Here is a 55,062-nt window from a genome sequence, read left to right on the forward strand (position 1 = left end):
CCTGGGCGCCTACACGGGCGGAGGCCGCGCGTCGACTCGCCGGTGCGTTGGCTGGTGCGAAGATCCACGGTGTGGTGACCAACCGGGACCTGCTGGTCCGGATCCTGCGTCACGAGGCTTTCCTGGCCGGAGAAACCGATACCGCGTTCTTCGACCGGCACGGACTGGACACTTTGGCCGCACCGCTGGCCACTGTGGACACCGAACGCTGGTCCGCGCTGGCTGCCGCGCTGGCCGATGCCGCCGGAAACCGAGCTAATGCGACCACTCTGGGACGGCTGCCCAGCGGCTGGCGCAACGTCCGCTCCGCCGGTCAGCGCAAGGTGTTCGCCAAGGGAGACAACCGTTACGAGGTCGGCTACTCGCTGACCCGCGACGGTCTGCGTGCCGAAGGCTACGACGACGTCGCCCTGGTCGCCGCCACGCCGAACCAGGTCGTCCTCGACGTCGCCGGTGTCCGCCGGACCTTCGCGGTCGCCCGGCACGGCGCGGTGTCCTATGTGGATTCGCCACTGGGTCCGGTAGCGTTGACCGCCGAACCGCGGTTCGCCGATCCCGATTCGGCACTGGCTGCGGGCTCGCTGCTCGCACCGATGCCGGGCACCGTCGTGCGGCTCGCAGTGTCCGCAGGGGACAGTGTGCGGGCAGGCGATCCGTTGCTGTGGCTGGAAGCGATGAAGATGGAACACCGGATCTCGGCCCCGGCGGACGGCGTGGTCGCCGAACTGCCGGTCGAGGTCGGGCAACAGGTCGAGGTAGGCGCGGTGCTGGCTGTGGTGGGAGAGACCGAATGAACGCGATGAACTTCGTCGAGCCCGAAGAGCGGGTGGCGCTGCGGAAGGCCGCGGCCGACCTGGCGGGCAAGTACGGGCACGAGTACTACGCGAAGAAAGCCCGCGCGGGCGAGAAGACCGACGAGCTGTGGAACGAAGCCGGACGGCTCGGCTACCTGGGTGTGAACCTGCCGGAGGAATACGGCGGCGGGGGAGCCGGGATCGCGGATCTCGCCGCGGTGCTGGAGGAATTCGCGGCCGCGGGTTCGCCGTTGCTGCTGATGGTGGTGTCGCCGGCGATCGTCGGGACGGTGCTGTCGCGGTTCGGCACGCCGGACCAGAAAAAGCAGTGGCTGCCCGGAATGGCGGACGGCAGCAAGAAGATCGTCTTCGCGATCACCGAACCGGACGCCGGATCCAATTCGCACAAGATCACGACGACCGCCCGCCGGGACGGCGGCGACTGGGTGCTGTCCGGTCGCAAGGTGTACATCTCGGGGGTCGACGAGGCGGACGCGGTGCTCGTCGTCGGCCGCACCGAGGACGCGAAGACCGGGCGTCTGAAGCCCGCGCTGTTCGTGGTGCCGACGGACACGCCCGGGTTCGAGTTCACCAAGATCGACATGGACATCGTCGCGCCGGAAAACCAGTTCTCGCTGTTCCTGGACGATGTGCGGCTGCCCGCGGAAGCCTTGGTGGGCGAGGAGGACGCGGCGATCGCGCAGTTGTTCGCGGGCCTGAACCCGGAGCGGATCATGGGCGCGGCGTTCTCGCTGGGCACCGCGAGGTACGCCTTGGACAAGGCAGTCGGCTACGCCAACGAACGCCAGGTGTGGGGCGCGCCGATCGGGTCGCACCAGGGTCTCGCGCATCCGCTCGCACAGGTGAAAATCGAACTCGAGCTGGCGAAACTGATGACGCAGAAGGCAGCCTCGCTGTACGACGCGGGCGACGATTTCGCCTCGGGCGAGTCCGCGAACATGGCGAAATACGCGGCGGCGGAGGTCGCGATCCGGGCGGTGGACCAGGCAGTGCAAACCCACGGCGGAAACGGCCTGGCGACCGAATACGGCCTGGGCAGCCTGGTGACGGCGGTGCGTTTGGGCCGGATCGCGCCGGTGAGCCGCGAGATGGTGCTGAATTTCGTGGGGCAGCACAGCCTCGGGCTGCCGAAGTCGTACTGAGCAGTGGTGAAGTCATGAGGTGCGTCCGGCGCGGGCCTTGGCCGCGGTCCGTGAGGGAATCGGAGTCCCTGAGGGTTCCCCTCACGGACTTGTGCGGGAGCGGGGCAGGTGCGGCCTGATGCTCCGCGAACCGCAACAAGAACGCAGCCGCACCACCCGGCGGCGGCTGATCGAAGCCGCGATGGACTGCATTGGCGAGCGGGGCTGGCACGGAGTCACCGTCGCGGTCATCGCCGAGCGGGCCGGGGTCTCCCGAGGCGCCGCGCAGCATCACTTCCCGACCCGGGAAGCGCTGGTCGCCGCGGCGGTCGAACTGCTCGGCGAGGCTCAGCTGGACGAACTGCGCACGCGCGCGGCCGGTTCGCCGGGCGGGTCGTCGCGGATCGAGTGGGTCGTCGAGATGTTGCTGACCCTCTACACCGGGCCGATGTTCCGCGCCGCGTTGCAGCTGTGGGCCGTCGCGTCGACCGACGACCAGTTGCGCGACGTGCTCGTGCCGCTGGAGGCGCGCGTCGGGCGGGAGGCGCACCGGGTCGCGGTCGAACTGCTCGGGGTCGACGAGGCTCAGCCGGGCGTGCGCGAACTGGTCCAGGCCACTCTCGACCTCGGGCGCGGGCTCGGCCTCGCCAACCTCCTCACCGACGACACCCGCCGCCGCGAGCAGATCGTGCGCGAGTGGGCTCGGACGCTCGAGTCTCGCCTCGCGGGAACCGAACAGGTCTAGTCCTCGTCACATTCCCGCATTGCTACAGTGTGGTTGTTAACACATTCGGCCCAATGGGCGATAACGTTGAGTAAGTAGCCCACGAGGAAGAAGGCGATCCCGGTGTCCGGTTCAGAAGGGGTGACCGTCGAGCTGACCCATCGCGCGATGGCCATGCTCAAGGCGGTCGCGCAACAGCGCGCGGAGATGTCCACCAGCTGCGAGCCCGACCTGTTCGTCGACGGTTTCGCTTGCTGCGACCAGATGACCGCACACGCGCTCGCCAAGGGCGGCTACGTCCGTCCGGGCACGGGAGTCACCGCCGCGGGCCGGGTCCCCGCTGAGCTGACCGAGGCCGGGGCGGCCGCGCTCTCGGTTACCGCCGCGGCCTGATCTTCACTCGTTCGGCCGTACCCGTACGCATAGCGTGACGGACGGCAGAACGGGGACCTCCCGGGCGGGAAGGTCCCCGTCGCCGCGCTCCGCCAGGCCGGACGGCCTCGATGCGGGCGTGCGCGAGGCGGTGGTTCGGTCCACCGGGGCGCGAGCTTGGCCGACCCGATGAATTGCCTCGCTAGACGCTGCTCGAACTGCCGTTGCCTTGGCTCGGGTCGGCTCTGCACCGCTGCCTGTAATGCACGGCTCAGCCGAGCCGTCAGTTCGATCCAGACGGCGAACAGTTGCCTGGTTCGGCCCGAATCGGCCGAACCCGTCGCCCAGCTTGGGCCAGGCTGGCGAGTCGCCGCTGCCTGGCACGGCTCAGCCAAGTCGCCGCTCGGCTAAATCCGGATCGGGCCGAGCCTCAGCCCGATCCGGCCGGCTGAGCCGCCGCCAGTTCAGCGCAGCGCGGTCTGATCGCTCTCAGCGTCGCGCAGGTCAGCCGTTGTACCCGGCCACGACCTTCGTGAACGCGTAGTTCTCCTGGTCGATCCCGCTGCACCCGCCGCAGTCCCGGTTGGTCGCCCAGAACGTCACGCGCCCCAGGTGGTGCTCCGCGGCCCAGTCGCGGATCGCGGTGAAGTCCGCGACCGACACGACCTCGCCCGCCCGGTCGGTCTTGCCGTTCATCGACGAGAGACCAGCGCGGTGGTAGGCGGTCGCGTCGTCCCAGCCGAACGTCGACTTCAGTTCTCCGACCAGGCCGTCCACCGCGGATTTCGTCATCGCGACCATGTCGCCGCCGTCGGAGAAGTCGAAGGGCATCAGCGACCACACGTCGACGTCCGCGCCGAGCGCCTTCGCCTGCGTGACCAGGCGCTTGCCCCAGTCGTTCGGGCCCTGCGGCGTGGTGCCCATGGTGATCACAACGCGCACACCAGGGTTCTTCTCCTTGACGATCTTGACCGCGCCGAGGATCCGGTCCTGCACGGCCGCGTTCTCGAACTCGTCGGTGTTCTCGATGTCGAGGTCGATCGCCTTGAGGTCGTAGGCGTCGATCACCTGCTGGTACGCGCCGGCCAATTCCTCCGGCGACCCGCAGTTCGGGCCCAGTTTGTTGCCCTGCCAGCCGCCGAACGACGGGATCACGTCGCCGCCCGCGGCGCGGATCTTCTGGATCATCGCGGCGTCGGTCCCGTCGAGCGGGCGGTTGCCGTCCCAGGCGGGGGCGCAGCCGCCGCCGGAAAGCATGAACGCGAGGGTGAACGCGCTGACGCCGGTCGCGTCCATCGCGGCCGACGGGTCGCTCTGGCCGCCCCACTGGTACAGGTACGGGGCCGCGAGGACCGGGTCGCCCGCGGCTGATGCGGTGCCGGTCGCGGTGGACAAAGCGGCGCCCGCGGCGAGCGCCAGTACGCCGATCCGGCCGGCGAGTTTCCGGCGGGAACTGGTGCGGCGCAAGGATTTCATGGGTCCTCCAACGGGGGAAACGCGCACCCGGCGGCACGCGTCATCGGAGCACCTGGCGAAGCCGGACGTGGCGGCGGCGCCCCGCAGGCACTCGGGGGAGTGTGTGCGCAGTCACAATGGACTAGACCATTGAGAAGTGTCAAGACGGGAGCGGGGGTGGGAAAAAACCTCACCGAGGTGGCCGAGGTCGCCGGGAGGTTCCGGGGCGCCGGTGAGCGGGACTATCGGGAAGCGGTGCGTGGACGCGAGGGCAAACCGGGTGCGGACGGAACTGCCCGGACTGCACGGGCGGAATGCCGTGTCACGATGGGAAGGGAGCGATACCAGCGCGAATTTCGGACGAACGGGAGCGTCATGACCGAACCGGTCCGGATCAGTGGCGCCGACGTCGCCCCGGAACAGCAGGCCGTCCGGTACGAGCTGGCGATTCTGTCGTTCCAGCTGCTCGACGGGCCGAAAGCCGCCGAGGGCGTGCTGCCGTGGGTCGAGGGGCACGGCGAACTGCTCGGCTGCTGGCAGACGGAGAACGGCCCGCTCGGCAGGCTGGTCGTGCTGCGCGGATTCGAGAATCAGCAAGCGCTGGACGAGGAACGGTTGCGCGCCCGGCACAGCCGAGCACCGTTCGGCGGCGAGTATCTGACCGACCTGTCGCTGCGGAGCTACGCGCCGTTCCCGTTCGTGCCGCCGGTCCGGCCGGGCAAGTACGGCTCGGTCTACGAAATCCGCGACTACCACCTCCGGCCGGGCGGCCTGACCGCGACGATCGACGGCTGGCGCGAAGCGTTGCCCGCGCGGCATCTGGTCGACCCGCTGACCGTGGTGATGTACGCGCTCGACGGCCCGGACCGGATCATCCAGATCTGGCCGTTCTCGAGCCTCGACGAACGGCTCGCGATCCGCCGCGATCTCTACGCGAAGGGGATGTGGCCGCCGCCGGGCGCGCCGGAGGAGATTCTCGACGCGGACTCGATCATCGCGGTGCCGACGGAGTTTTCGCCGCTGGCGTGAGTCACGTCGGTTCGCCGATGTCCTCGAACCAGAGCGCCGGTTCCCGTTCGATGAAGTCCGTCATCAGCGCGACGCAGGCGGGGTCGTCGAGGAGGTCGATGCGGACGCCGTGGGCGGCGAGCCAGCCGTGGCCGCCGGTGAAGGTGCGCGATTCGCCGATCACCACGTGCGGGATGCCGAATTGCCGGACCAGCCCGCTGCAGTACCAGCACGGCGACAGCGTGGTGACCATGATCGTGTCGCGGTAGTGCGGCCGGCGGCCCGCGGCGCGGAACGCGGCGGTTTCGGCGTGCAGGGACGGGTCGCCGTCCTGGACGCGGCGGTTGTGGCCGCGGCCGAGCAGCTTCCCGTCGCGGTCGAACAGGGCCGCGCCGATCGGCACGCCGCCCTCGGCTTTTCCGGTTTCCGCCTCTTCGCGGGCGACAGCGAGCAGGTCGTCGAGCATGCGTCACTTTCGCACGGCGCGGCGAGGTCCCGGCGATCGAGGACCGGAGCTGTCCGCGAAGCGTGGCAGAGTGCTCGGCATGTACGGAACCTCCGAACGCCTGTTGCGCCTGCTCTCGCTGCTGCAGGCGCGCCGCGACTGGCCTGGTCCGGACCTCGCGGGCCGGCTGGGGGTGGACATCCGGACGATCCGCCGCGACGTCGAACGGCTGCGGCAGCTCGGCTACCCGGTGCACGCGACACCGGGGGTCGCGGGCGGGTACCGGCTGGGTTCCGGCGCCGCGCTGCCGCCGCTGCTGCTGGACGACGACGAGGCGGTCGCGGTGGCGGTCGGCCTGCGCACGGCGGCGAACGGGACCGTGTCGGGCATCGAGGAGACGTCCGTGCGGGCGCTGGCGAAGCTCGAACAGGTGCTGCCCGCGCGGCTGCGGCACCGGGTGCGGGCGATGGATTCGGCGATGGTCCGGATCCCGGGCGGCGCGCCGACGATCGACGCGGAGCTGCTCACCGTGGTGGCGGCCGCGTGCCGGGACCACGAGCGGCTGCGGTTCACCTACGGCACGCACGCGGGCGCGGTGGCCGAACGCGACGTGGAACCGCTGCGGCTCGTGCACACCGGCTGGCGCTGGTACCTCGTCGCGTGGGACCTCGGCCGCGACGACTGGCGCACCTTTCGGCTGGACCGCATCGACGGTCTCCCGGTGCCCAGTTTCCGTTTCACGCCAAGGGAACCACCGGCCGAAGACCTCGCTGCCTATGTGTCGAGCCGGATCGCGACCGCGCCGTATCCGCACATCGTGACGCTGCGGGTGTCGGCTCCGGCGGAAATACTGGCGGCGCGGGTTTCCCCGACAACAGCGGTGATCGAGCCGATTGACAACGAAACCTGCCGGATGCGGACCGGCGCGAAAACCTTCGACTACATTCCGTTTTATCTCGCGCAGTGGGAATTCGACTTCGTGGTGGAGGACGCGCCGCCGGAATTGACGGACCGCCTGGCGCGCATCGCGCAACGATTCGCGCGAGCGACGTCAGGACGGAATTCCGCTGGTGGCGACGACGAGCAGATCCGCGGCGGCAGCTGACAGCGCCTCGGGGAAACCCTTGCCGTCACGGTGTTCCTCGGCCATCCAGCGTTCAGTGGCCAGTCGCAGGACGGACAGCCCGAGGTCAGTGGCCAACCTGGCTGTTTCGGGGTCGATGCCTCGCTCCCGCAACGCGGTGGCGAGAGCTTCCGAAATGGTGACGAGCTTGATCAATTCCCGTTCGCGCAGCGGGGGATTGGCCGCGATCACCGTCGCTCGGCGCAGTAGGAATTCGCGCGGACGGAATACCCGCGGCGCGGTGGCGAAGGCGGCCAATAGCGTTGGCAGCGCGGGTGTGCCGGGCGGGACGGCGCCGATCGCGGTGACGAATTCGGTTTCCAGTTCCTGGCTGCCGCCGAACAGGACTTCCCGCTTGTCCGCGAACCAGCGGTAGAACGACCGCTCGGTGAGATTCGCGCGCTGGGCGATCTGCGCGACGGTCGTGCGGTCGTAGCCCTGTTCCTCGAACAACGCCAGCGCGGCCTGCTCGAGCCGGTTCCGGGTGTTGCCCTCCCATCGCGCCATGCGGCCAGTGTAGCGACAGCAGATGCTGTCATCACTCTGGTAGCGTCAGTGACGACAGCTTCTGTCATCACTTGCGAGGAGACAACCCAGATGCGCACCCTTCGTTTCCATGAGCACGGCCGCGCTGCCGAGGTACTGCGGGTCGAGGACGCCGCGGCCCCCGAATCCGGGCCGGGCCAGATCCGCGTCGCGGTCCAGGCGTGCGGCGTGAACCCGGCGGACTGGGCGTTGTGCGAGGGCCTGTTCGCCGGCGACCTGCCGCGCGGCATCGGATTGGAGGTGTCCGGCACGGTCGACGCGCTCGGCGGAGGCGTGACTGGCGTCGAGATCGGCGACCCGGTTTTCGGTACCGCGCCTTTCACCGGCCCGACCGCCGGCGCGTCTGAGCAGGCGCTGCTCGACACGTGGTTCCCGCGGCCGGACGGGCTCGACGCGGTCCACGCCGCAGCTTTGCCGATGGCGGTCGGAACGGCTTACGCGGCGCTCGACGCGCTCGGCTCCGGCACCCTGCTCGTGCACGGCGCGGGCACCACCACCGGGTTCGCCGCGGCACAGATCGCGCTTCTGCGCGGGGCACGCGTGATCGTCACCGCGGGCGAGACGCACGCCGCGGCGCTCCGCTCGGCCGGCGCGGAAGTCACCGGCTACCAGGACGGAATCGCCGAACGCGTGACGGCGCTGGCCGGGGGACCGGTCGATCGCGTGCTGGACGCGGCGCCGTTCAGCGGCAAGGTCGCCGAACTCGTGCGCACGGTCAAGGAACCCGGACACGTGCTGACGCTCGACCTCGGCTCGGACCAGCCGGGGGTCCAGACCATTGTCAGCTCGGGCGTTCAGCCGCGCTACGACATCCTCGGCGAGTTCGCGTCGCTGGCGGCGAAAGGAAGGTTTTCGATTCCGGTGTCCCGGGTTTTCCCGCTGGACGACTGGCGGGCCGCGCTCGAACTGAGCCAGTCGCGGCAGGCCCGGGGCAAGCTGGTGCTGGCGCTCTAGCTCGCTACTTCGCGCCGAGCATGCGGAGGACGAGTTCGCCGTACTCCTTGCCGAGTTCGGCGGGCGTCTGCCGGGTCCGTTCGCTGTACCAGCGCGCGACGTCGACACCCAGCGACAGCACCGCGCGCGCCGCGATCCCGACGTCGGCGACGGTGAACGCACCGGACTCGACCCCGTCGGCGATCACCTCGCGCACCCGCTGCTCGATCTTCCGCCGAAGCTGCGCGACCACTAGATATTCCTTCTCCGGCAACGCATTCAGCTCGTACTGCACTACCCGCGCGACCGTGTGCCGCCGCGCGTGCCAGGCGACGAAATCCTCGACGAGCAGCCGCATCCGCTCCACCGGGCCGGTGACGCGCCCGATGACGTCCTCGACGAGGGCGAGCGTCTGCTCGTGACCGTTGCGGCTGATCGCGAACAGCAGCGCGGCTTTGGACGGGAAGTGCACGTACAGCGCGGCCGGGCTCATCCCGGCCGCACCGGCGATGTCCCGCGTGGTGGTGGCGTGGTAGCCGCGCTCGGCGAACGACTCCACCCCGGCGAGCATCAGCCGGCGCGCGGTCTCAGGCTGCACGTCGGGCCACAGGTCGGCCGAGAGCGTGGTCATCCGGCGATCCTCCTCTAGTCCCGCGCCGGCCGGTGAGTCCGCCCGTCGTATGTCGAGTGTAAGCGCTCGCTCAGTGCGGAGTCCGGTGATGCGTCTCTGAATCGAGGATGACCTGCCGGTGAGCGTGTCCGAGCCCGGTGGCTCTGGCCGGGAGAAACAGCACGTTTCGGTGGGCGTGAGCGCCCGCCGTGCAGTCGCCGAAGACGGCCTCCGGGGTGCCGGAACCAAGGTCGATCGAGGCTGGACCATGGCGTTGGCCTGATTTATACGGTGCTGAAGCCGCGGCGTGCACCCGCAAACGGCCCGCAACCGGTTGCGGACCCGGAACGCGCTCTTCGGGGACCGGCTGCACGATCCGGACGGGCGCGGTTCGGCCCTGGACAGGGAGTAGGCCCAGGACGCGGCACTGCGAAGTCATCGGCGGCGGGTCGGCACGCCCGGAGACGATGCGAGGGCGTCCAGTGGGATGAGCGTGGTGACCAGCGACTCAGGCACCGGACCACCGCCCAGCTGACGCGATGGCCCGACCAGGAAAACTTCGAGCCAGGCGGCGGTCGCGCGAAGCGCGGCGCGCAAGTCGCCAGAAGGCCGGAACCGAGGCGTGACTGCCGAGAGCAGCGGATCGACGCGGTGGTACCGGTGCCAGCACGAGGGCGCCGGTACCACCGCGTCGTGCCGGTTACCGGGCCGCGGTGGCAGGTGCAGCTCCGTTGATCGCAGCGACGAGGTCGTGTACCGCGGGTTCGCGGAGGACTTCGTAGTGATCGGCGGCGAGAGTGACGACGCGGGGCGGGGCGGCGCTGTAGCCGGTGGTTTCTTCGATGAAGGAGTAGTCGTCGCCGGTCGCTTTGAGGAGTGTGACGGGGGCGGCCAGGCGGCGTTGGGAGAGTTCGTCGAAGGTGTAGTCGAACTGGTAGGTCTGGGCGACGATGCGGATGATGCGGCGGACGGTGTCCTCGTCAAGGCCTGGGCGGTGCCGGGCGATCGCGTCGGCGAAGCTGTCCTCGTCGTGGGCGTGGGCGAGGCAGTCGTCGAGTTCTGGGCCGTCGATCCGGCCGGTGAAGACGGAGAAGAGGATGGTGACGTACACGGGGTTGCGGTAGCTGGCGGTGCGGTCGTTGCGGCGCCCGGCGCTGACGGTGGGGTTGCCGGGGCAGATCAGGACGAGTTCGCGGACTTGCTGGCCGGCTTGTTCGAGCTGCCAGGCGGTTTCGAAGGCGACGCGGGCGCCGAAGGAGTAGCCCCACAGCGAATACGGTCCTTCGGGCTGGACCCGGCGGATCTCGGCGAGATCGGCCGCGGCTGTCTCGGCGATCGTGGCGAACGGGGTTTCGCCGGGGTTGATGCCGTGGGCTTGGATTCCGTGGAAGGGGCGCCCGGATTCCTGTCCGAGGGCGCGCAGGTTCATCGGGTAGCCGCCGAGACCGGGCCAGCAGAACACTGGGGTCCCGGTGCCGCCGGCGTGCAGCGGAATTGTCCGGGAGACGGGGATGTCGTGGTCGTCGTCGATGCGGGCGGCGAGGTCGGCGAGGCGGGGTGCCTCGAACAGGACCTGGATCGGGAGCTGCGTGCCGAGTTCGGCGTTGACGGTGTTGATCAGTTTGACCGCCACGAGCGAGTTCCCGCCGACGGCGAAGAAGTCGTCCATTGTGGACACTTCGGCGTAGCGGAGTGCGGCGCCCCACAGTTTGGCGAGGCGCTGTTCGGTCGGGGTGGCCGGGGCGACGTAGGCGGTGGCCGTGCCGGCGGCGGTGACCTGTTCGGAGCGGGCGAGCGCGGCGGTGTCGATTTTGCCGTTGGCGGTGCGGGGCAGGCGGTCGAGGACCAGCACCCGGTTCGGGATCATGTAGTCGGGCAGGGTGGCGGCGAGTTCGTCGCGGATGAGTTCAGCGGGTCCCTTCATGTGCACGGCGTCTTCGCGCATGTCTTCGCCGCGGAGCTGGTCGGCGCTGACGCGGCCGCCGACGAAGAAGTACGACGGCCCGGGTTCGATGCCGTGGCGGGTCAGGATGTCGTCGAGGCGGCGGGCGGCAGGCAGCGGGTGGCCGGTTTCCGAGCTGTAGCCCGACGACATGAACCCGAAGCCGAGGTCGTTGCTTTGGAGCTGGTGCAGAGCGGTGCCGAGGACGACGTAGCGCAGCCAGGGCTGCCGGGCGCGGCTGACCGCGCTGATGCCGAGGCTGGCTCGGGCGTAGACCTGCTGGTTGATGGCGATGACGTGCTTGGCCTGGAGGAGTTCGTCGCCGAGCCGTTCCAGCCTGCCGTCGGTGCAGCGGTACTGGCCGGCGGGCAGGTCGGCGATCGCGCCCGGATGGGCCTGCACGTAGATCTCGGTGTCGGCGAGCCAAGGGGTCTCGCCGTCGTCCGGCACGATGTCGAAGGTGCCGAGGTAGTGGTCCTCGTCGGCGATGTCGAGCCGGTTTTTCGCGGCGGGGTCGTGGTGCGCGGGGCGGACGGCGAGTCCGTGGTCAGGGAGGATGTCGGCGAAGACGCCGATCAGGTGCCCGGCTTCGATTTCCAGGACCTCGCGGATGTTGTTGCGGTAGACCGGTTCGATGGCGCCGTGCCGCCCGGCGAGGTGGATCCGGATTCCGGGGTGCCCGGCGGCGGCTGCGGAGATCAGCACCAGCCGGTGGTCGGCGGGATGGTAGTAGTACACCCCGTCCGGGACATCGTCCACACCGGACAGTTCGAGGTAGAGCTGGGCGGCGTAGAGCGATCCGGGGGAGGCGTAGGAGTATTTGGGCAGCAGGCGCTGCTCGCTGTGGAACTGGCCGAACCAGCGCAGGATGGCGCCGAGCCCGGCGGGCCCGAGGTCGCGCGGCTGGCGGGGGCGGGGCTGTCGCGGCGCCGGTGCGGCGAGCAGGCGCAGGAGGTCGTCGCGGGTGGTCGGGCCGCCGTCGTAGAAGCGGTAGGTCTTGCGGGCGAACACTTTCCGCCGCTGCTCCGGTGTTTCCTGTCGGCCGGGAAGCGCGATCGCCGGTCGTCCGGCGAGCTGGTCCTCGCCCCGGATGCCGGGGTCGGCCAGTTGCGCCCGGACTTGGAGGCGGCTGGCCTTGGACTGGTGGTGGCTGCCGTGGTTGCCCTGGTCCATGACGGCGGCTTCGGCGGGGTTGAGTTCGACGCAGGCGATCAGTTGCGGGGACCCGGTGCGCGGGTCGTCGGCGACGAGGGCGGCGGCTTGCCGGACCCAGGTGTGGTTCTCGACGGCGAGGGTGACCTCTTCGAGTTCGACGCGGTAGCCGCGCAGCTTGACCTGGTTGTCCGCCCGGCCGCAGAACTGGATGGTGCCGTCCGGGTTCCAGCGCACGAGGTCGCCGGTGCGGTACAGCCGCTCGGTCGGCACGAACGGCGACGGGATGAACCGCTCCCCGGTCAGGTCCGCCCGGCCGAGGTAGCCGCGGGCCAGCTGGGCTCCGCCGACGTACAGTTCGCCGGTCTCGCCGATGTCGACGGGCGCGAGGTCGGCGTCGAGGATGTAGCACTGGGTGTTGTCGACCGGGGTGCCGATGGGCACCGACGCTGCCTCGTCGTCGAGGTCGTCCGGGTCGACCAGATGCGCCGTGGCGTTGATCGTGCACTCGGTCGGACCGTAGAGGTTCACCAGCGAGCACCCCGGCACGGTGCGCAGGAGTTCGCGGGCGAGCGGGACCGGCAGCGCTTCGCCGCCGGAGAACACGCGCTGCAGCGAGGTGCATTCGGCGAAGCGCTCGGTGTCCAGCAGCGCGCGCAGGAGGGTCGGCACGCACTGCAGGGTGGTCACGTCGTGGCGGATGACGGTGTCGACGAGTGCTTCGGGGTCGCGGTAGATGCCGGGCGCGCCGACGACGACGCGTCCGCCGACCGCGGGGGCGAGGATTTCCCACTGTGCGGCGTCGAAACTGACCGGGGTCTTCTGCAGCACGGCGGTGTGCGGGCCGACGTGCCCGAAGTAGTTCATCCACCGCATCTGGGACAGGACGCTGCGGTGTTCGATCATCACGCCCTTGGGCCGTCCGGTGCTGCCCGAGGTGTAGATGACGTAGGCCAGGCCGGTCGGGCTTGCTGCGCCCCGAGGCGGCTCCGGGCTCGGTTCGGGCAGTTGGGCGGACGTGACGATTCGCGTTGCGGGCGAAGCGAATTCGCGCAGCCGGTCGCGCAGGTGGTCCTGCGTGAGCACGACGCGGACGTCCGCGTCGGCGATCATGTACTGGATCCGGTCTTCCGGATAGTCGGGGGACAGCGGCAGGTAGGCGGCGCCGGAGCAGAGAATGCCCCAGATCGCGACCAGCAGCTCCGGGGACGGGTCGGCGTAGACGCCGATCCGGTCGTCCGGGCGTACGCCGAGGGCGCGCAACCCGGCGCCCACGCGGCAGGCGGCGCGGTAGAGGCCGGCGACAGTCAGCGTGGCGTCGTCGCTGATCACCGCGGGGTGATCGGGTGCGGCGGCGGCGCGGTCGGCGAGGAGTTCGGGCAGGGTGCGGGCGATGTCGACGGGGTGAGGCCCGGTCGGGGTGGGTGCCAGTGCGTCGGGGGACTGCATGGACTTGCTCCGATTCACAGTTCGCGGGGGACGGGGAGGTCGAGCGGTCTGGTGGTGCCGGGGGCGGGCCGGATCCGTTGCTGCGCCAGGACGACGGCGCCGACGACGGTGGCGGCGCCGACGGCCTGCCATGGGGTGAAGGACTGATCGAGGAAGAGGTAACCGAGGACGGTGGCGACCAGCGGGCTGGCGAACGCCAGGAAGGAGACCGCGAGCGCGGGCAGCCGCTCCAGGCCGCGGAACCACAGCGCGTACGCGATGAGCGCGCCGACCACGCCGAGATAGGCGAACCCGGCGACGTTGGCGCCGCTGATCCGGCCGGGCAAGCCTTCGACGGCCAGCGTGGCCGGTGCGAGCACCAGCCCGCCCGCGGCGAGCTGCCAGCCGGTGAAGGTCAGCAGGCTCGTCCCGTCCGGGCGGCCCCAGCGCTTGGTGAGCACGATGCCGGTCGCCATGCACACCGCGCCGCCGAGCCCGGCGAGCACCCCGACCGGGTCGAGGCGCGCGCTCGGCTGCAGCACGAGCAACGCGACTCCGCCGATGCCCAGGACGCAAGCCACGACCTGGGCCAGGCGGATCCGGTCGCCGAGCACGACCGCCGCGAGCACCAGCACGAGCACCGGCTGCAGCGTGAGGATCACCGCGGCGACCCCGCCCGGCAGGAGGTAGGCGGCGACGAACAGCAGGAAGAAAAACGCCCCGATGTTGACCACGCCCAGCACGAGCGCACGCCACCACCAGCGGCCCGTTGGCAACGTCCGGCCCGCCGCCAGCAGCGCGAGCCCCGCGGGCAGGGCGCGCACCGTCGCGGCGAGCAGCGGGCGGCCCGGCGGCAGCAGTTCGGTGGTGACCAGATAGGTACTGCCCCACACCGCCGGCCCGAGCGCGGTCAGCGCGAGGTCCGCCGCGCGGTTCGCGACCGGCGTCTCGTGCGTCATTCGGCGCCGACCGGCTGCGCCGCCGGAGCGGTCCGCACGATTTTGCGCACCAATTCGACAACCGTCCAGGGGCCCGGCCCGATCGCCGCGATCAACAAGAAAGCCCAAGCGTACAAAGCGGACGGTTCACCCTCGTTCTCCATGGGAAAAGGCGAGTGCGGGAAATGCACGGTGAAATAGGCGAAAGCCATCGAACCGGACGCCAGGAGCGCGGCGGCACGCGTGCCCGCGCCGATCATGACGAGAATTCCGCAGGCCAGCTGAATGGCAGCTGCCCACCATCCGGGCCAGGTCGGGAAACTGACCGTGCCGCCATGGGTTCCCACCGCGCCGCCGAGGACGCCGAACAGGGACGCGGCACCGTGGCACGTGAAGAGGAAGCCGATAACGACGCGGAAAACGGACTGAACACCAGGCGTGATCCGGCTGGCGGGAAACGACATGCGAAGACCTCTCCGGGGACTAGGGGTGCACTGAAATGCCGCCCGCCGCGTCGTCGCGTCAGGCGGTTCGTTCGAATCGAACGCCCAGGATTAGATCCGGCGCATGGAGAATTGGTCTTCCTGGAACGTAAACCAAAGGTGTCCATGCCGTGACACTTCCGAACGGGTCCGGAAATTACGTGAAAAAAATTCCCCGTCGCCATTCCGGAATCCGGAAAGCGACGGGGAATGTGTATTGATCAGTTAGCGGTCGAGCTGATCCAGCAAGGTGTTCGCCCATTCGGTCGAGTAGTCTTCCAATAAGGGAAAGCCCTTGCCGGGCGGTGCGGTCCAGTGGTAAGTCGCGCCCGGATTGTGCCGATCGTATCCGCCGGAGGCGAACAGGTGCGGGCTGCCCTGCACCCGCGGACCGCGGGCGATCTCCCAATCCTGGTAGATCTCCGCTCGCCCGTCGCCGCGGGCGAGCGCCTCCGCCAGCGCGGACTCGTCCACTCGATCGCACTGGGCCGCGACATCGAGGATGACCGGGTGCAGGCTGACGCATCGGCCGTCGACGTAGAAGGCGTGCCGCAGAGCCTCGTCGAACTGGTCGGAGGCGGCGAGCCCGCCGATGTCGGGGTGCTTCGCGGCCTGCACCGCTTCCATGGCGGGCAACGTGGTGACCGGATACTGGTGTTCGGCGCCCGTCCACAGCCGCCAACCCAGCTCGGGCCGGCGCCCGGCGATCGCCACGATCTCGGCGTCGAGGATCAGTTTCGGCGTGGGCTGCCGGTTGAACAGCTCCAGCGGGAACGCGCGGTGGTCGATCAGCGGCTCGTGGCCCCGGTTTCGCGCCGCGGTGCGCAACGTGGTCAACGCCAGGGTGGCCCACGGACAGCCGATGTCGGACCAGACCGTCACCACTCCCGGGTCGGCGCGCATCAGAACTTCCGCGGCCACGCTCAACCTCCACCCATGCGGTGAGTCGCTAACGAGTCGTTAGTAAAGGTGGAGCACTCACGTTTGTCAAGTCGCTTACCAAGCGTTAACGTCGTGAAGTGGACCGCAACGCCGAAGCCTTCTGCCCGCTCTTCCACCACGCGGTGGAACTGATCGGGCGCCGCTGGAGCGGCGCGGTGCTGCGCGCCATGCTCCACGGCAAAACCCGCTTCCGCGACATCCGTGAGGCCATTCCGGGCCTGAGCGACAAGATGCTCGCCGAACGCCTGCACGAGTTCCAGGACGAAGGCATCGTCGAACGGCGCGTCTACGACGAAACCCCGGTGCGCATCGAATACGTGCTGACGAAGAAGGGCCACCAACTGCAGACGGCGGTCGACGCCTTGTCCGACTGGGCCGAAACCTGGGTCGCCGAGCCCGCGCCGCGGGCCGACTGAGGCTGGACTGGGTGCCGAAACCGGCATCGAACTGTCCATTGAGGACACCGGCGAACGCGCTCATCGCGGTCGGGGCGCCGTCCGGAGAGGCGGTCTGCCGCTCGCCCGCGACGACCGCCGGGTACTACCGCGACGAAGAGGGCCAGCGCGTCGTGGCGGACCGCTGCCAGGACATCGTGCGGACCGGCGGCGAGAACGTGTCGGCGATCCGCGTCGACCTGAGAAACCTCAGGACGGCAGTGATGGATTCCGACGAGGCGCCGGACCGTTCCGATGCGGGAGACGACGTGTTCTGGACGACGACGCACGCTGATCTGACCGGCATGCTGAACGAATGGCTCAAGGTGCCAGTGTTCGTCAAGAACGACGCGAACCTGGCAGCACCGTCGGCTCGGCCGCGCAGCGCGGCCACGTCGTCGATGCTCGACCCCGGCCTGGCGGTGGTTTGCGGAAGCGCGGCCCAGATCGCGTCGGGCGTGCCCCCGCTGATCGAAGCCGAGGTCGGACGCTTGCTCGAAGGGGCGGATTGCCCTGCGGCGCAAGCGTCGAAACTCGGCGACGAGATTGTTCGGGCCGGTGCAAGAGACGGCACCCTGATCCGGCCAGGCGATTCCGTGCTCATGCCCCGCGGAGCCAAAGACCGCGAACACGCGGCCTCCGGCGAAGCAGGCCAAAGCGACGGAGAACTGGTGTTCGCGGGTCACGGGACCACGTGCGACAGGGGTTCACCGGTCCTTGAGTCCGAGCGAAAGCCGGGCTTGCAGCGTCCACGCGGCAAGGAAGGCTTCCTCGTCCACATCGCCCGGGGTGTGCCCGACGAGTGCGTCCAGAATCGGGTAGTAGGTCAGGGAAGCGAGCAACACGGACGCGGTGGCTTCGGGGTCCTCGACCTGGAAGTCGCCGCGGCGCACGCCAGAGGCGATCCATTCCGTCGCGACGGTGTAGACCGAGCCGAGCACGCCTTGCCACATTTGTTCCAGCAGGTCGGGAAACGGTTCGAGTTCGCGGAAAATGATGCGCAGCGCGGCGCGGTCCCGGCGCATGCTGTCCCAAACCAGCCGCGCGAGCACGGGCAGCGCCTCCTCCGGTGCTTCGGGCACCGCTGCCGCTTGCCTGCTGCGGTCGCTGATCCCCGCCAGATGCTGCTGCACGATTTCCTCCAGCAGCGCCCGCTTGGAGGGGAAGTGTTTGTACAGCGCTCCGGATCCGGGGTTGAGGCCGCACGCGCGCTGGATGTCGGCGGTCGAGGTTTTGCCGAAGCCCCGTTCCGCGAACAGCTGGGCGGCCGCTTCGACCAGGTGCTGCCTCGTCACGCCGGGAGTTGAACGCGCCATAGTGAGAGAGTACTCTCTTTCCTATGGTCGAGGTTCAGGTGACTGAGACGATCGACTGCCCGGCGGACCGCGTGCTCGAGTTCGTGATGGACCCCCGCGCCTACGCCGCGGTCGACCGCAAGATCGGTGCGATCGACTGGGTGCGGCGCGCCGGGGACGTCACCGAGTTTCGCTTCGGCAGCAAGCTTCCCGGCATTCCCGGTCCGGCGGTCAAGGTGGTTTCCCGGATGACCCGCACCTCGGACGAGCGGGTGGACGTGCGGCTGCCGCCGATCCCGGCGAACCGGCTGGCCAATCTCGTTTCCGAGTTCAGCGCCAGCTGGGTGTGCGTGGCCTCGGGCGAGCGCACCGCGGTCACCCGGACTGTGCGGTGCGGGTTCAAGGGGCCGGCGAAGTGGTTCGCGGAGCCGGTTTTGCGCCGGACTTTGCGGCCGGACGTCGAGGACGAGATGCGGCAGGCCAAGGCGGCGCTTGAGTCGTCCGGAGAGACGCGGTGATTGACTCCCGCGACGGTGGGTAACCAAGCGCTCGTGACAGGTTCCCCCATTGCCGTCCTCGACATCGACGGGACGCTCGTCGATTCGAACTACCACCACGCTCTCGCCTGGTACCGGGCGTTGCGGTCGGTGGGAGAGGTGCACCCGGTGTGGCGGCTGCACCGGCTGATCGGGATGGGCGGGGACCAGCTCGTCGCCGCGGTCGGCGGGGAGGAATTGGAGCGCCGGGCGGGCGAGCGGGCCCGGGAGCGGCAGGGCAAGGAGGTCGACTCGCTGCTCGAGGAGATGGCGCCGCTGCCGGGTGCCCGCGATCTGCTCGCGGCCGTCAAGGAGCGCGGCCACCGGGTGGTGCTCGCCAGTTCGGCTCAGCAACGCCACGCGGAGGTCTTCCTGGACAAGCTCGACGCTCGCGCTCTCGTCGACGACTGGACCACCAGCGCCGACGTCGACGCGTCCAAACCGGCCCCGGATCTGCTGCGGGCGGCGCTGAAGAAGCTGGGTGCCCCGCCCGGCGCGCCGGCGGTGATGGTCGGCGACTCGGTGTGGGATGTCGAAGCGGCGAAAAGGGCCGGAATGCCCGCGATCGTCGTCCGCTCCGGCGGCTTCGGAGACGACGAACTCCGGGAGGCCGGTGCCGTCGCCCTCTACGACACGCCAGGGGATCTCGCGAAGTCCCTGGACGACACCCCGCTCGCTTGAGTGGTGCGGGGAGCGCCGAACGCCGTCCCGAGGACCAGGGAGTCGACCGGCCGCGCGCCGTGGTGGAGGAACTGGGGGCGACGCTGGTGAAGACGATGAGGAGTCCCGCCACGGACAGGGCCGAGAAGGCCGCAATCGGCGACATGGGCTCGTTGTTGTTCGGGACCGCGACCCCGCCCATCTGAGCGGCGCCGGACCGGCGGTTGCCCGGAAGTCCGTTCCGGAGCGGACGAACGGAGCAGTCGCGGCGACAGGTTTCGGACAAAACGCGGGCTGTCGCTGGACCGGCTTCGCGCAGCCTCCGCACACTCGGCCGACAGTGGGTTTCTTTCCCCCGGCCTTCGAGGAGTTCCGATGCGTCGAAGAATCACCCTCAGCCTCACCGGTGCGGCCGTTCTCGCGGCGAGTCTCGCCGCCGTGGTCGCGCCCGCCGCCCAGGCGTCCCCTGGACTGATCGCGGCCATGCAACGGGATCTCGGCCTCAGCGCCGGGCAAGCGCAGACCCGGCTCCGGCAGGAACTGACCGCGTCGCGGCAGTTGCCCGCGGCCCAGCAGGCGGCCGGAACGGCTTTCGGCGGGGCCTGGTTCGACCCGGCGCGCGGCAAGCTGGTCGTCGGCGTGACGGACCCGGCCGTGGCCGGCGCCGTTCGTCGGGCCGGGGCGGAAACCGTTCCGGCACAGGTCACCGCCGCGGCGCTGGACGCGGCGAAGACGGCCATCGACACCGCTGCGAAAGCGAACCGAGCCCCGGCCGCGGTCAGCGGCTGGCACGCGGATCCCCGCAGCGGCAGTGTGGTCGTCACCCTCCAACCCGGTGCGCACGGTCCGGACGTCGACGCTTTCCTCGCGCGAGCCCGTGCCGCAGGCCCGGTGACCGTGGTTCCCGGTGCTCGCCCGCAGACGTTCTCGGCAGGCACCGTCGGCGGGGATCCCTATTACATCAACGGAAACACCCGCTGCTCCATCGGCTTCTCGGTGCACGGCGGGTTTGTCAGCGCCGGGCACTGCGGCAGCAAGGGCAGCTCCGTCGTCGGCTGGGACAACTCGGCGATGGGCACGTTCGCCGGATCTTCCTTCCCCGGCAACGACTACTCCTACATCACCATCGGCAACGGCTGGTGGACCGCCCCCGTCGTGCTCGGCTGGGGCACGGTCAGCGACGTGATCGTCCGCGGGTCGGCCGTCGCGCCGGCCGGTTCGTCGATCTGCCGCTCCGGCTCGACCTCGCATTGGCACTGCGGCACCGTGCTGGGCCTGAACGAGACCATCAACTACGCCCAGGGCGCGGTTTACCAGGCGACGCACACCAACGCGTGCGCGGAACCCGGCGACTCCGGCGGCTCCTTCATCACCGGCGACCAAGCCCAGGGGGTCACTTCGGGCGGTTTCGGCAACTGCGGTTCCGGCGGTGAGACCTGGTTCCAGCCGGTGAACGAGATCCTGCAGACCTACGGCCTGTCGCTCGTCACCGGGTGACCTGTCCGGGCCGCGGCGCCAGCCTTTTCGGATGCTGGCGCCGCGGCCTGGCGCGGGTGAGGTTTCCGAGCCCGGCGGACAGTTGACGAACGCGAGCGGGCAGCAGGCGATCAGCGCCGTCCGACTTCGTGCGCGCGGCCATCCGCACGGCGAGGCAGGACAGGAAGTTGCACAGCACTCCGCGGAAGAACAGCGCGCTCGCTGATTCCGCGGTTTTCGCCTCGACCGGGCTCGCGAGCCGAGCCGCGCCCGGGCCGGGTGCCGCGCGCCGCCGGACGAGGGCGCCGGACACGGCGGGCGTTCGCTCAGTCTCGGGACGGACTGCGCGAGATGCGGGCCGCGACGATTCCTCCTGCGATCAGCAGTGCCGCGGCCGCCCATGCCCACAGCGGCACATCGTTCTCGCTGGCCGTCGATGCCGCAGCGGTGGACGGTGGCGCGGCCGCGGCGCCTGGGCCGGGCTTGGTCAGCGTGAAGGAGTAAGAGCCGGACACCGGATGCCCGTCGGCGGACACGATCCGATAGTCCACAGTGTACTTCCCGGCCGGACCGAGCGGTTTCACCGGCGCGGAGAGGTCGGCTCCGGCGACCGTGTGCGCGCCGGACTCCCAAGGCGTCTTTCCGTCCGGGCCGAGCGCGGACAATTCGGTGAATCCGCTGTCCAGGGGTCCGTTGAAGGTGCGCACTATTTTCGCGGGTCCGGCAGCGATCGCGGAATCCTTCGCCGGACTGCTCGATTCCAGAAAGCTGTGCGCCTCGGCCGCGGCATGCGGAACAAGGGTCGCGGCCAGTGTGAAAAGAATTGCGGCGAGCCCGCCTCGGCGCTGCCGTTCTCGGTCGGCGGGGGCAGCGATGGAGAGCGATCGCATGAACCCTGCTTCCGGAAGGCAATAAGTGTCGGACCGGGATGGTCCCGGAAGCTCGTTGTCGGCAGCGCGACGGCTGCGTTAAACAGTTCTCACTCCTCGGGGCGAGTGCGAGTTCACCGATTGCCCGCGGTTATCCGGAAGTCGATTTTTCCGTTCCCGTCATGACCGCGTCGGCTAGCGAAACGCGCGGTCTGATGTGGTGCTCACTCGTCATGCTCCATCCGCCAGTCGGGAGGAAATGATTGTGGTGGCTTCAGCCGGGCGTGGACTGCGCCGGGACCACGGGGTCGCGGCCAGTCTGGCGGGCGCGGTCGTGATCGTGGCCGGATACGCCTCGGGAATCGGATTGAAAACCACCGCAGCGGGCGACGCACTGCTGGCGAATCCGGTCTCGACCGCCTCGGCCGACCAGCAACGGCGCGACGCGTTCCGGCAGCGGATCGTCGACTACAACGCGCAGCTTGCTGAGGTCTGCGCCGAGTTCGCCCAGTGCCCGTACGACGAAGGCGCGGGTTTCGCGGCTCGGTTCGATCCGAGCGATATGTCCACTGTGGATTGCTTCCGCCCGAGTGCGAAAGGGCAGGCGTTGATCGCTGACGTCGCCTGGAAGGCGGTGGGCTCCTGATCGCTGGAGGCGGTGCCGTTCGCTGGGAGCGGTACCGTTTCCGCGTGTCCGGGACGCCGAGGACCTCCTAATGCTCCGGCACAGCCGCGGCAGTGTCGTCGGATGCCGTCCGAGCCGGAATCGCGTCGGTGGGCCCGTGCTCGCCGAGCCGCTCCGCGGCGAAGTCGAGAAGGGCGGAGGCGCGCGGGGTGAGCTTCATGTCCGCCGGCCAGATCCCCACTACGTGGGTAACCGTGACCGGGGGGTCGAGCGGCCGGATGACGACCGGTCGTCCCTCGATGCTCATGGGGAGCGCGTGGGGCCGGGACATGAGCAGCCCGTAGCCGAGTCCTCGGCCCACCAGTGCCTCGACGAGGCCGATCTGGGAGACCCTGGCTTCGATCCTGGGCTCCAGGCCGCGCGCGGTGAACGCGTCCGCCACATTGCGGACGCCCGGTGTCGCGTCGTACTGGATGTAGGGCTCGTCGGCGAGATCCGCCAGGTCCACTGTCTCGGCGGCCGCGAGCGGATGCCCGGGAGGCAGGTGCGCCTCGAGTTCTGTCGCGTAGATCCTGCGGCGGCGGCATCCGGTCGGCAGCGACACGTCGTACACGAGGGCCACGTCGAGCCGCCCTGCCTCGAGATCGGAGAGCAGTCCTTCGTTGGTGCCCACCGTGATCCCGATGCTCACGCCGGGATGCCGCTGGGGGAAGCCCTCGAGAAGCTCCGGCACCACGTTCGCGGCGAAGCTCGAGTAGCAGCCGAGCCGCACCGGACCTCGCAGCTCCTGTTCGCGTCCGGCGCTCAGGACGAGTTCGTGAGTGTCGGCCACGATCTGACGAGCCCGCCGGGCGAAATCCTGACCGGTCGGAGTGAGCGTGAGCCCTCTGGCTTTGCGCCGCACGCACAGCTGCTCGCCCACGGCGCTCTCCAGGCTCGACACGGCCTGCGACAGCGCGGACTCCGAGATGTGCAGGTGCGCCGCGGCCGCGCTGAGCGTGGGGAAATTCGGCAGTGCCGCGAAAAGTTCGAGTTGCCGCAGGCTCACCTCGGAGATGGCTGCCCCACTTCTTCAGTTCAACCGAATTACATCCTCACATTACCACGATTTACACGCAGACGAGGGCCTCGCATGATGAGAGGAACAGCTTCCCGATCCCTCCGAATGGAGGGCTGGCAAGGACTTTGGGGACAACGGTGCGCTCCTCCGACTCCGTCTCGCCACGGCGAATCGCCTGCGCGACGGTCATCGGCGCCGATCCTCCTCCGTGTCGTGCGCACCGGCCGCCGGAACCACCGGTGCGAGCAGCGGGTGTCGCGCGAGTCAGTCAAGAGAAGCAGAGGCAGGCAAGGAGAAGCAGTGGCAGGTCAGGACACTTGAATCGCGATCGTCGGCGGAGGGATGGGCGGGCTGACGGCCGCGATCGCGCTGCGGAAGATCGCCGGCGTCCAGGCCACCGTGTTCGAGCAGGCGGGCAAGCTGGGCGAAGTGGGCGCGGGGGTCACGGTCGCGCCGAACGCCGCGCGCGTTCTCGAGAGACTCGGCGTGCTCGACCGGATCAGGCGGGTCGGCGCGGTCCCGGACGGGCACGGCGTCTACCTGAACGCCATGGGCGGTCTGGTGACCGACGCGGCATGGGAGGACTCGGCCAAGCAGCACCAGAACATCGGCATGTACCGCCCGGACTTGATCGACGCCTTGGCGCAGGAGGTCGATCCGGCGACGATCCGTCTCGGCCACCGGCTGGTTTCGGTGCAGACACTGGGCTCCGGCGTTCGTGTCGAGTTCGAGAACGGCGCGGACGACGTGTTCGATGCCGTGATCGGGGCGGACGGCATCCATTCGGTGGTGCGGGGAGCCGTCGGCCAGTTCCCGGAGCCGGTCTACTCCGGGTACATCGTCTACCGCGGAGTGGTCGACGCGTCCCGCCTGCCTGGCGACTGGCGCATGATCAGCCAGGTGTGGATGGGCAACCGGAGGCACTTCATGTGCTATCCGCTGCAGCAGCGGAAGCTGTTCAACCTCGTCGCCGGAATCCCGAGCGACCGGCCGCTCCGCGGGGCCTGGTCCGGTCCGGCAGAGGTCCGCGAACTCGCCGCCGAGTTCGCGGGCCGGGACTGGGATCCGAAACTCCAGGAGTTCATCGGGTGCATCGAGCACACCTTCTGGTGGGGCCTTTTCGATCACGAACCTCTCGCCAACTGGTCCCGAGGGCCGATCACCTTGCTCGGCGACGCGGCGCACACGATGCTGCCGCACCAGGGGCAGGGGGTGAACCAGGCGATCGAGGACAGCATGGCGCTCGCCACGTTCCTCGCGGCAGCCGAAAACGTCGCCGACATTCCCGAGGCGTTCCGGCGCTACACCTCGGTCCGCATGCAACGCACGGCCATCCTGCAGAACGGCTCTCGCCGGGCCGGCGCCATGTTCGACGCACAGCACGAATTCGCGGACCTCAAGAAGCGCGACGCCGATCTCCGGGTCGGGCGCGACTTCCGGCGAAGCGCGGTATTCGACTACGACGCGCAGAAAGTGGCCGAACAGGCGCTCAACCGATTTCAGGGGGTTCCGGTCGCATGACCTCGATCAGCATCATCGGCAGCGGCAAGATGAGCGGGGCGATCGCGGAAGTCGCGGCCCGGGCCGGCGCCGACGTCCAGATCATCAAGCGCAGCGCGGAAAGCATGTCCGCGGCGCGTCCTGGTCCCGATTACGGCGTCCTGGGCGACAAGCTCACTGGAGACCTGGTCGTGCTTGCCGTTCCGTACGGGGCGTACCCGGGCATCGTCGAGCGCTACCGGGAGCAGTTCCGCGAAAAGATCGTCATCGACATCAGCAACCCCATCGATTTCTCCACCTACGACCGGTTGAAGTCGCCAGCCGATTCGTCCACCGCGGCCGAACTCGTGAAGCTGCTGCCGGCGGGCACGGCCGTCGTCAAGGCGTTCAACGTCAATCTCGGGGACACGCTCGTCAGCGGCACGAACGGCACGACGCGCACGACCGTCCTGTTCGCCGGGGACTACGCGGACGCGAAGATGGCGGTCGTGGCGTTCGTCGAGGCGGCGGGAATGCGCGCGGTCGACGTCGGCCCGCTGACCCGCGCAAGGGAACTCGAGGCGATGGGATTCCTGCAAATCGTGCTGGCGGCGCTGGGCAAGACGCGGTACGAGTCGGGCTTCGCGCTGCTGGAGTGAACGGGTTCGGCCGACCTGCCGAGGTCAGTGCCGGCAGGCGGCCGCCCCGTGGCAGGAGACCATCGCCCGCAGCGTGTCGTGCAGTTGCCGCGCCTTGTCCGGCGGCAGCTGAGCGGCGGTGTTGTGCAGTTCCTGCGGATCCGTGGTCCGGTCGTAGTACTCCTTGGCGCCGTCGGCGTACTCGACGTAGGTGTAGGTGGTGCTCCGAATCGCCTCGTAGGTGGTCGGATTGCCGCTGTTCTTCGCGGGTTTGTCCGGGTCGTTCTGGTCGAAGTCGGGACCGTGGTGCTCCACCAGCCCGACCGTGCGCCACGCCGGGGGTGCGGTGCCGTTCAGCAGCGGCACCAGGCTTTCGCCGTCTACCTGCGCGGGGGTCGATGCCCCGGCCAGCGCTTCGAAAGTCGGCCGCAGATCGATGTTCTCCGCGGGCTGGTCCACCGTCGCGCCCGCCTTGACTCCCGGGCCGGTGACCACCAGCGGCACGTGCACGTCCGTGTCGAACGCAGTCTGCTTTCCGGGGGTGAGCCGGTACTCGCCCATGTGGTAGCCGTTGTCCGAGGTGAAGACGAGGTCGGTGTTCCCGCGTACTCCGGCTTTGTCCAGCGCCGCTTGCACGGTGCCGATCATCCTGTCGACCGACTGCACGGCCTGTGCTCGCTTGCGGAAGTCCTTGTCGATGGTCTGTTTTTCCCGGTCAGTCAGCGGGGTGCGGGGGGCGAGCCACGACGGCGGCGAAGACGGGAGCGTGTCGTACGCGGGGCCGCGCGGTGCGGTGAGCCCGGGGAACGCGCCGGCGTCGCGAGGCGCGGGGGTGTAGGGGCCGTGCGGGGCGAACGTGGCGAGTTCCATCGCGAACGGGGTGTGGTCGGCCGCCGAGCTGGCGACGAACTGCGCGGCCTTGTCCGCCATGACGTCGACGAGGTAGTCCTCGGGTTTCTTGCCGTAATGCTTGACCGTGCCGTTCTCGTTGAGGTCGTAGTCGAATTCGCCGTAGCCGTTCCCGGCGACGTCCCACTCGTTCCAGCCGGGCGGGATTCCGTCGGATTTCGGCTGGTAGCCGTTGAGGTACTTGCCCATCATCGCGGTCCGGTACCCGGCCTGCCGCAACGACGTCGCGTAGGTCGACTTGTCGTCGCCGCGGCCGTGGAAGACGCGGTAACCGCCGTCCTTGCCGCCGTTGGTGAACACGCCGGTGTCGTGCGGGACCATCCCGGTGAACAGCGACGAGCGCGACGGGCAGCAGAGGGAGTCGGTGACGGTGTAGTCGGCGAAGGAGGTGCCAGTGCGGGCCATGTCCTGTACATGCGGCAGATACGGCAGCAGATTCATCGACAGATCGTCGGTGAGCACGAGGACGATGTTCGGTTTGCCGCCGGCCGCGGCGGGCTGGCCCGGCACGCAGGCGACGGCAGTCGAAGCCACTGTCAAGGCCAGCAGCGAGATCAGGAGCGAACGAGCGCGTTGCGGCATGCCCCGCACGCTAGGACCGCGATCGGCGAGCCCGGTTCGAGGCGTGTTCGGGTTCGGTAAATCCGCCGCGCGCTCAGCCGAGTTCCTGGGCGAGCCCGACGACGATATTCTCCGGCCCCCGCACGTAGCACAGCAGGAAGATGTCCTCGTACCGCACCACCTCGTCGACCAGTTCGGCTCCGTGGGCGCGCAGGCGGGCGAGGGTGTCTTCGAGGTCGTCGACCGCGAACATCATCCGGCGGATGCCCAGCGTGTTCGCCGGGGCCTGCCACGGCTCCGGGGCGATCGCCTTCGGCTGGTGGAACTTCGCCAGTTCGACCCGCCCGGGGCCGTCCGGGACGCGCAGCATGGCGACGTCCTGCCGGATGTCCTTCAGGCCGACCACCTGTTCCGCGCCGCGCCAGTCCAGCGGGCCCTTGTTTTCCAGTTCCAGCCCCAGTTCGACGAAGAACGCGATGACCGCGTCGAGGTCCTCGACGACGATGAGGACGTTGTCCATCCGCTTGACCGTCATGCGGTCACCGTAGCGGTCCCAGAAAATCTTAGTGGTGCTATTCTTAGCCCAAAGTTATTCACGGGGGTGCCGGATGCCGAAGCGGACCGAGCCGGACGAGGTCGACGAGATGCTCGCGCAGTGGCGCGACGAGGTGCCGGAGGTCGACACGTCGCCGCTCGCGGTGTTCGGGCGGTTGCATCGTTCGTTCGACCGGTACCAGCGGCAGCTGACGCGCGTGTTCGCCCGGCACGGGATCACGGTGGCGGATTTCGGGATCCTCGCCGCGCTCCGGCGGGGCGGCGCGCCGTACCGGCGCACGGCGGGGGATCTCGCCGACACCAACCTGCTCACCACCGGCGGCATCACCCAGCGGGTCGACAAGCTGGTGCAGGCCGGGCTCGTCCGCCGCGAACGCGACGAGGACGACCGGCGAGTGGTGTTCATCGGCCTCACCGAGGACGGGCTCGCGGCCACGGACAAAGTGGTGCACGAGCATTTTCCGAACGAAAACCGCATGCTGGCCGGGTTGACCGCGACGGAACGGGCGCAGCTGGCGAAATTGCTGGGGAAGCTGGAGCAGTCGCTGGACCAGGCTGAGTTCGGGGACTGAATGGTGCCTGGCTCGTGAGTGTCGGCGCCGGTTCTCACCGGCGCCAACACTCACGAGGCGCTCAGCCCCGAGCCCACGGGATCGGTTCGTCCGCGAGGCTCAGGTACAGGCTCTTCTGCCGCTGGTAACTCCGGATCGCGGTGCGGCCCTTGTCCGTGCCGAGGCCGCTTTCCTTGGTGCCGCTGAACGGTGTCGAGATGCTGAACTGCTTGTAGGTGTTGATCCACACCGTCCCGGCCTCGACGCGGCGTGCCAGGCGAAGCGCGCGGCGGTAGTCGGCGGTCCAGATGCCGCACGCCAGGCCGTAGACGGTCGAGTTGGCCTGGGCGACCAGGTCTTCCTCGTCGTCGTAGGGCAGCAGGACGCCGACTGGGCCGAAGATTTCCTCCTGGCACGTCTTCGCGTCCGGGGCGAGGCCGTCCAGCAGGGTCGGCAGGTAGTACGCGCCGCGTGACAAGCGTTCGTCAGAGGGGATTCGCCCGCCGCAGCGGACCACCGCGCCTTCTTCGCGGGCGCGGTCGACCATCGCGGCCACCTTGTCGCGGTGCGCGAACGTCGCCAGCGGCCCGACCTGGGTGGCCGGATCGGTGCCGGGCCCGAGGCGCAGGGCGGAAGCGGCGGCGGTCAGGCGGGAAGCCCATTCGCCGTACTGCTTGCGCGGCAGGAAGATCCGCGATCCGGCGATGCAGCTCTGTCCGGTCGACGAGAAGATTCCATACAGGATTCCGGCGACAGTCTCCTCGACGTCGGCGTCCTCGCAGACGATCGTCGGCGATTTGCCGCCCAGTTCCATGGTGACCGGGATGATCCGGTCCGCGGCGATGCGGCCCAGCACGCGTCCGGTGGTCGTGCCGCCGGTGAAGGCGAGCTTGCCGACCAGCGGGTGGCGGGAGATCGCGTCGCCGACGACCGAGCCGGGGCCGGGCAGGACGGACAGCAGCGCGGGCGGCACGCCGGCGTCGTGGACGAGGCGGGCCAGCGCCAGCGAAACCAGGGGGGTGGCTTCCGCCGGTTTGAGCAGGACGGCGTTTCCGGCGGCCAGCGCGGGGGCGATTTTCTGGGCGTCGCTGGCGATCGGCGAGTTCCACGGCGTGATCGCGCCGACGACGCCGATCGGTTCGTGCACGCTCATCGTCAGGTGCGCGCCGCGGCTCGGCGGGAGTTCGCCTTCGAGGGTTTCGAGCGCGGCCGCGTAGTAGCGGAAGGTGCCTGCCGCGCTCGCGACCAGTGCGCGGGTTTCGCCCAGCGCCTTGCCGGTGTTGCGGGTTTGCAGCAGGGCGAGCTGCTCGGCGTGGTCTTCGATCGCGTCGGCGACGCGGACGAGCAGCCGGGCGCGCTGGTGCGGCAGCAAGTCTCGCCATGCCGGGTCCGCGGCGGCCGCGGCACCGGCGCGGGCGGCGGCGTCGACCTGGGCGGAGTCGGCGGCGTGGATCGAGGCGACGGCCGACCCGTCGGCGGGATCCACGCACGCGGACGCGGGGCCGCCGCCGCGCTGCCAGTCGCCGCCGACCGGGATTTCGTCGGGCGGGACGGGGAAGGGCTGCATGGCGGACGTCCTTTCGGCGCGGGTGACGGGGGTGCGACCGAGGAAACCTTAGACCTAAGATTTCGTCAAGGCCTGCCGCCGCGCGCGAGCCGCCGGGAAGCCGCCGGAAAGAATTTTAGGTCTAAGGGGTTGTGCGGATCACAGGCCTCGGGGTACAACCCTTATCAGTAATTCTCTTAGACCTAAGGCATTCGGATCCACGGAGGAGCTGCCCCCGATGACCACCACCGAAAGCAAGAATCAGCACCTCGAGGAGCTCATCGACTCGTGCATCGCCGCTCGCGAGACGCGGTACGAGGACTGGGACACCCTCGGCTTCCAGGCCGCCGCGAAGGGCGACGAGTTCCGCCGCGCGCAGATCCGCTACATCGGCTCCGGCGCGACCGGCAACCACGAGGGCGACGCGCGCCAGCTGCCCTCGGAGCACTTCACCTTCTCCAACATGCGGCTGCCGGTCGGCGCGATCGGCCCGGAGCACACCCACCACGACGTGGAAGAGGCGTTCTTCGTTCTCGAAGGCACGCTGGAGGTGACCGTGCACGACGTCGAGGACGGCACCAAGACCGCGACCCGCGTGCTCGGCTACCGCGACCTGATCCGCGTGCCCGCCGGGGTGCCGCGCAGCCTGCGCAACGCCGGCGACACCGACGCGCTGTTCTGCGTCATCATCGGCGCGCAGAAGCCGCAGCTGCCGACCTACCCGCCCACCTCGCCGATGCACGGCGTCACTCGCTGAGGACGACTGCGATGCCGACGATGCTGCGGGTGCACCGGACGACGTGGCTGGCCGACCGGGTCACGCAGGTGGAACTGCGCGATCCGGAAGGAAAGCCGCTGCCCGGCTGGGAGCCGGGAGCGCACCTTTCCCTGCACCTGCCGAACGGGCTGGTGCGCGAGTACTCCCTCTGCGGCGACCCGGCCGACCAGTACAGCTGGACGGTCGCGGTGCTGCGGGAGGAATCCTCGCGCGGCGGCAGCGCGTGGGTGCACGAACGGCTCACCGCGGGAATCGTCATTCCCGTCGAGGGCCCGCGCAACACCTTCGCCCTGCACGACGCTCCGGAGCACCTGCTCATCGCCGGCGGCATCGGCGTGACCCCGATCCTGGCGATGGCCAGGAAGCTCGCCGGCGGCTCCGCGCCGTGGTCCATGCTCTACTGTGGACGGTCGCGCGGCGGGATGGCTTTCCTGGACGAGCTTTCCGGACTCGCCGGGGACCGGCTGGAAGTGCACGCCGACGACGAGCACGGCGGTCCGCCCGATCTGGCCGCGAGGCTGGCCGGGCTCGCGCCGGGCACGGTCGTGCACTGCTGCGGTCCCGAACCGCTGCTCCGCGCGGTCGAGGCGGCTTTGCCGGAAACCGCCACGCTGCGGGTCGAACGCTTCCGGGCCCCCGAGGCTCCGGCAGCCGCGCCGGGAACGGGATTCGACGTCGTGTGCGCCGCTTCCGGGACCAGGGTTTCGGTCGCCGCCGACGAGTCCATTGTGGACGCTCTCGGCCGCACCGGGATCTCCGTGCCGACCTCGTGCCGCGAGGGCGTGTGCGGGACTTGTGAAACGAAGGTGCTCTCCGGCGAACCGGACCACCGCGATTTCGTGCTCGACGACGACGAGAAGGCGACCGCCGGGACCATGATGCTCTGCGTGTCGCGGTGCCGGTCCGCCGAACTCGTTCTGGATCTTTAGGAGCCGGCCATGGCCGGACACACCCACCGGCAGCTCGCCGTGCTGCGCGCCGCCGCCGCGGGGCACGTGGAGATGACGTGCAGCCGCGAACCGCACCTTTACGTCGACGGCCTCGCTTGCTGCGACCCGACCCTCGGGCACCAGCTGGCCGGGCTGCTCGCCCCCGAACCGGCCGCCCCGCGCGGGCCGGGGCTGCGGGTGCCCGCGGTGCTCACCGCCGCCGGGCAGGCCGTGCTCGCCCCGACCGCCGCCGCTTGAGCCTCGTGAGTGGCTATGCCGGTGCTAACCGGCATAGCCACTCACGACCACTACTGAAAGGGAACGCCCGATGCCGCTGCAGCTGCGGCCGGTGCAGAGCCGCACCGCCCCGCCAACGAGCTACGAGAACGCGCTGGCCGACGAGCTGGAAGCCGTCTACGGCCGGGGCGTGCACGACCTGCCCGGCGTGGTCGCCGCGCTCAACGCGGGCGGCTTGCGCCCGGCGGACGGCTCCGACTGGACCGAAGAGACGTTCGCCGCCGAACTCGCCCGGCTGGCAGGGGAGGCGTGATGGCGACCAAAACCGCTGAAGAGCTGCTGGCACTGGGCCTGCGCGAGCGCTGGTACCCGCTGTGCCCGTCCGGCACCGTCAAACGCGGCGAGCTGACCCGCATCGAGCGGGCCGGTGAGCAACTGCTGCTCTGGCGCGACTCCGCCGGGGCCGTGCACGTTCAGGAAGACCGCTGTCCGCACCGCGGCGCGCGGCTTTCGCTCGGCGTGCACATGGGCGACCGGGTCGCCTGCAACTACCACGGCGTGCAGGTGGACGGCGACGGTGTCGTCGTGTCGGTCCCCGGCAGCCCCGGGTGTGCGCTGGAGGGCCGTCGCGCGCTGCGGACGTTCCCGGCGGAGGAACACGCCGGTGCGGTATTCGCCTGGTTCGGCCTGGACGAAGCCGCCGAGCCGACGCCGCTTCAGCTTCCGGACCCGATCGCGGGCGGCGAGTGGGACAACTTCCTCTGCTACGTCGAATGGGACGCCCCCTACGGCTACTCCCTGGACAACCTGCTCGACCCGATGCACGGCGCGTTCCTGCACCGCAACAGCCACACCATGTTCGGCGGCAAGCGCGAGGCCGTCTTCCAGATCCGCGCGATCGACGACGGGTTCGTCTTCGAAAAGACCGACCAGCGCGGCGTGAACTTCGACTGGGTGCAGCTCACCGACGCGGGCGCGCAGTGGGTCACGCTCGACATCCCGTACCCCGAAACCGCCGGTCCGGGCGGTGCGTTCACCATCGTCGCCGCGCTGTGCGCGATCAACGAAACGCAGCACGCGGCCTTCTTCTGGCGCTGCCGCAAGGTTTCCGGCTGGGAACGCGACAGCTGGCGCGTCCTCTACCGCAACCGGCTCGAAGCCCGGCACTGGGCGGTGCTGGAGCAGGACCGCGAGATGGCCGAGGCGATGCCGCTCGACGCGTGGGACCGGGAAAACCTGTACCAGCACGACATCGCGCTCGTCCGGATGCGCCGGCTGCTGCGGTCGGAAGCCCGCCGCCAGGCCGCCGCGCTCGCCGCTCCCGCCGCCGCACCGGCTCCGGCCGCGCCCGTGCCCGCCCCGACCCGCTGACGTTCCAGGAGGCCCCATGTCCGCCGAACCCATCGCGCGGCTCCGCGCCCTGCGCGCGGTGACGCTGCGTTCGACGCAGTGCGCCGATTCCGGCGAGTTCTACCGCGAAGTCTGGGGGCTGCAACAGGTCGAAGCCGACCGCGGTGCCGTGTGGCTGCGCGGTTCCGGCGACGAGCACCACGTGCTCCAGCTCGAACAGGCCGACCAGAACGCGCTGGGCAAGATCGCGTTCGCCGTCGCCACTCCGCGCGAGGTCGACGCGGCCGCTGCCCGGCTGGCCGCGCACGGCGTCCCGCTGGTCACCGAGCCCGGCAAGCTCGACCAGGTCGGCGGCGGGTACGGCCTGCGCTTCGCCGACCCGGAAGGCCGGCTGGTGGAGCTGTCCGCCGAGGTCGAAGCGGTCGTGTCCGGCGATCCGTACGGCCGCGCCGCGGTGCCGCGGAAACTGGCGCACGTCGTGCTCAACACCGTCGACATCGACGCGGCCTGCGAGTTCTACACGCGGGTGCTGGGCATGCGGATCTCCGACTGGTCCGAGCACCAGATGGCGTTCCTGCGCTGCAACGCCGACCACCACGTGATCGCGTTCAACCAGGCCGAATTCGCGTCGGTCAACCACATCGCGTACGAGATGAACTCGATCGACCACTTCATGCGCGGCATCGGGCGGCTCAAGCACAACGGCGTCACGCCGCTGTGGGGCCCCGGCAGGCACGGTCCCGGCAGCAACACCTTCGGCTACTTCGCCGACCCGGCCGGGCTCGTCTGCGAGTACACCTCCGAGGTCGCGCAGGTCGAGGAAGACGCGTGGCTGTGCCGGGTGTGGCGGCGCACGCCGGAGCTGTCCGACCTGTGGGGCACCGCGGGCCCGCCGTCGAAGGACGTCCGCGCGCACATGCGCGGCGTGCCGGATCCCGGCTACTCGGCGTGGTGGCAGTCGTGAAGGTAGGAGTGCTGGGCGCGGGGTCGATCGGCTCGGTCGTCGCCGAGGCGCTGCGCGACGGGCAGGTGCCGGGCGCACAGCTGGCCGGGGTGGTCGACCCGATGCTTTCGCCCGCGGGGCTGCCGATGTGCGCGCTGCCGGAGCTGCTGTCCGCTTCGGACTTGGTGGTCGAGGCCGCCGGACAGCGGGCGCTGGCGGACGCCGGGCCGCAGGTGCTGTCGGCGGGGTGCGATCTGCTGGTGGTTTCGGTCGGCGCGCTGGCGGCGGACGGGCTGCTGGAGAAGCTGCTCGCGGCCGGACCGGGCGCGGTCCATTTGTCGACCGGCGCGATCGGCGGGCTCGACCTGCTGCGTTCGGCGGCGCTGCTCGGGCAGTTCGAGCGGGTGGTCATCGAGACGACGAAGAAGGCGTCTTCGCTGGTCCAGCCGTGGATGTCCGAGGCGGAGGCGGAGGAGTTGCGGCAGGCGAGCGCTCCGGTCGAGTTGCGGCGCGGGCCCGCGCGGGAGATCACCGCGGCGTTCCCGAAGTCGGCGAATGTGGCCGCGTCGGTGGCCTTGGCGGTGCGGGATTGGGACGTCGTGGAGGCGGCAGTGATCGCTGATCCGGCCGCGCCGTTGACCTCGCACGTGATCACCGCGGTCGGGCCGGCGGGGGAGTACCGGTTCGAAATCCGGAACAAGCCTTCGCCGCGGACGCCGACGTCGAGCCAGGTCGTGCCGTTTGCGGTGCTGTCCGCGCTGGAAGCCTTGGCGACGCCGAGGGCGGTGTTCCGGTGACCTCCACAGTGGACGGTGTGCAGATGCGGGTCGCCGGGGACGGCAGTCCGGTGTTGCTGCTGCACGGAATCGGCGGTTCGAGCGCTTCGTTCGACGCGCAGATCGCGGCCCTGGCGCCGAAACATCGTGTGCTGGCTTGGGACGCACCGGGTTACGGCGGTTCGGCCGATCCGGAGAAGCCGCTGGGCATGGCCGGATACGCGGCGCTCGTCGGCCGTCTGCTGACCTCGCTGGACGCGGTGCCCGCGCATCTCGTCGGCGTGTCGTGGGGCGGCGTGATCGCGACCCGGGTCGCGCTGGAGTACCCGGAGGTCGTGCGGTCGCTGGTGCTGGCCGATTCGACCCGCGGCTCCGGCGTCGACTCCGAGCGCGCCGCGGTGATGCGGGCCCGGCCGAGCGAACTGAACCGCGTGGGTGCGGCGGAATTCGCTCGCCGGCGCTCGCCTCGGCTGCTCGCACCTGGTGCGGATTCCGCGGTGGCGCAACGCGTCGAGGACATCATGGCGGGCATCCGGCTGCCCGGGTACACGTCCGCCGCGGAATCGATGGCGGAGACGGACCACGGTCCGCGGTTGTCCCGGATCTCGGTGCCGACGCTGGTGCTCGTCGGCGAGCACGACCAGGTGACCGGCGTGGCCGAGGCACGGCGGCTCGCCGCGTCGGTCCCCGGCGCCCGGCTGGAAGTGCTGCCCGGCGGGCACGCGGCGAATCAGGAATCGCCGCGCCGGTTTTCCGCCGAGGTCTTGGACTTTCTGTCCCAAGCGGACTCGGTGGTGGCGCGATGAAGGACCGGCTGTATGTGGTCACCGGCGCGGGCCGCGGTCTCGGCTGGGCGATCGCCCGCGAGATCGGCCGTCAAGGCGGACGCGTCGTGATTGCCGAACGTTCTCCGGACCGGGCCGCGGACGGGGTCGCCCGGTTGCAGGCGGAAGGCGTTGCGGCACACCGGATCGACACGGATGTCGCGGATCCGGAGTCGGTCGCGGCTTTGGCGGACGCGGTCGCGAAGCTCGGCCCGTTGCACGGCTTGGTGAACAACGCGGCGATGGCGGACGGCGTGGGCGGCAAGCACTTCGCTGAACTGGACGTCGAAGCGTGGGACACGTTGATGACCGTCAACGCGCGCGGTCCATGGCTCGTCTCCCGCGCGCTGTACCCGCAGCTCGCACAGACCGGCGGACGCATCGTGAACCTCGCGTCCGACGCCGCCCTGTACGGCTCGCCGCGGCTGGTCCAGTACGTGGCCTCCAAAGGCGCGGTGATCGCGATGACCCGTGCGATGGCTCGGGACGGCGGCCCGGACGGAGTGACCGTCAACGCGGTCGCACCCGGGCTGACCGAGGTCGAAGCGACCGCGGGCATCCCGCAGGAGCGGCACGATCTGTACGCGATGAACCGCGCGCTCACCCGGCCCCAACAGCCGGAGGACGTCGTCGGCTCGGTGGCGTTCCTGCTGTCCGACGCGGCCTCCTACATCACCGGCCAGACCCTCGTGGTCGACGGCGGATTCGTTTGCAGCTGAAGGGAAAACCCGTGGATTTGGGATTGAAGGGCGCGGCGGTGCTCGTGACCGGGGCCAGCTCCGGCGTCGGGCTCGCGACCGCGGCCGCGCTGCTCGCCGAGGGCGCGCACGTCGCCGCCTGCGCCCGCGACGGCGTCCGGCTGGAGAAGGCCCTCGCCGATCTGCCCCGCGCCGAGGGAGCCCGGCTGTACACCGCGTCCTGCGACGTGCTCGACCAAGCGCGAGTCGAAACGTTCGTCGCTGACGCCGCTCGCGAACTGGGCGGCCTGACCGGGGTCGTGAACAACGCTGGCCGGTCGCTGATGGCGCGGCTCGCCGAGACCACCGACGACCAGTGGCGGGACGAGCTGCACCTCAAAATCTTCTCGGTGCTGCACGTCGTCCGGGCCGCGTTGCCGTGGTTGCGGACGGCGGCGAATCCGGCTGTGGTGAACGTGAACGCGATCCTCGCGCGCCAGCCCGAACCCCGGTTGGCGGCCACTTCGGCGGCGCGGGCGGCACTGCTCAATCTCTCCACGACGTTGGCGACCGAACTGGCGGAGGACGGCGTGCGAGTCAACTCGGTCTGCCTCGGACTGGTCGACACCGGACAGTGGCGGCGCCGGTACGAGGCTTCCGGCAGCGAGTTGTCCTTTGCGGGCTGGTCGGCGGAACTGGCCGCCGATCGCGGAATCCCGCTCGGCAGGCTCGGCACCGCGGAAGAGGTCGCTTTCCCCATCGTCACGCTGCTTTCGCCGCGTGCCTCCTACGTGTCCGGCGCGACGATCGACGTCGGCGGCGGCATTGCCCGTTACGTCTAGAAGGGACGGACCCATGAATCACGGTCACGGAGGCGAGCTTCTCGTTCGCCTGCTGTCCGAAGCCGGAGTGGACACCGCCTTCGGCGTGGTGAGTGTGCACAACCTGCCGCTGGTGGAGGCGGTTGCGCAGCATCTGCGGTTCGTGCCCGTGCGGCACGAAGCGGCCGCGGTGAACGCCGCCGACGGGTTCGCGCGGGCCAGCGGAGGACTCGGCGTCGCGATCACCAGCACGGGCACCGGCGCGGGCAACGCGGCGGGCGCGCTGGTCGAGGCGCTCACGGCGGGCAGTCGCGTGCTGCACGTGACCGGCCAGATCGACTCCGAATTCCTCGGCAGCGGCCGCGGCGTCATCCACGAGACGCGCGACCAGATCGGCATGCTGACGGCGATTTCCAAGCACGCGGCCACGGTCACGTCGGTCGAGACCGCCGAGGAAACGCTGCGAGCGGCGATCCGGCACGCGCTGTCGGTGCCGAGCGGTCCGGCGAGCGTCGAGTGGCCGATCGACCTGCAGTACTCGCGGCATGAGTTCCGCCCGGGCTCGCTTGAGCCGACTCTGCTCCCGCCGCCGGACGCCGCGGTCCTCGCGGAAGCCGCCGAATTGCTCGCTGCCGCACGCCGTCCGGTGTTCTGGCTCGGCGGGGGAGCGACCGGCGCGCGCGACGAGGTGCGCGCGCTCGCGGAACGGCTCGGCGCGGCAGTGTTCACCAGCAACTCCGGTCGCGGCACGGTGCCGGAGAACCACGAACTGGTCGTCGGGAACTTCGCCGCGCACGAGTCGGCCGCGCAACTCCTCGCCGACGCGGACCTGCTCGTCTCGATCGGCACGCACTTCCGCTCGAACGAAACCAAGCATTACCACCTGAAGCTGCCCGAACGGCATCTGCAGATCGACGTCGACGCCGAAGCGCTGGGACGCGTCTACCCGGCCACCGTCGGGGTGCGAGGCGACGCCGCGGCGGTACTGGCTGCATTGTCCACTGTGGAATCCGGCACCGAATCGGGCTGGCGCGAACGCGTCATCGAGACCCGGAAAGCCGTACGGGACAAGCTGAACGAGGCGATCGGCCCGTACGCGGAGATCTGCGCCGCACTGCGCGACGGTCTCCCGGCCGAATCCGTGATCGCCCGCGACGTCACCATCCCGTCCAGCCAGTGGGGCAACCGGCTGCTGGACATCCACGACCCGCGCACCAACGTGTTCCCGGTCGGCGGCGGCATCGGGCAGGGCCTGGCCACCGGCATCGGGGCCGCGCTCGCGACGCCGGACGCGCCGACCGCAGTGCTGGTCGGAGACGGCGGCCTCGCGGTCCACCTCGGCGAACTGTGCACGCTGGCGCAGGAACGGCCGTGGCTCGCGCTGGTCGTGTTCAATGACGGCGGATACGGCGTGCTGCGCAACATGCAGGACCACCACCGCGGCCAGCGCGCCGGCGTCGACCTGTACACGCCGGACTTCGCGCGGATGGCGCAGTCGCTGGACCTGCCGCACGCGCTGGTGTCGAAGCCGGGCCAGTTCGCCGACGCGCTGGCGAAGGCGGTGGCCCAGCAGGGGCCGTTCGTGATCGAGGTGGACGTGACCGCTTTGCCCGCGACGCCGCGGCCGTTCGTGCCGCCGGTGCCGGTTCCGGAGAGCTGAGGGAGACCAGACGTGGGAGGCACCATCGAAGCTGCCGAGGTCCACCATCACGGGCACGGGCCCGCGAACCGCCGCCGCCGGGTGGTGCGGACGTCCGCACCGCTGCTGGTGCGGCATCCGCCCGGCCGTGGTTCGCGAGTCCGCGGCGCGGTGCTCGTGCTGCACGGGGCCGCCGGACTCGACGAACCCGTCGAAAACTGCTGCCGCACGCTCGCGAGCTGCGGATACGTCACTGTCGCGCCGCTGTTCTACTACGAGACCGGCGGCCACACTTTCGGTCCGGACAAAGCGGACGCCGCCTTCGCCGCGCTCGCGCTGCCCGACCTCGAAGCCGACCTCGCCGGCGCGCTCGACTACCTCGGCGCCCGGCTGGGCATGCCGCGCCACCGCGTGGCCGCCGCCGGTTTCGGCTCCGCCGCCCACCTCGCCGAACTGTCCGGCGCGGACCTGGCCGCCGCCCTCGGACCCGCGCCGCCACCCTGGCCCGGTACGCCCGAATTCGACCCGCACGCACCCGATCGGCTCGTGCTGCCCGCCGGACCGTCCGCCGCGGACGATCTGGTCCGGTTCCTGGACGCCGAGCTGCCGGACTCGACGCCCTCGGGTCCGTGACGAAGCCCGCCCCAATGTGGCATTGGGTGCGTCAGACGCACCCAATGTGGCATTCGGTGCGTCACATGCACCCAATGCCACATTGGGGCGCAAACCCGCTCCCGGCCCGGCCGCGACGGCAGCTGCCCAGCGCCGCCTTGATTTCCGGCCGCCTGAACCCCCTACGATCGATTGCACGCTCCGGCTCCGAGGAGGGCCCATGAGTATCGCCGCCACCCCCGAGGTGACCCAGCGGGACATCGCCGCCCGGCTGGAACGGCTCCCGATGTCGCGCTGGCAGGTCTCGATCCGCCTGATCATCGGCATCGTCACGTTCTTCGAGGCGTTCGACCAGCTGCTGATCGCCTACACGCTCCCCGTCATCGGCCGCGAATGGCACATGACGACCGCTTCCAGCACCGCGACGCTGACCATCGGCTCGATCGGCATGCTGCTCGGCGCGCTCGCGTCCGGCTGGGCCGCCGACCGGATCGGCCGCGTCAAGGTGATCACCCTGTGCGTCGCTGTCACGGCGCTGTGCAGCCTGGCGATGACGTTGTGCACCGCGCTGCTGCCGTTCCTGATCCTGCGGTTCGTGCAGGGTCTCGCGATCGGCGGTGAAGTGCCCACCGCGGCCGCGTACATCGCCGAAATCAGCCGGGCTCGCCGCCGCGGCCGCTTCGTGTTGATGTACGAGATCGTCTTCCCGGCCGGGCTCGCGGTCGGCGCGCTGGTCGCGGCCTGGGTCATCCCGCACTGGGGCTGGCGGCCGCTGTTCGCGCTGGCCGCGATTCCCGGTCTCGCCGCGGTGCTGCTGCAGCTGCGGATCCCGGAATCGCCGCGCTGGCTCGCCGCGCACGGGCACACCGAAAAGGCCGAGGCGACGATGGCGCTGATCGAGCGCCGGGTCGAGGAATCCCTTGGCCGTCCGCTGCCTCCGCCCGCTGTGGCCACGGCGGTACCGGAAGCGGCGCCCTCGAAGCGCAGTTCGTTCCGCGACCTGTTCGCCGGTCGCTACCGGCGGCGCACGCTGATGGTGTGGACGATCTGGTTTGTCGGCTACCTCGCCAACTACGGCATCACCTCGTGGCTGCCGACGCTGTACAAGGGCTCGTTCCACCTGTCGATCGGCCAGGCGCTCTGGTACAGCACGGCCACGTCGGTCGCCGGTCTCGTCGGCTGCCTGATCGCCGCGCTGGTCGTGGACAAGCTCGGCCGCCGGATCGTGCTGGCCGCCGGCCTCGGCGGGACGACCGCGATGCTGGTCGTGCTGGGCGCGCTCGGCGCCGGGACCCCGTTGCAGCTGCTGGTGTGGTCGTCGCTCGCGGCGATGTTCAACTTCGCGGTGAACGTCTGCCTGTACCTGTACACGCCGGAGCTGTACCCGACCCGCAGCCGCGCGCTGGGCGTCAGCCTCGGCGGCGTGCTGAACCGGTTTGGCCTGATCCTCGGCCCGATCCTCGTCGGCGCGCTGTACGCCGGCGGCAGCGGGCTCGCCTCGGTGTTCCTGGTGCTCGGCGGGATCTGCTTCGTCGGCGCGCTGGTCGCCGGGTTCTTCGCCGAGGAGACCAAGGGCCGCACTCTGGAAGAGGTTTCGCCGTGACGGACGCACTGCGCGTGGTCCTGCTCGGCACGGCGGCCGGGCCGTACCCGGCGCCGGGCCGGCAGGGCTGCGCGAACGCGGTGGTGGTCGGCGGACGCGTCTACCTGGTCGACGCGGGCTACGGGACGCTCGGCAAGTACGTCGCCGCCGGGCTGTCCCTGCGCGATCTCGCCGCGGTGTTCGTGACGCACCTGCATTCCGACCACGTCGCCGAACTGTTCACGCTCTTCCTGCTCGGCTGGGGTCCGGCCAACCAGGGCGTCATCGAGCCGGTGCCGGTCTACGGACCCGGCCCGGACCCGACCGATCCCGGTCCGCCCGCCGCGGGCACGGCGGGGCTGATCGCGGGCAATCTCGCCGCGTTCGGGCAGGATGTCGCGGTGCGCCAGCGGACCAGCGACCGGCCGCGGCTGGTCGGCCTGATCCGCGCCACCGATGTCTTGGCGGCCGGGGAAACCGTTGTGCACGAAGACGATCGGGTGCGCGTGACGGCGCGGGCAGTCCCGCATCCGCCGCTGCATCTGGCGCTGGGCTACCGGTTCGAAACCGAACACGGAGTGGTCGCCTTCTCCGGCGACACCGCCCGCAGCGACGCGGTCGGCGAGCTGGCCGCGGGCGCCGACTTGCTGGTGCACGAGGCGATGGAGCCCGATTTCTACCGCAGCATCGGCTATTCGCCGAAACTGCTGGACTTCCTTGCTGCCTCGCACACCTCGCCGGCGGACGTCGGCCGGGTCGCCGCGGCGGCCGGGGCCCGCCGGGTCGCGCTGTCGCACCTCGGCCCGGCCGATCCCGCCCGGCTCGACGACGAGGGCTGGCTCAAGCGGGTCCGTCCGCACTACTCCGGCCCCGTCGTCGTGGGCCACGATCTGCTCGACCTCACTGTCTAGAAGGAGCTTTCGCTGTGCCGGAAATCGCGATCGTCGGCGGCGGGATCGGCGGCCTCGCCGCCGCTGTCGCCCTGCGGAAGGCCGGATTCTCGCCGGTCGTGCACGAACAGGCGGCCGGATTCGGCCGCGTCGGCGCGGACATCAACCTGACGCCCAACGCCGTCCGCGCCCTCGACGGCCTCGGCGTCGGCGGCGAACTGCGCGAAACCGCGGCGCGGCCGAAGTACCGGATCAGCCGCACGTGGGACACCGGCGAGGAAACGTCGCGCCTGCCGATGGGCGACGAGGCCGAACGCCGCTACGGCTCGCCGCAGCTCACGATGCACCGCGCGGACCTGCTGGCCGCCTTGGAGCGCGCGCTGCCGGACGGCGTCGTCCGCTTGGGACACAAGCTGACCGGACTGTCCACAACGGACTCAGTGGCGCTGGACTTCGGTTCTTCGGCGGCTTCCGCGGATGTCGTGATCGGCGCCGACGGCATCCACTCCGCCGTCCGCACCGCGCTGTTCGGCGCGGAACACCCGGAGTTCACCGGCGTCGTCGCGTACCGCGCGGTGCTGCCCGCGGGCGCGGTGGACGTGCCGAACCTGGACTCCTTCACCAAGTGGTGGGGTCCCGATCCGGACACGCAGCTGGTGACTTTCCCGCTCAACCGCGGCGCGGACGTGTTCGTCTTCGCCACCACGCGGCAAAGCCAGTGGCGGCACGAATCCTGGACCACCCCAGGGGATGTCGGCGAACTGCGCGAGGCGTACCGCGGCTTCCACCCCGAGGCCCGCGCACTGCTGGAGGCGTGCGATTCGGTGCTGCAATCCGCGCTGTACGTCCGCGATCCGCTGCCGAACTGGTCGTGCGGCCCGGTGACGCTGCTGGGCGACGCGTGCCACCCGATGATGCCGTTCATGGCGCAGGGCGCGGGAATGGCCATTGAGGACAGTGTCGTGCTGGCGCGGGCGCTGGCGGCGTACCCGAACACCGAGGTCGCGCTGAAGGCGTACCAGGCGGCCCGGCTGGACCGCACGCGCGAGGTGCAGCTGGCGTCGCGGGGCAACAGCTGGCTTAAGCAGAGCGGAACGAGCTCGGCCGCAGCGGACGCGATCTACGGGTACGACGCCTGGCACACTGCGGTGTGACCCAGGTCATAGCTGAGGTCTCGGGGTGGCGTGTCGAGCCGGGACGGCGCCGTTCGACGCGTAGGTGAACAGGCACCATCCCGAACCAGGAGTTGAACCATGCGCACCCTCATCGCCACCGCGTTCGTGTCCCTCGACGGCGTCGTCGAAGCCCCCGGCGGCGAGCCCGGCTACCGGAACGCCGGCTGGACGTTCAAGGACATCGAATTCGACCCCGCCGCCTACGCGCTGAAGGGCGCCGAGCAGGAGGAAGCGGCCGCGCTCCTGCTCGGCCGCGTCAGCTACGAGGCGTTCTCGCCGGTGTGGCCGGACATGACCGAGGAGTTCCCGCACTACAAGGTGATGCCGAAGTACGTCGTGTCGACCACCCTGCGCGACGAGGACCTGGTGACGAATTGGGGCGAAACGACCATTCTTCGCTCGCTCGGCGACGTCGCCGCGCTGAAGGAGACCGAGGGCGGCCCGATCATCGTCAACGGCAGCGCGACGCTGGTCCGCGACCTGACTGACGCCGGCCTGGTCGACCGGCTGAACCTGCTGGTCTTCCCGGTGCTGCTGGGTGCGGGGAAGCGGCTGTTCAGCGAGACCGACAAGGAGAAGCAGCCGCTGAAGCTGATCGAGAGCGAGAGCTACTCGAACGGGATCCAGAAGCAGATCTTCGAGTTCGTCCGCTGATCGGCTCCGCGATGCGTCGCCGTCTGGCGGTTCTTGCGGGCCGGGCGACGCCGCTCGCCTCATCTAGTCACTGACAAGTCGGTGGCATACTCGATGCCATGGCCCGTCGTTACCATCACGGCGATCTGCGGCAGGCGGTGCTGACCGCGGCCGTCGAGGTGCTCGGCGAATCCGGCCCGGCCGCGGTCAACCTGCGCGACCTCGCCCGCCGGGTCGGGGTCTCGCACGCCGCCCCGGCGCACCACTTCGGCGACCGCGCCGGCCTGCTCACCGCCGTGGCCGCGCAGGGCTTCGACCTGCTCGCGGACGCGCTCGAGGAGCTCCCGCCCTCGCCGGACCTGCTCGAGGCCGGGGTCGCCTACGTCTCGTTCGCGGTCGAGCACCGGGCGCATTTCGAGGTGATGTTCCGCGCGGACCTCCTCCGCGGCGACGACCCGGACCTGCGGGCCGCGCGGGAACGCGGCAGGCAGGCGCTGGACTGGGCCGTCGCCGGGTTCCGGGACGGGAGCGCCGACCCGGCGGTCGCGGGTGCGGCGGCGTGGTCGCTGATGCACGGGTTCGCGACGTTGTGGCTGCAGCGGGCGCTGCCCGCGGATCTGGGCGACGACGTGCGGACGGCCGCGCGTTCGGTCTCGGAGTTGCTTGTCCGGGGCGCGCACCAGCCTCCGCCGTCCGGGTGATCCGCGGAACCGCGGCCTCGCCGGGGTCGTCTCATCGCCGACTTTCCCGGACCGGATGCCCGCGGTCCGGCAGGCTGACATACTGGTGCGCGCGTCCGCTGAGGACGCCCGCTGGGAGGTGGACTGGGGTGAGTTCGCACCGGGTTTCAGACTGGGCAGACGTCCGTGCCCTGCACAAGAAACAAGCCAAGGAGACGCATCGGTCCGGGCGGCCGGAGACGTCGGATTCCGTGCACGGCCCGTCCGGGGCGGGCAACGCCGAGATCGTCGCGGACACCGGCGTCATCGAGCTGGATCCGGCCGAGATCGCGGCCGCCGACGCCGAACTGGAGAAGCGCCAGCAGGAGCTGACCGCCTGCCTCGAACAGGCGAAGCAGCTCACGCATCCGCTCAAGGACGGCACCAGCCCGGTGGCCGCGCACCTGCGGAAGGCGTTCGGCGTGCGCGGGTCCGCCGACGGCGGGGCACAGGCGATCCTGCGGCAGTACCTCGACGAGCTGTCGTCCTTGCGCGAGGCCATCCGCCGGGCCGGCGCGGGGCACGTCCAGCAGGAAAGCGACGCGAAGGATTCGCTCGACGCACTGGGCCGCCGGGCGGACGACGGGGGAGGGACGCCGGCATGAGCCGGACACCGGGCTACGAACGGCTGCCGTACGAAAAGCACCGCAAGCACCGGTTGTGGAGCGAGGACCACCCGCCCACCGCCGCGCAGCGCCGGGTCCTGCGGCGCACCAAGCTCGCCCAGCGGGCCAACATGAAGGACGCGTCCTTCGGCAAGATCAACTGGAACGCCTGGGCGCACACCACGCTCTACGACATGATCATGACCGCCGACCCGGTCGAAATGGGCGCGTCCGCGCACCAGTGGGGGAAGCTGGCGTACGACGTCGATTCGGCGACTTCCGCGGTGCACAAGACGGTGCAGAAGCTGCTGCTGTCCTGGCGCGGCGGCGCGGCGGGGAGCGCGGCGCAATCGGCGTCGAAGCTGACGTCGTGGGGCACGGGCGCGAGCGAGACGATGCGCACGGTCGGCGACAAGCTCGACCACTACACGAGCGCGGTCGAAACGGCGAAGCACAAGATGCCGGAACCGGTGTTCTACACGGCGGAAAACCAGTTCCGCGACGGTTACGACCTCAACGCGGCCAGCGGTCCCAGCGGCGCGGTGATGGTCGATCAGCTCCTCGACGACCACCTGCCGGCCAAACGCGCGGCGTCGCACGCCAAGGCGGAGGCGGTCCGCGTGATGGAGAGCTACGAGACGTCGAGCAAGGGCGTGCACGACAAGCTGCCGCATTTCACCGACGCGCCCGCGGTCACGAACGTCGACCCGGACGGCCGGTCGCGGAGCGAAGCGCGCGGCTCCCGGGATTCTTCCGGTTCCTCGGACGCGGCCGTCACCACGGCTTCGTCCGCTCCGGCCGGTGGCGCCGGGCTGCTCCCGGGAGCGAGCGGACCTGGCGGAACAGCCGGGATGCCGGGGTCGCTGGGCGGCGGTGCGCTCGGCGCGCTCGGCTCCGGCACGGGCGCCGGCAGCGGGAGCGCGCTGCCGGGCGGACTGCTGGGCGGCTCGGTCGGAGCCGGCGGCGGCGCGGCGGCCGGGGCAGCCGGGGCAGCGGCGGGCATGCGCGGCGGCAGCCCGATGTCCGGCGGGTTCTTCCCGCCGATGGCCGGCCAGCGCGGCGACGGCTCCGACGACCACCAGAACCGGTACACCAAGGGCAGTTCCTTCGACTTCCTCGAGGATCTGCCGGACGCGTACCCGCCCGTGCTGGGCGAGTGAGGCGGGAATGGCCAGACATCTCCCGGAGGTCGACGGGGTAGCGCTCTCGCACCTGGAATTCGACCTGCTGTGGTCGGATTTCGATCTCGGTCCCGCGCCGTACCCGCTCGAGGTGCCCTCGCACGGTTCCACGATGGACGAACGCGACCAGCTCGGCGCGCAGGTCGCGGAAAGCCTCGCCGCGGCCGGGCTGCTCGACGAGGACGACGAACCGCATCCGCGGCTCGGGCAGGTGTTCGCGGTGCTGGCCGAACCGGTGTTTTCGGTCGACCTGCTGGTGTTCCGCGATCCGCCGCTGCGCGCGCTGGCCGCGGCCGGGCGCAAACTGGGCGTGCTGGCCGTTCTCGACGCGGGCGAACTCGCGTTGCGGCCGTGCCTGCCGGACGACGTCCCGCAGCTCGCCGCGAGCGTCGTCGGCCCCGCCGAACCCGGTCCGGGCAACGCGGTGCGGTTGCCGCGCGACGCGTTTTCCGAGGCGATGCAAGCGTTTGCGGACAACGGGCACGCCGCGTTCGAGCGGGCGCTCGGCCGGGCCGGTCTCGCCGGCCGGGACCTGCGGGCGATCTCGACGCTCGTCACCACGCCCCGGGTCGCGTACGGACAGTTCGCGGTGAACGGTCCGGGCGGTCGTTCGCCGGTAGTCGCTTGGTACGACACGGAAGCAGGCCGGTACGGCGCGGTCGTGCGGGAGTCCGCGGGCACGAAGTGGGTCACTGTCGCGCCCGCGGATCACGCGTGGCTCGCCGACCGGATGCAGGAACTCGGGCGCGGGGTGTCGTCCGATCGGGGGACTAGGGAACCTGAGGACGAAGGGTTCCGTCTCACTTAGGGCAGCGGCGAAGCGCCCTGCTGAAGGGGGCAGGAAATGAGCAAGTTGTCGGCCGAGGAAATCGCCCAGCACGCGTACCGGGCCGGGTTCCGCGGGCAAGCGCTGACCACCGCGGTCGCGGTGGCGATGGCGGAATCGGGCGGGAACACCCGTGCGCACAACGGGACCCCGCCGGACAACTCGTACGGGCTGTGGCAGGTCAACATGCTCGGCTCGCTCGGTCCCGCCCGCCGCCACGAGTTCCATCTGCACTCCAACGACGAACTGTTCAACGCGGACGAGAACGCCAAGGCGGCCTGGGCGATTTCGGGGCACGGCAAGAGCTTCCAGCCGTGGTCCACCTACACCAACGGCGCGTACAAGAGCCACCTCGCCGCCGCGCGCAAGGCCGCCGAGGACGTCACCCGCCACCACGGCAAAGGCGGGAGCCATCCGCACAAACCCGACCACCGTCCGCACAAACCGCACCACGGCAAGGGCGGCAAGGACGGCGGGTTCAAGGCCGATCTCGAACAGTTCCTCGCCTACGAGCGCACCACCGAGCACGTCGCGAACGAACTGGTGTCGGTCGGCAAGAAGACGGTGCACCGGGTCACCGGGATCGCCAAGGACAGCTTCGGGAAGGTCGGCCAGGAAACCGGATTCTCCGACGCGCTGGGGGATTTCAGCCGTTCGCTGGAGTCGCAGGTGCGGGCCACCGGGGCACACGCGCGCACGCTGAGCGCCTCCGTTTTCCGTGCCCGGCAGGCGTACGCGGGCGCGGATTCCGACGCGAGCGCGGCGATCCGCGAACAGGACATCAAGGGCATTCTGGGCTGAGGGGGAATCCGTGCTGGACACCGCAGGGGTCGCGACGCTGTTCGCGGACGAGATGAAAACGCACCACGGCAAGCTTCAGGGCAAGGCCGCGGACTCGCAGGCCGCGCAGCACGCGCTGCAGCAGGCCGCCCGCGAGATCACCGAACAGTACGAGGCGCAGCGCAAAGCGGCGCACGCGCTGCTGAACACTTGGCACAGCAAGGCGAATCCGGCCTTCGAACACGACACCGGCAAGTTCGGCCGGGATCTCAAGGTCACCGCGCAGGCGAGCACGCACGGGGCGAAGGTGGTCAGCGAGGTCACCGACGCACTCGCCGGGCGGCATCAGGCCACCGGCAAGCTGATCGACGAGTTCGTCGCGAAGGCACGCAAGATCATCGACGCCGGATACGTCCTGGCGCGCAACGGAAGCCCGGCCGCCCTGCTGATGGCGATCGGCGACGTAGCCGACCTGGCGGGCAAGTACCTCAAGGAATCCGGCGGACACCTGAAGAACGCCCGCGCGGAGATGGAAGAGGCGGCGCGCAAGCTGCGTGCGTTGCAGAAGGACCTGAACTACGACGGCGTCGCCGACCCGGGCGGAACGCACCACGCCAAGCCGGGGGACCACCGCAAGCACGAGCAGCACAAAAAGCACGAAGCGCACAAAAAACACGAACAGCACCACGGCAACACGCACGCGAGCCACAGCAAGAAGGTCGACAAGATCCTCGACCACGCGCGGCACAATCTCGGCTACCACGAGGGCCCGAACAACCGGAACAAATGGGGCCCGACCGGACAGCCGTGGTGCGCGTACTTCGCGACGTCGATGTGGCGTTCGGCCGGGGTGGACATCCCGAAGTACGGCTTCACCGGCGACGTCTACAAGTGGGGCCAGCGCCACCACCTCGCCTACGACCGCGGCGCGCTCGCGCACAACGCCCGCCCCGGCGACACCATCCTGTTCGGCGACGGTCCGTCGTGGGGGCACAGCCACCACATCGGGATCATCGAAAAGGTCGAGGGCAACAAGATCACCACGATCGAGGGCAACGCGAACGACCAGGTCGAGCGCCTCACGTACACGCTCCCGCGCGATCTGCACAAGTTCTACGGCGGAGTGCACCCGAAGTGAACATCACCGGCACCGCGCGGCACGCAGGAGTGACCGTCGAAGTCGCCCCCGGCGGCGCTTTGCGCACCCTGGAACTCACCGCAGACGCTCTCCGCACCGGCGGTCCCCGCTTGGCGGACACCATCCTGCACGCCGTGCGCGAGGCCGCCGCGGAGGCGAACGAACGCGCTCGCCGAGCTTTGGAAACCGAATTGGGCGATCTCGGCGGCACCGAGCTGAGCAGCCTCGGCCTCGGCTCGGAGAAGGATCTGGCTGACCGCGCCGAAGACACCACACCGGACACGTGGAGGGTGTGATGGCGGAGCCGTACCAGGAGAACGCGGCCGGACAGGGTGCGGATTGGCGCACGGATCCGTCCGAGCAGTTCGGGCGCGGCGACGCTGCGGGGACGTCGCGCGAGCCAGCCGCCGATCCCGGCGGTCCGGGCGGCGACGAGCGGAGTATCGACGAACTCATCGAAATCGCCGAGGAAATCCCCGACCAGCTAGGTTTGTCCGAAGGCCTGGCCACCCTCCGCGCGACGGCCGGCCGCGAGGGACTGAGTGTCACGGTGAACATGCACGGCATGCTCGTCCACCTGGACATCGGCGAAGCGGCACTGGAACTGGGCCCGGACGCCCTGGCCGCGGAGATCTCGCGGCTCAGCACGGAGGCGGGCACACAGGCGTTGCGCCAGGGCCTGCACGCCATCCGAGCGGGATGCGTTCCCGCAGTCGCGGCGGCCGTCGAAGACGCACTGGCACTGGACGATGCCCCGGAACCAGCCCTGGTGCCTCGCCCGGACGCCGCACGCGAGCCTGCACCAGCACCGGTCGCGCGGCGTCGCACCCCGGTTGAGGAGCAGGACGACGAAGGGTTCGAGCTCAAGCCGGTCAGGGACTGAACGCCGCGCGAGCGCTCGCCTCGGCGAGTGTTCGCCCGGGCCCCGGACCGGCATCGGACTCCGATCGGCGGCCAGGACGTTCGCGAACAGACCGATTGCCGCGGGCGAAGCTCGCGCGCCCGGGCGTGCTCAGCGGCCCCCTGTGCCCGCGCGTGCCTGAATCAGCTCCGATCCCGCAGCGTCGCGCCCCGGCCGGCGAAGGTTTCGTGCCCAACCGGTCAAGACCGGAACGCCGCAGCCGTCTGCCCGAGCCGCGTCCGGTGCGTCCCCGAGCGCCCGCCCGCCGCCGATGCCATCCTGGGAGGCATGACCCACTACGCATTGACCCAGTCCGTGGCGATCGCGACCGACCTCGAAGCCAAGGGTTTCCTCGGCACGGTCGGCAAAATCGCCGCCGCCACCGTCATCTTCTTCATCGCGATCGGCCTGATCGTCGGGCTCATCCTCGGGTACTTCATCGGCCGTTCGGTCGGACGGCGCCAGGGCAGCGGCGGCTGATCGGGTTAACCCGCCTGTCCGGAACGGGACAGAACCTCGCGCGGGCCTTCACCGGCGCCCGCGCGGGTTTCTATTCTGGGCGGAAATTCACCCAGGCGAGGGGACGAGTCCATGCGGACCGTGCTCGTAGTGCTGCTCGTGTTCGCCTCGTTGACCGTCCCGCGCGCGGCCGCCGCCGTCTGCGCGCTCTCGTGTGACACCCTCGACCCGTCGCGGGCCGCGCAAGAGAGTTTTCCCTTGCCGGACAAGGACATCAACGGCCGCGTGCTGCGCCTGCACGTCTCCGGCCAGGACGGGATGGCCTGGGCCAGCATCGACAACGGCCGCGCCGGCGACGCGGTGTGGCTCGACCGGTCCTGGGACGGCGGCAGCACCTGGGACGGCCTGCTGGGCAAAGCGAGCATCCCGAGCACCTGGACCGGCACCCGCACGCTCATGTACAACCTCACCGACCCCGTCGGCCACCGCCGCGGCCTGCTCCGGGCCTGCGGAGACGCCCAAGCGGTGGCCTGCACAGCCTGGATCTACCCGACCGTGTGCGCCGCCGCCTGCGACGGTTCTTCTCCCGGCACGGGCGACACCCAGCCAGTACCGTCCGCGACGATCTTCGGCCGCACCGTCCGGCTCCACTTCGACGACCGCGGAATGGCCTGGTCCAGCATCGATTCCGGCGGCCCCGGCGACGAAACCTGGCTGGACCGCTCATGGGACGCGGGCACGACGTGGCCCGACGGCTCGTCACTCGGCCGCACGAGTGTCCCCGCCGGGGCGACCGCGACACAGACCGCAACGTTCGCCGCTCAAGATCCACGCGGACGGCTGAACGGCGGCGCCGTTCGAGCATGCGGCCGGGAAGCGGCTCACCAAGAGGGCGCCTGCACGGCATGGGCGCGTCCCGCACAATCCCGGGTTGCCGCCGGCGTCGATGCTTTGCTGTGGTCCTACGACATTTACCGCGCCTGGTGGCCGTCGAGCTGGTGGAATTCGGCAGTAGCGGTGACCGCACTGGCGGATTCCGGAGTGCCCGACCTGGACCCCGTACTGGCAAGGGTTTTCGACGTAAACCACGCCGCCTTCCCCGCCGGCGCCCGCAGCTCCGACCCGATCGACGGCGACTTCATCAGCCGAGCGATCGACGACACCGCCTGGTGGGGCCTGGCCTGGCTCGCGGCATACGACCGTACGCACGACTCCCGATATCTCGCCGAAGCCACGAAAATCGCCGGCTATGTGCACGGCTTCTGGGACCCGGCCACCTGCGGCGGCGGAGTGTGGTGGGACCGTGAACGTACTTACAAGAACGCCGTCACCAGCGGCCTCTACCTCCGCCTCGCCGCTGCCCTGCACCGCCGCCTGGCCGGCGACACCGAATGGCTGACCCGCGCCCGTGCGGCCGGCGATTGGTACCTGCGCAGCGGCCTGATCAACTCAGCCGGCCTGGTCAACGACGGCCTCACCTCGACGTGCGCGAACAACGGCCAAACCGTCTGGACCTACAACCAGGGCCTGGCCATCGGCGGCTTCACCGAACTCTGGCGAGCAACCGGCGACCAGTCCTATCTGGACGCCGCCCGCCGATTGGCTGATGCGGCAATAACCGGTCTGACTTCGGACGGCGTGCTGGTAGAATCGTGTGAGAGCGGCTCGTGCGATGACAATCAGAAGCAATTCAAGGGCATCTTCCTGCGCTACTTCGGCGATCTCGCGACAGCTGCCGGCGAACAGAAATACCGAGATTTCGTGCAGCGGCAAGCGGATTCGGTATGGCTGCGAGACCGGGACCCCCTCAACCGGATCGGCGAACGGTGGGCTGGCGCCACCCCGAACGCGGTGGATTGGCGGACACAGGCTTCGGGGCTGGAGGCGTTGATCGCCGCTGCCGCGCAGTAGCTCCGCGATGACCGGGATGCCGCGCGGTCGCGGGAATGCCGCGTGGCGGCTGGTGCCAGGTGGTGTTCGGGCTGTGGCACGACGGCTGGCACCGCGCGGTGTTGGGAATTCGGCGTGACGGTTGGGGTCGCTTGGTGTTGGAGATGCGGCGTGACGGTTGCTGCCGCACGGTCGTGGCTGCGTGGCACCTGGACTTTGCGTGGCGGGCGGGACGCCGCAGCCCAGGGCAATGCCGCGTGCCGCGGGATGATGCGTGACGGCCAGACGCCGGACACTCGTGCGGATGCTGCACGATGGTTGGGACGTTGTGCGGCGGTCGCGATGCCGCGCGGTCGCGGGGAAGCCGCCTGATGGCCGGACCTTGTGTCGTGGTCGGGACGCTGCGTGCTGGCCGGGACTTTGCAAGGCATGACGCCGCCTCTGATACAGCGCTGCCGTCGCAGCCGATCCCGGTGGGCGAAGCGCATCAGGATCCGTTCCGCCAGACGCGCCGAATGGAGAGAGTGTCGTCAACGGTGACTGCAGGGTCGCCGTCGACCAGTACGAGGTCTGCGCGCAGCCCAGGCTTGATTCGGCCGCGGTCGGGCAGTCCGAAGCGTCGTGCGGGGATCGAGGTCGCCGCCCGTAAGGCTTCGGTCGGCGTGAAGCCTGCCGTGGTCAGCAGGCGGAGTTCGGCGTGCAGGCTCGCTCCGTGGGCCATCCCTGGTGCGCCGAGGTGTGCTGCGTCCGTGCCCGCCAGGATATCGACTCCGGCTTTCTTCAGCGCGGCCAACGTTTCCAGTGCGTAGTCGAAGTGCTCGCGGGGGCTCGTGGCCATCGCGCCGGCCAGGTTTTCCCGCCATTCCGGAGCCAGTTTCGGGAAGACGCGACGGTCTTCGGCGAGTCGGCGGCCGGCGGGCTCGCCGGTGATCGACGCGATTGCCGTCAACGTGGGAATGACGAACACGCTGGCGGCAGCGATCTTCTCGATCAGCTCCGCGGTGTGCGGCCGGTCGAAGAAGAGATGGGTGAGGCCGTCCACTCCGGCGTCGACGACTTGTCCGGCGGTCTCGACGGTCATCGCGTGCGCTAGCACCATTTTCCCTCGACGGTGGCTTTCGCGGACCGTCGCCGCGACCAGTTCGGGAGCGAGCCTGGGCAGGGGGTCGTTCCCGAACAGCCGGCCGTCCTCCACCAGGATCTTGAGATAGTCGGCGCCCTCGGCGATCCGGGCCTCGACGAACGCCGCTACCTCGTGCGGATGCGTGGCAGCCGGCCACGGCGGGTCGCCCTTTCTCAGTTGATGCGGGTGCCCTCCCGCCGGAGTGAGACCGATGGACGGAGAACGCACGTCAGCTATGTCATTCGAGGCGGCGACCTTGCGGCGCAACGGAATCATCTGCTGCGGCATCGAGAGCATGTCGAATTCGGTGGTGACTCCGAAGGCCAACGCTTGGCGCAGCGACTCCGCGTCGGTGTGCGTGTGCGCGTCGATCAGGCCGGGCAACAGCGTGGTACCTGCACCGTCGACGAGGTCGGCTCCTTCCGGGCGAGCGCCTCCGACGCTGGCGATTCTTCCGCCGGCGACCTCGACGTCCACGATTCCGAGCGAATTCTCGCCGTCGAAGACATGTGCTCCGGTGATGACGAAGTGGTTCACGGAGAGCTCCCAGCGGGTGGCGCGAAGGTTGCTCCGGAACCGTAAGCGGCGGGTGATCATGGTGCCAAGGAGGCACTTTTCGGGTAGGTGGTGAGGGCGAGGTGACCGGGTTTCCCTTTCGAAGAGTGGCCGGGGCGTTCCGCGGAGAGCCGTCAGAACAGTGGCGCCGAAGCGACGTTCCGGCCCAGGCATCCGGGCAACCGGGCCGACGGGACGCAGCAGGGCATTGACGCGCCGTTCCGCGCGACCCGCCGCGGCCTCCGCGTGCGCCAGACCTCCCCGGCCACGCCCGAGCCCGCGGCGTCCTCAGCCCGGAGCAGCCGCTCAACCTCGGTAAACGCCCCTTGCCCAGCTGCCATGCGTGATGTATACATCTTGTCCATGAGCAGTGTACGACAGGCTGGGCGGGCCGGGTCCGCGCAGGACGTCACCTACCGGTTCCTCAAGCAGCGCATCGCCGAGCTGCCTCGCGACGGCGGGACGTTCCTCACTGAATCGGAGGTTGCCGAGGCGGCCGGGACGTCCCGGACGCCGGTGCGGGAGGCTCTGCTGCGGCTCGAGGCCGAGGGGTTTCTCGAGATCGTGCCGAAGAAGGGCGCGTTCGTGCCGCCGATCTCCGACGCGGAGGTGCGGGCGGTGATGGAGGCGCGCGAGCTGGTCGAGGACTGGTGCGTGCGCAAGCTCGCCGAGCGTGTCGACGAGGCGTTTCTCGGCGAGTTGGACGACATTCTCGCGAAGCAGCGCGAAGTGGTGGACGAGCCGGTGCGGTTTATCGAGTTCGACCGCGCGTTTCATCGGGCGATCGTGCGGCGCGCGGGCAACCCAGTGCTGGCCGAGTTCTACGAATCGTTGCGGGAGCGGCAGGTCCGGATGGGGCTGCGCGCGGTCGCGGGCAGCGAGACCCGGGCCGAAACGGTCCTGTCCGAGCACGCGGCGATCGTCGAGGCGTTGCGCGGCGGCGAGCCGGAGGCGGCTGGGGAGGCGCTGGCGAAGCACCTGTCCAGCACGATGACGGCGTTGCGGGTCGAGGAGCGGCTGTGAAGGTCGCGTTGGTGCAGCTGGCCAGCCCGCCGGACGAAACGGCCGCGGACCGCCGGGTGCGGGCTGGGCGGTTGATGGAGTCGGCACGCGGGGCTGAGCTCGTGGTGCTGCCGGAGTTGTGGGCGGCTGGGTATTTCTCGTTCGACGCGTATCCGGATGAAGCGGAGTCGCTCGACGGGCCGACGGTCGCGGCGGGGCGGGAGTGGGCGCGAAGCCTGGGTGCGTATGTGCATTTGGGCAGTCTGGTCGAGAAAGACGCGGCCGGGCGGTTGTTCAATACCGCGGTGTTGCTCGCGCCGGACGGCACGATCGCGCACACCTATCGCAAGGTGCACGTCTTCGGATACGCCTCGCGCGAGGCGGAATTGCTTACACCGGGCGAGACGCTCAGCGTCGCGGAAACGGGACTCGGGCCGATCGGGGCCACGACCTGTTACGACCTGAGGTTTCCCGAACTGTGGCGCGGGCTGGTGGATCGCGGCGCCAAGACGGTCGTGGTCCCGGCTGCGTGGCCGGCGGCGCGGCGTGCGCACTGGCGGATGTTCACTTCGTGCCGGGCCGTGGAAGAGCAGGTGCTGGTGATCGCGGTCAATGCGGCCGGGACGCAGCACGGCGGCGTCGAGTTGGCGGGTACCAGCCGGATCGTCGATCCATGGGGGACTGTGCTGGCGGAAGCGGGCACAGGCGAGGAAGTGCTGCGCTGCGAAATAGACCAATCCATTGTGGACACGGTGCGGGCGGAGTTCCCAGTGCTGGCCGATCGGCG

59 protein-coding genes (2 of these 59 running past the window's edge) are annotated in these 55,062 nt (G+C 70.0%); 43 read left to right on the top strand and 16 right to left on the bottom strand.

The features are described 5' to 3' along the window. The 4 genes from L3Q65_RS04370 to L3Q65_RS04385 form a co-directional block, all read left to right on the top strand. On the top strand, window positions 1-794 hold the 3' portion of the coding sequence (locus L3Q65_RS04370; RefSeq protein ID WP_237598833.1) for a biotin carboxylase N-terminal domain-containing protein. 1,159 nt of this gene lie to the left of the window's left edge; the window shows 794 of its 1,953 coding nt (coding positions 1,160-1,953); its start codon lies off the left edge, out of view; the stop codon is at window positions 792-794. Beyond that, window positions 791-1,957: an acyl-CoA dehydrogenase family protein gene (locus L3Q65_RS04375; RefSeq protein WP_182896074.1), complete on the top strand. Its 1,167-nt coding sequence runs from the start codon at window positions 791-793 to the stop codon at window positions 1,955-1,957. The genes L3Q65_RS04370 and L3Q65_RS04375 overlap by 4 nt, the downstream gene beginning before the upstream one ends. Window positions 1,958-2,075: 118 nt before the next feature. Further along, window positions 2,076-2,681: a TetR/AcrR family transcriptional regulator gene (locus L3Q65_RS04380; RefSeq protein ID WP_182896073.1), complete on the top strand. Its 606-nt coding sequence runs from the start codon at window positions 2,076-2,078 to the stop codon at window positions 2,679-2,681. A 102-nt stretch (window positions 2,682-2,783) separates the two neighbouring features. Further along, on the top strand, window positions 2,784-3,053 hold the full coding sequence (locus L3Q65_RS04385; RefSeq protein WP_182896072.1) for a hypothetical protein: 270 nt from the start codon (window positions 2,784-2,786) through the stop codon (window positions 3,051-3,053). Window positions 3,054-3,536: 483 nt separating this feature from the next. On the opposite strand, the gene L3Q65_RS04390 is transcribed toward L3Q65_RS04385, so the two are convergent. After that, a complete protein-coding gene (locus L3Q65_RS04390) occupies window positions 3,537-4,508 on the bottom strand; it encodes a chitinase (RefSeq protein ID WP_237598834.1) in 972 nt (323 codons plus the stop codon). Between the two features lie 354 nt (window positions 4,509-4,862). On the opposite strand from L3Q65_RS04390, the gene L3Q65_RS04395 reads away from it, so the two are divergent. Continuing rightward, window positions 4,863-5,516, top strand: coding sequence for an NIPSNAP family protein (locus tag L3Q65_RS04395; RefSeq protein WP_237598835.1), 654 nt, complete (start codon window positions 4,863-4,865; stop codon window positions 5,514-5,516). 1 nt (window position 5,517) lies between these two features. On the opposite strand, the gene L3Q65_RS04400 is transcribed toward L3Q65_RS04395, so the two are convergent. Continuing rightward, window positions 5,518-5,961 (bottom strand): nucleoside deaminase, encoded by a 444-nt coding sequence (locus L3Q65_RS04400; RefSeq protein WP_237598836.1) that lies wholly within the window; start codon window positions 5,959-5,961, stop codon window positions 5,518-5,520. 79 nt (window positions 5,962-6,040) lie between these two features. On the opposite strand from L3Q65_RS04400, the gene L3Q65_RS04405 reads away from it, so the two are divergent. Next, the gene (locus L3Q65_RS04405) at window positions 6,041-7,045 is read left to right on the top strand and encodes a YafY family protein (RefSeq protein WP_237598837.1); all 1,005 of its coding nucleotides are present in this window, start codon (window positions 6,041-6,043) and stop codon (window positions 7,043-7,045) included. On the opposite strand, the gene L3Q65_RS04410 is transcribed toward L3Q65_RS04405, so the two are convergent. Beyond that, window positions 6,992-7,570 carry a TetR/AcrR family transcriptional regulator gene (locus tag L3Q65_RS04410; RefSeq protein ID WP_182896067.1) on the bottom strand — a complete coding sequence of 193 codons (579 nt, stop codon included), beginning with the start codon at window positions 7,568-7,570 and terminating at the stop codon, window positions 6,992-6,994. The two genes, L3Q65_RS04405 and L3Q65_RS04410, sit on opposite strands and share 54 nt — an antisense overlap. 90 nt (window positions 7,571-7,660) lie before the next feature. Between L3Q65_RS04410 and L3Q65_RS04415 the strand changes: the two genes are divergently transcribed. Beyond that, window positions 7,661-8,563, top strand: coding sequence for an NADP-dependent oxidoreductase (locus L3Q65_RS04415; RefSeq protein WP_237598838.1), 903 nt, complete (start codon window positions 7,661-7,663; stop codon window positions 8,561-8,563). Between the two features lie 4 nt (window positions 8,564-8,567). On the opposite strand, the gene L3Q65_RS04420 is transcribed toward L3Q65_RS04415, so the two are convergent. The 5 genes from L3Q65_RS04420 to L3Q65_RS04440 all read right to left on the bottom strand — a co-directional run bounded on the left by L3Q65_RS04420 (window position 8,568) and on the right by L3Q65_RS04440 (window position 16,015). After that, on the bottom strand, window positions 8,568-9,173 hold the full coding sequence (locus L3Q65_RS04420; RefSeq protein ID WP_182896065.1) for a TetR/AcrR family transcriptional regulator: 606 nt from the start codon (window positions 9,171-9,173) through the stop codon (window positions 8,568-8,570). 679 nt (window positions 9,174-9,852) lie between these two features. Beyond that, complete coding sequence (locus L3Q65_RS04425; RefSeq protein WP_237598839.1) at window positions 9,853-13,695, bottom strand: amino acid adenylation domain-containing protein; 3,843 nt, start codon at window positions 13,693-13,695, stop codon at window positions 9,853-9,855. Between the two features lie 14 nt (window positions 13,696-13,709). Beyond that, entirely contained in the window at window positions 13,710-14,633 is a 924-nt protein-coding gene (locus L3Q65_RS04430) for an EamA family transporter (RefSeq protein WP_237598840.1), read from the bottom strand. Next, the gene (locus L3Q65_RS04435; protein ID WP_182896061.1) at window positions 14,630-15,076 is read right to left on the bottom strand and encodes a DoxX family protein; all 447 of its coding nucleotides are present in this window, start codon (window positions 15,074-15,076) and stop codon (window positions 14,630-14,632) included. Before L3Q65_RS04435 ends, L3Q65_RS04430 begins: the two co-directional genes overlap by 4 nt. A 243-nt stretch (window positions 15,077-15,319) precedes the next feature. After that, window positions 15,320-16,015 carry a DsbA family protein gene (locus L3Q65_RS04440; protein ID WP_237598841.1) on the bottom strand — a complete coding sequence of 232 codons (696 nt, stop codon included), beginning with the start codon at window positions 16,013-16,015 and terminating at the stop codon, window positions 15,320-15,322. A 98-nt stretch (window positions 16,016-16,113) separates the two neighbouring features. Here L3Q65_RS04440 and L3Q65_RS04445 point away from each other — a divergent pair, with 98 nt between their 5' ends. After that, complete coding sequence (locus L3Q65_RS04445) at window positions 16,114-16,452, top strand: helix-turn-helix domain-containing protein (protein WP_182896060.1); 339 nt, start codon at window positions 16,114-16,116, stop codon at window positions 16,450-16,452. Window positions 16,453-17,177: 725 nt separating this feature from the next. Here the strand turns inward: L3Q65_RS04445 and L3Q65_RS04450 are convergent. Continuing rightward, window positions 17,178-17,786 carry a TetR/AcrR family transcriptional regulator gene (locus L3Q65_RS04450; protein WP_182896059.1) on the bottom strand — a complete coding sequence of 203 codons (609 nt, stop codon included), beginning with the start codon at window positions 17,784-17,786 and terminating at the stop codon, window positions 17,178-17,180. Between the two features lie 23 nt (window positions 17,787-17,809). Between L3Q65_RS04450 and L3Q65_RS04455 the strand changes: the two genes are divergently transcribed. The 3 genes from L3Q65_RS04455 to L3Q65_RS04465 all read left to right on the top strand — a co-directional run bounded on the left by L3Q65_RS04455 (window position 17,810) and on the right by L3Q65_RS04465 (window position 20,458). Continuing rightward, window positions 17,810-18,283, top strand: coding sequence for an SRPBCC family protein (locus tag L3Q65_RS04455; RefSeq protein ID WP_182896058.1), 474 nt, complete (start codon window positions 17,810-17,812; stop codon window positions 18,281-18,283). Window positions 18,284-18,316: 33 nt separating this feature from the next. Next, complete coding sequence (locus L3Q65_RS04460; RefSeq protein WP_237598842.1) at window positions 18,317-18,982, top strand: HAD family hydrolase; 666 nt, start codon at window positions 18,317-18,319, stop codon at window positions 18,980-18,982. Between the two features lie 354 nt (window positions 18,983-19,336). Further along, window positions 19,337-20,458: a S1 family peptidase gene (locus L3Q65_RS04465; RefSeq protein WP_182896057.1), complete on the top strand. Its 1,122-nt coding sequence runs from the start codon at window positions 19,337-19,339 to the stop codon at window positions 20,456-20,458. Here the strand turns inward: L3Q65_RS04465 and L3Q65_RS04470 are convergent. Further along, window positions 20,448-20,750, bottom strand: coding sequence for a formate/nitrite transporter family protein (locus tag L3Q65_RS04470; RefSeq protein ID WP_237598843.1), 303 nt, complete (start codon window positions 20,748-20,750; stop codon window positions 20,448-20,450). The genes L3Q65_RS04465 and L3Q65_RS04470 overlap by 11 nt on opposite strands. A gap of 13 nt (window positions 20,751-20,763) precedes the next feature. Then, window positions 20,764-21,327 (bottom strand): copper resistance CopC family protein, encoded by a 564-nt coding sequence (locus L3Q65_RS04475; protein WP_237598844.1) that lies wholly within the window; start codon window positions 21,325-21,327, stop codon window positions 20,764-20,766. Window positions 21,328-21,574: 247 nt separating this feature from the next. Here L3Q65_RS04475 and L3Q65_RS04480 point away from each other — a divergent pair, with 247 nt between their 5' ends. After that, window positions 21,575-21,952: a hypothetical protein gene (locus tag L3Q65_RS04480; RefSeq protein ID WP_182896055.1), complete on the top strand. Its 378-nt coding sequence runs from the start codon at window positions 21,575-21,577 to the stop codon at window positions 21,950-21,952. Between the two features lie 67 nt (window positions 21,953-22,019). On the opposite strand, the gene L3Q65_RS04485 is transcribed toward L3Q65_RS04480, so the two are convergent. Continuing rightward, window positions 22,020-22,979: a LysR family transcriptional regulator gene (locus L3Q65_RS04485; protein ID WP_237598845.1), complete on the bottom strand. Its 960-nt coding sequence runs from the start codon at window positions 22,977-22,979 to the stop codon at window positions 22,020-22,022. Window positions 22,980-23,333: 354 nt separating this feature from the next. Between L3Q65_RS04485 and L3Q65_RS04490 the strand changes: the two genes are divergently transcribed. Together L3Q65_RS04490 and L3Q65_RS04495 are read left to right on the top strand one after the other, a co-directional pair. Then, a complete protein-coding gene (locus L3Q65_RS04490; RefSeq protein ID WP_237598846.1) occupies window positions 23,334-24,512 on the top strand; it encodes an FAD-dependent monooxygenase in 1,179 nt (392 codons plus the stop codon). After that, window positions 24,509-25,129, top strand: coding sequence for an NADPH-dependent F420 reductase (locus tag L3Q65_RS04495; RefSeq protein ID WP_237598847.1), 621 nt, complete (start codon window positions 24,509-24,511; stop codon window positions 25,127-25,129). Before L3Q65_RS04490 ends, L3Q65_RS04495 begins: the two co-directional genes overlap by 4 nt. Before the next feature lie 24 nt (window positions 25,130-25,153). Here the strand turns inward: L3Q65_RS04495 and L3Q65_RS04500 are convergent, their stop codons facing one another. Together L3Q65_RS04500 and L3Q65_RS04505 are read right to left on the bottom strand one after the other, a co-directional pair. Continuing rightward, window positions 25,154-26,599, bottom strand: a complete 1,446-nt coding sequence (locus tag L3Q65_RS04500) for a sulfatase (protein ID WP_237598848.1) — start codon at window positions 26,597-26,599, stop codon at window positions 25,154-25,156. Window positions 26,600-26,672: 73 nt separating this feature from the next. Further along, on the bottom strand, window positions 26,673-27,113 hold the full coding sequence (locus L3Q65_RS04505; protein WP_182896051.1) for a VOC family protein: 441 nt from the start codon (window positions 27,111-27,113) through the stop codon (window positions 26,673-26,675). A gap of 73 nt (window positions 27,114-27,186) precedes the next feature. Here L3Q65_RS04505 and L3Q65_RS04510 point away from each other — a divergent pair, with 73 nt between their 5' ends. Beyond that, window positions 27,187-27,705 carry a MarR family winged helix-turn-helix transcriptional regulator gene (locus L3Q65_RS04510; protein ID WP_182896050.1) on the top strand — a complete coding sequence of 173 codons (519 nt, stop codon included), beginning with the start codon at window positions 27,187-27,189 and terminating at the stop codon, window positions 27,703-27,705. A 61-nt stretch (window positions 27,706-27,766) separates the two neighbouring features. Here the strand turns inward: L3Q65_RS04510 and L3Q65_RS04515 are convergent, their stop codons facing one another. Further along, window positions 27,767-29,251, bottom strand: coding sequence for an aldehyde dehydrogenase family protein (locus L3Q65_RS04515; protein ID WP_182896049.1), 1,485 nt, complete (start codon window positions 29,249-29,251; stop codon window positions 27,767-27,769). A 217-nt stretch (window positions 29,252-29,468) separates the two neighbouring features. Here L3Q65_RS04515 and L3Q65_RS04520 point away from each other — a divergent pair, with 217 nt between their 5' ends. From L3Q65_RS04520 to L3Q65_RS04645, 26 genes are all read left to right on the top strand, one after another. Next, a complete protein-coding gene (locus tag L3Q65_RS04520) occupies window positions 29,469-29,987 on the top strand; it encodes a cupin domain-containing protein (protein WP_101438650.1) in 519 nt (172 codons plus the stop codon). 11 nt (window positions 29,988-29,998) lie between these two features. Continuing rightward, a complete protein-coding gene (locus L3Q65_RS04525) occupies window positions 29,999-30,937 on the top strand; it encodes a PDR/VanB family oxidoreductase (RefSeq protein WP_237598849.1) in 939 nt (312 codons plus the stop codon). 9 nt (window positions 30,938-30,946) lie between these two features. Next, on the top strand, window positions 30,947-31,195 hold the full coding sequence (locus L3Q65_RS04530; RefSeq protein WP_182896047.1) for a hypothetical protein: 249 nt from the start codon (window positions 30,947-30,949) through the stop codon (window positions 31,193-31,195). Window positions 31,196-31,265: 70 nt separating this feature from the next. Then, a complete protein-coding gene (locus L3Q65_RS04535; protein ID WP_182896046.1) occupies window positions 31,266-31,487 on the top strand; it encodes a recombinase-like helix-turn-helix domain-containing protein in 222 nt (73 codons plus the stop codon). Then, window positions 31,487-32,545 (top strand): Rieske 2Fe-2S domain-containing protein, encoded by a 1,059-nt coding sequence (locus tag L3Q65_RS04540; RefSeq protein WP_182896045.1) that lies wholly within the window; start codon window positions 31,487-31,489, stop codon window positions 32,543-32,545. Before L3Q65_RS04535 ends, L3Q65_RS04540 begins: the two co-directional genes overlap by 1 nt. 16 nt (window positions 32,546-32,561) lie before the next feature. Next, window positions 32,562-33,488 carry a VOC family protein gene (locus L3Q65_RS04545; protein WP_237598850.1) on the top strand — a complete coding sequence of 309 codons (927 nt, stop codon included), beginning with the start codon at window positions 32,562-32,564 and terminating at the stop codon, window positions 33,486-33,488. After that, window positions 33,485-34,264: an aspartate dehydrogenase domain-containing protein gene (locus tag L3Q65_RS04550; RefSeq protein ID WP_237598851.1), complete on the top strand. Its 780-nt coding sequence runs from the start codon at window positions 33,485-33,487 to the stop codon at window positions 34,262-34,264. Before L3Q65_RS04545 ends, L3Q65_RS04550 begins: the two co-directional genes overlap by 4 nt. Then, the gene (locus L3Q65_RS04555; protein ID WP_237598852.1) at window positions 34,261-35,049 is read left to right on the top strand and encodes an alpha/beta fold hydrolase; all 789 of its coding nucleotides are present in this window, start codon (window positions 34,261-34,263) and stop codon (window positions 35,047-35,049) included. Before L3Q65_RS04550 ends, L3Q65_RS04555 begins: the two co-directional genes overlap by 4 nt. Then, window positions 35,046-35,786, top strand: a complete 741-nt coding sequence (locus L3Q65_RS04560; protein WP_237598853.1) for a 3-oxoacyl-ACP reductase family protein — start codon at window positions 35,046-35,048, stop codon at window positions 35,784-35,786. The genes L3Q65_RS04555 and L3Q65_RS04560 overlap by 4 nt, the downstream gene beginning before the upstream one ends. Before the next feature lie 11 nt (window positions 35,787-35,797). After that, window positions 35,798-36,586, top strand: a complete 789-nt coding sequence (locus L3Q65_RS04565) for an SDR family oxidoreductase (protein WP_237598854.1) — start codon at window positions 35,798-35,800, stop codon at window positions 36,584-36,586. Window positions 36,587-36,599: 13 nt separating this feature from the next. Beyond that, complete coding sequence (locus L3Q65_RS04570) at window positions 36,600-38,225, top strand: thiamine pyrophosphate-binding protein (RefSeq protein ID WP_237598855.1); 1,626 nt, start codon at window positions 36,600-36,602, stop codon at window positions 38,223-38,225. A 12-nt stretch (window positions 38,226-38,237) separates the two neighbouring features. Continuing rightward, the gene (locus L3Q65_RS04575) at window positions 38,238-38,837 is read left to right on the top strand and encodes a dienelactone hydrolase family protein (protein ID WP_182896040.1); all 600 of its coding nucleotides are present in this window, start codon (window positions 38,238-38,240) and stop codon (window positions 38,835-38,837) included. 199 nt (window positions 38,838-39,036) lie between these two features. After that, window positions 39,037-40,419, top strand: coding sequence for an MFS transporter (locus tag L3Q65_RS04580; RefSeq protein WP_237598856.1), 1,383 nt, complete (start codon window positions 39,037-39,039; stop codon window positions 40,417-40,419). Further along, window positions 40,416-41,309, top strand: a complete 894-nt coding sequence (locus L3Q65_RS04585) for an MBL fold metallo-hydrolase (RefSeq protein ID WP_237598857.1) — start codon at window positions 40,416-40,418, stop codon at window positions 41,307-41,309. The genes L3Q65_RS04580 and L3Q65_RS04585 overlap by 4 nt, the downstream gene beginning before the upstream one ends. Before the next feature lie 14 nt (window positions 41,310-41,323). Further along, the gene (locus tag L3Q65_RS04590; RefSeq protein WP_182896038.1) at window positions 41,324-42,442 is read left to right on the top strand and encodes an FAD-dependent monooxygenase; all 1,119 of its coding nucleotides are present in this window, start codon (window positions 41,324-41,326) and stop codon (window positions 42,440-42,442) included. 99 nt (window positions 42,443-42,541) lie between these two features. Beyond that, entirely contained in the window at window positions 42,542-43,117 is a 576-nt protein-coding gene (locus tag L3Q65_RS04595; RefSeq protein WP_182896037.1) for a dihydrofolate reductase family protein, read from the top strand. Window positions 43,118-43,215: 98 nt separating this feature from the next. Continuing rightward, window positions 43,216-43,797, top strand: a complete 582-nt coding sequence (locus tag L3Q65_RS04600) for a TetR/AcrR family transcriptional regulator (RefSeq protein WP_237598858.1) — start codon at window positions 43,216-43,218, stop codon at window positions 43,795-43,797. Between the two features lie 128 nt (window positions 43,798-43,925). Continuing rightward, the gene (locus tag L3Q65_RS04605) at window positions 43,926-44,420 is read left to right on the top strand and encodes a hypothetical protein (protein ID WP_182896035.1); all 495 of its coding nucleotides are present in this window, start codon (window positions 43,926-43,928) and stop codon (window positions 44,418-44,420) included. Beyond that, the gene (locus tag L3Q65_RS04610) at window positions 44,417-45,580 is read left to right on the top strand and encodes a PPE domain-containing protein (RefSeq protein WP_182896034.1); all 1,164 of its coding nucleotides are present in this window, start codon (window positions 44,417-44,419) and stop codon (window positions 45,578-45,580) included. The genes L3Q65_RS04605 and L3Q65_RS04610 overlap by 4 nt, the downstream gene beginning before the upstream one ends. A 7-nt stretch (window positions 45,581-45,587) precedes the next feature. After that, entirely contained in the window at window positions 45,588-46,409 is an 822-nt protein-coding gene (locus tag L3Q65_RS04615) for an ESX secretion-associated protein EspG (protein ID WP_237598859.1), read from the top strand. A gap of 36 nt (window positions 46,410-46,445) precedes the next feature. Next, a complete protein-coding gene (locus L3Q65_RS04620; RefSeq protein ID WP_237598860.1) occupies window positions 46,446-47,228 on the top strand; it encodes a transglycosylase SLT domain-containing protein in 783 nt (260 codons plus the stop codon). Between the two features lie 10 nt (window positions 47,229-47,238). Further along, window positions 47,239-48,345: a CHAP domain-containing protein gene (locus tag L3Q65_RS04625; RefSeq protein WP_237598861.1), complete on the top strand. Its 1,107-nt coding sequence runs from the start codon at window positions 47,239-47,241 to the stop codon at window positions 48,343-48,345. After that, a complete protein-coding gene (locus tag L3Q65_RS04630) occupies window positions 48,342-48,641 on the top strand; it encodes a YbaB/EbfC family nucleoid-associated protein (protein ID WP_182896031.1) in 300 nt (99 codons plus the stop codon). The genes L3Q65_RS04625 and L3Q65_RS04630 overlap by 4 nt, the downstream gene beginning before the upstream one ends. Next, window positions 48,641-49,228, top strand: a complete 588-nt coding sequence (locus L3Q65_RS04635; protein WP_220508560.1) for a hypothetical protein — start codon at window positions 48,641-48,643, stop codon at window positions 49,226-49,228. Before L3Q65_RS04630 ends, L3Q65_RS04635 begins: the two co-directional genes overlap by 1 nt. A 306-nt stretch (window positions 49,229-49,534) precedes the next feature. Next, window positions 49,535-49,726 (top strand): hypothetical protein, encoded by a 192-nt coding sequence (locus L3Q65_RS04640; protein WP_037814825.1) that lies wholly within the window; start codon window positions 49,535-49,537, stop codon window positions 49,724-49,726. A gap of 111 nt (window positions 49,727-49,837) precedes the next feature. Further along, window positions 49,838-51,616 carry a glycoside hydrolase family 76 protein gene (locus L3Q65_RS04645; protein WP_237598862.1) on the top strand — a complete coding sequence of 593 codons (1,779 nt, stop codon included), beginning with the start codon at window positions 49,838-49,840 and terminating at the stop codon, window positions 51,614-51,616. A 466-nt stretch (window positions 51,617-52,082) separates the two neighbouring features. On the opposite strand, the gene L3Q65_RS04650 is transcribed toward L3Q65_RS04645, so the two are convergent. Beyond that, window positions 52,083-53,255: an amidohydrolase family protein gene (locus tag L3Q65_RS04650; RefSeq protein WP_237598863.1), complete on the bottom strand. Its 1,173-nt coding sequence runs from the start codon at window positions 53,253-53,255 to the stop codon at window positions 52,083-52,085. Between the two features lie 381 nt (window positions 53,256-53,636). On the opposite strand from L3Q65_RS04650, the gene L3Q65_RS04655 reads away from it, so the two are divergent. Further along, window positions 53,637-54,296: a GntR family transcriptional regulator gene (locus tag L3Q65_RS04655; protein WP_182896027.1), complete on the top strand. Its 660-nt coding sequence runs from the start codon at window positions 53,637-53,639 to the stop codon at window positions 54,294-54,296. Further along, window positions 54,293-55,062, top strand: partial view of a nitrilase-related carbon-nitrogen hydrolase gene (locus tag L3Q65_RS04660; protein ID WP_182896026.1) — the 5' portion only. 43 nt of this gene lie beyond the right edge of the window; 770 of the gene's 813 nt are visible here — the first part of the coding sequence; the start codon lies at window positions 54,293-54,295; its stop codon lies beyond the right edge, outside the window. Before L3Q65_RS04655 ends, L3Q65_RS04660 begins: the two co-directional genes overlap by 4 nt.

The sequence above is a fragment of the Amycolatopsis sp. FU40 genome (assembly GCF_021903635.1).
Lineage (GTDB): Bacteria > Actinomycetota > Actinomycetes > Mycobacteriales > Pseudonocardiaceae > Amycolatopsis > Amycolatopsis dendrobii.

Bases quoted from the DNA above. Each gene is read 5' to 3' on its own strand.
- L3Q65_RS04375 (WP_182896074.1), top strand. From the start codon at position 791: ATGAACGCGATGAACTTCGTCGAGCCCGAAGAGCGGGTGGCGCTGCGG.
- L3Q65_RS04380 (WP_182896073.1), top strand. From the start codon at position 2,076: ATGCTCCGCGAACCGCAACAAGAACGCAGCCGCACCACCCGGCGGCGG.
- L3Q65_RS04390 (WP_237598834.1), bottom strand. From the start codon at position 4,508: ATGAAATCCTTGCGCCGCACCAGTTCCCGCCGGAAACTCGCCGGCCGG.
- L3Q65_RS04395 (WP_237598835.1), top strand. From the start codon at position 4,863: ATGACCGAACCGGTCCGGATCAGTGGCGCCGACGTCGCCCCGGAACAG.
- L3Q65_RS04400 (WP_237598836.1), bottom strand. From the start codon at position 5,961: ATGCTCGACGACCTGCTCGCTGTCGCCCGCGAAGAGGCGGAAACCGGA.
- L3Q65_RS04405 (WP_237598837.1), top strand. From the start codon at position 6,041: ATGTACGGAACCTCCGAACGCCTGTTGCGCCTGCTCTCGCTGCTGCAG.
- L3Q65_RS04410 (WP_182896067.1), bottom strand. From the start codon at position 7,570: ATGGCGCGATGGGAGGGCAACACCCGGAACCGGCTCGAGCAGGCCGCG.
- L3Q65_RS04415 (WP_237598838.1), top strand. From the start codon at position 7,661: ATGCGCACCCTTCGTTTCCATGAGCACGGCCGCGCTGCCGAGGTACTG.
- L3Q65_RS04420 (WP_182896065.1), bottom strand. From the start codon at position 9,173: ATGACCACGCTCTCGGCCGACCTGTGGCCCGACGTGCAGCCTGAGACC.
- L3Q65_RS04425 (WP_237598839.1), bottom strand. From the start codon at position 13,695: ATGCAGTCCCCCGACGCACTGGCACCCACCCCGACCGGGCCTCACCCC.
- L3Q65_RS04430 (WP_237598840.1), bottom strand. From the start codon at position 14,633: ATGACGCACGAGACGCCGGTCGCGAACCGCGCGGCGGACCTCGCGCTG.
- L3Q65_RS04435 (WP_182896061.1), bottom strand. From the start codon at position 15,076: ATGTCGTTTCCCGCCAGCCGGATCACGCCTGGTGTTCAGTCCGTTTTC.
- L3Q65_RS04450 (WP_182896059.1), bottom strand. From the start codon at position 17,786: ATGGCGCGTTCAACTCCCGGCGTGACGAGGCAGCACCTGGTCGAAGCG.
- L3Q65_RS04455 (WP_182896058.1), top strand. From the start codon at position 17,810: ATGGTCGAGGTTCAGGTGACTGAGACGATCGACTGCCCGGCGGACCGC.
- L3Q65_RS04465 (WP_182896057.1), top strand. From the start codon at position 19,337: ATGCGTCGAAGAATCACCCTCAGCCTCACCGGTGCGGCCGTTCTCGCG.
- L3Q65_RS04475 (WP_237598844.1), bottom strand. From the start codon at position 21,327: ATGCGATCGCTCTCCATCGCTGCCCCCGCCGACCGAGAACGGCAGCGC.
- L3Q65_RS04490 (WP_237598846.1), top strand. From the start codon at position 23,334: ATGGGCGGGCTGACGGCCGCGATCGCGCTGCGGAAGATCGCCGGCGTC.
- L3Q65_RS04495 (WP_237598847.1), top strand. From the start codon at position 24,509: ATGACCTCGATCAGCATCATCGGCAGCGGCAAGATGAGCGGGGCGATC.
- L3Q65_RS04500 (WP_237598848.1), bottom strand. From the start codon at position 26,599: ATGCCGCAACGCGCTCGTTCGCTCCTGATCTCGCTGCTGGCCTTGACA.
- L3Q65_RS04505 (WP_182896051.1), bottom strand. From the start codon at position 27,113: ATGACGGTCAAGCGGATGGACAACGTCCTCATCGTCGTCGAGGACCTC.
- L3Q65_RS04510 (WP_182896050.1), top strand. From the start codon at position 27,187: ATGCCGAAGCGGACCGAGCCGGACGAGGTCGACGAGATGCTCGCGCAG.
- L3Q65_RS04515 (WP_182896049.1), bottom strand. From the start codon at position 29,251: ATGCAGCCCTTCCCCGTCCCGCCCGACGAAATCCCGGTCGGCGGCGAC.
- L3Q65_RS04520 (WP_101438650.1), top strand. From the start codon at position 29,469: ATGACCACCACCGAAAGCAAGAATCAGCACCTCGAGGAGCTCATCGAC.
- L3Q65_RS04525 (WP_237598849.1), top strand. From the start codon at position 29,999: ATGCCGACGATGCTGCGGGTGCACCGGACGACGTGGCTGGCCGACCGG.
- L3Q65_RS04530 (WP_182896047.1), top strand. From the start codon at position 30,947: ATGGCCGGACACACCCACCGGCAGCTCGCCGTGCTGCGCGCCGCCGCC.
- L3Q65_RS04535 (WP_182896046.1), top strand. From the start codon at position 31,266: ATGCCGCTGCAGCTGCGGCCGGTGCAGAGCCGCACCGCCCCGCCAACG.
- L3Q65_RS04540 (WP_182896045.1), top strand. From the start codon at position 31,487: ATGGCGACCAAAACCGCTGAAGAGCTGCTGGCACTGGGCCTGCGCGAG.
- L3Q65_RS04545 (WP_237598850.1), top strand. From the start codon at position 32,562: ATGTCCGCCGAACCCATCGCGCGGCTCCGCGCCCTGCGCGCGGTGACG.
- L3Q65_RS04560 (WP_237598853.1), top strand. From the start codon at position 35,046: ATGAAGGACCGGCTGTATGTGGTCACCGGCGCGGGCCGCGGTCTCGGC.
- L3Q65_RS04570 (WP_237598855.1), top strand. From the start codon at position 36,600: ATGAATCACGGTCACGGAGGCGAGCTTCTCGTTCGCCTGCTGTCCGAA.
- L3Q65_RS04580 (WP_237598856.1), top strand. From the start codon at position 39,037: ATGAGTATCGCCGCCACCCCCGAGGTGACCCAGCGGGACATCGCCGCC.
- L3Q65_RS04595 (WP_182896037.1), top strand. From the start codon at position 42,542: ATGCGCACCCTCATCGCCACCGCGTTCGTGTCCCTCGACGGCGTCGTC.
- L3Q65_RS04600 (WP_237598858.1), top strand. From the start codon at position 43,216: ATGGCCCGTCGTTACCATCACGGCGATCTGCGGCAGGCGGTGCTGACC.
- L3Q65_RS04610 (WP_182896034.1), top strand. From the start codon at position 44,417: ATGAGCCGGACACCGGGCTACGAACGGCTGCCGTACGAAAAGCACCGC.
- L3Q65_RS04615 (WP_237598859.1), top strand. From the start codon at position 45,588: ATGGCCAGACATCTCCCGGAGGTCGACGGGGTAGCGCTCTCGCACCTG.
- L3Q65_RS04620 (WP_237598860.1), top strand. From the start codon at position 46,446: ATGAGCAAGTTGTCGGCCGAGGAAATCGCCCAGCACGCGTACCGGGCC.
- L3Q65_RS04635 (WP_220508560.1), top strand. From the start codon at position 48,641: ATGGCGGAGCCGTACCAGGAGAACGCGGCCGGACAGGGTGCGGATTGG.
- L3Q65_RS04640 (WP_037814825.1), top strand. From the start codon at position 49,535: ATGACCCACTACGCATTGACCCAGTCCGTGGCGATCGCGACCGACCTC.
- L3Q65_RS04645 (WP_237598862.1), top strand. From the start codon at position 49,838: ATGCGGACCGTGCTCGTAGTGCTGCTCGTGTTCGCCTCGTTGACCGTC.
- L3Q65_RS04655 (WP_182896027.1), top strand. From the start codon at position 53,637: ATGAGCAGTGTACGACAGGCTGGGCGGGCCGGGTCCGCGCAGGACGTC.